Origin of the sequence: Kitasatospora sp. NBC_01250, from assembly GCF_036226465.1 — a bacterium.
In the GTDB taxonomy this organism is placed as follows: domain Bacteria; phylum Actinomycetota; class Actinomycetes; order Streptomycetales; family Streptomycetaceae; genus Kitasatospora.
The window spans coordinates 5,649,285-5,706,739 of sequence record NZ_CP108476.1 but is presented as its reverse complement, the minus strand read 5'-3'; the positions used below and the strand labels follow the sequence as shown (position 1 = coordinate 5,706,739).

Sequence of the window (57,455 nt, the reverse complement as noted above, 5' to 3'; positions counted from 1 at the left end):
CACGTCGCCGCATCGCCGCCATCGTGCCCGCCTCCTCGTCGCACCGGCTGCGCCCGCCGCTCGTCGGCCGGGCAGAGACCAGCATCCCGCATGGACAACGCGTGCCCGATATCGACCGGTTCCGACTCCGCCTTTTGCCCTAGGCCCCTGTCCCGGCCGCGAGATTCGAGGCGCCGCGGGGTAATCTCAGCCCCGGGAAGACGATCTAAGGAAGGACTTTCCATGCTCTCTCGTCTGTTCGCCCCGCGGGTCACGGCTCACGCCCACTGCGACCTTCCGTGCGGCGTCTACGACCCCGCGCAGGCCCGTATCGAGGCCGAGTCGGTGAAGGCCACTCAGGAGAAGTACCAGGCCAACGAGGACGCGCACTTCCGCGCTCGCGCCATCATCATCAAGGAGCAGCGCGCCGAGGCCGTCAAGCACCACCTCTCGGTGCTGTGGAGCGACTACTTCAAGGCCCCGCACTTCGAGAAGTACCCGCAGCTGCACCAGCTCTTCAACGACGCCCTGAAGGCCGCCTCGGCCACCAAGGCCTCGACCGACCCGGCCACCGGCCAGGCGCTGCTCGACCTGATCGCCCAGATCGACAAGATCTTCTGGGAGACCAAGCAGGCCTGATCGCCGCCCGCGTCATCGGTGCCCCTCACTCCGTGGAGTGAGGGGCATCGCGCGTTCGGGGGAGCCAAGTACGCTCGGCAGCATGATCAGAACCGCTGTCGTCGAGGACGTTCCCACCATCATCGAGCTGATCCGCGAACTGGCGGAGTACGAGAAGGCCCTGGACCAGGCCAAGGCCACCGAGGAGCAACTGCGCGAGGCGCTGTTCGGCGAGCAGCCGGCGGTCTTCGCACTGATCGCCGAGGACGGGACGGGCACGACCGTCGGCTTCGCGCTCTGGTTCCGCAACTTCTCCACCTGGACCGGGACGCACGGGATCTACCTGGAGGACCTCTACGTGCGCCCGAGCGCACGCGGGGGCGGGCACGGCAAGGCCCTGCTCACCGAGCTCGCCCGGATCGCCGTGGAGCGCGGCTGCAGCCGCCTGGAGTGGTCGGTGCTGGACTGGAACGAGCCCTCGATCGGGTTCTACAAGGCACTCGGCGCCCAGCCGATGGACGAGTGGACGGTTTTCCGGCTGACCGGCCCGGCGCTGCGTGAGCTGGGCACCGCAGAACCCGTCAGTGCAGATGAAAACCCGCAGCCCGCGGGGTGAATCCGGTCCAGGGTCGCGACATCCGTCGGCCGATCGCGGTAACGTCTCGGCGGACGGCCCGCGTCCGGCGCCGACCTGTTGGGTAGGACTGGGACGTACCGCACCACCCCTCAAGACAGTTGGGGCGAAGCAGTTGAGCCAAGCAACAGAACGTGCCGCGGCCCTTGGGTCACCAGCACAGCGCGTCACCCAGGAGGTGAGGGTGTCCCAGACCGACGGCGATCCCGGGAGCCTGGACGACCGGGCGGACCAGCCCGCCGAAGCGGCCGAGGCCGCCGAGACGGCTGAGACTGCCGAGACGGCAAAGGACTTCGTGGAGGTGCGGCTGCCCGCCCAGGGCGCCTACCTCTCGGTCCTGCGCACGGCCACGGCCGGTCTCGCAGCCCGCCTGGACTTCACCCTCGACGAGATCGAGGACCTACGGATCGCGGTGGACGAGGCCTGCGCCATCCTGCTCCAGCAGGCGGTGCCGGGTTCGGTGCTCACCTGCGAGTTCCGGCTGGTCGGCGATGCGCTGAGAGTCACCGTCTCGGCCCCGACCACCGACGGCCGGGCGCCCGAGCGGGACACCTTCGCCTGGACGGTGCTCTCCGCACTGGCCGGCGAGGTGGAGTCCTCGGTGGCCGAGGACCGCACGGTCAGCATCAGCCTGCACAAGAAGCGCGGCGGGTCGATCCTCCAGCCGTGAGCCGGCCTCCCGGCCGCGCCACGGCCGCTTCCGGAGCGGAGTCGTTCCCGCTCCGGAGCCCGGTCGCGGTACAACCAATGTGATGGCCCGGCCGCGCCGGCGGCCCGGGCGCTCCCGGAACGGAACGGGGGATCGCCGTGAGTGATCTGGATCGCAACTCTGCCGCCGGAGCGCGGCCCGTGGACGGCCTGCCCACGGAAGCGGTGCCGGGCCACGGGCCCGCCGACGGCGCCGCCGTGCCCGGGAGCGGCCACGCCGGCCCACGCCGCCGTACCGTGCCCGCACCCGCCGCCGCCACCCACGACGCGTACTCGAAGGACTCCCAGCGGATGAGCCAACCGACCGACCCGATGCCGGAGCCGACGGCGCCCAGCCGCCCGACGGCGGACGCGGACGACCTCAGCGGGGAGGCCGCGGGCGGGGCCGAGCAGGAGCTGACCGAGGTGGTCCAGGCCTCGCTGCCCGCCCAGGTGGTCGGGCACCGCACGGCCGCCCCGGACCGGGAGGCCGCCCGGGCGCTGTTCGTGCGGCTGGCCGCGCTGCCCGAGGGCTCGGCCGAGCGGGTCGAGCTGCGCAACCAGCTGGTCCGGATGCACATCCCGCTGGTCGAACACCTGGCCCGGCGGTTCCGCAACCGCGGCGAGCCGCTGGACGACCTCACCCAGGTCGCCACCATCGGGCTGATCAAGTCGGTGGACCGGTTCGACCACGAGCGCGGGGTGGAGTTCTCCACCTACGCCACCCCGACCATCGTGGGCGAGATCAAGCGGCACTTCCGGGACAAGGGCTGGGCGGTGCGGGTGCCGCGCCGGCTCCAGGAGCTGCGGCTGTCGCTGACCACCGCGACCAGCGAGCTCTCCCAGCGGCACGGCCGCTCCCCCACGGTGCACGAGCTGGCCGAACACCTCGGCATCTCCGAGGAGGACGTGCTGGAGGGCCTGGAGTCGGCCAACGCCTACTCCACGCTCTCGCTCGACGTGCCGGACAGCGACGACGAGTCGCCGGCCGTGGCGGACACCCTGGGCGCCACCGACGAGGCGCTGGAGGGGGTGGAGTACCGCGAGTCGCTCAAGCCGCTGCTGGCCCAACTGCCGCAGCGCGAGCAGAAGATCCTGGTGCTCCGGTTCTTCCGGAACATGACCCAGTCGCAGATCGCCGCCGAGGTGGGGATCTCGCAGATGCACGTGTCGCGGCTGCTCGCCCGCACCCTGGCCCAGCTGCGGGACAAGCTGCTGGTCGAGGAGTGACGAGCGGCAGCACGCGCTGAGAAGGGACGAGCCGGGCCCAGGGGGCCCGGCTCGTCCCTTCTCGGCGTGCGGGCCCGGTCAGTCCTCGGTGCGGTAGAGCACGGCGGTGACGGTCGGGTTGAGCAGCATGACCAGGCCGGCCACGCCCGCCAGGCCCACCAGCGCGCCGAGGGCCGCCATCGAGCCACCGCTCTGGCACATGTAGTAGGCCACCGGCAGGCAGGTGGTGTGGGTCAGCACCGCCGGGCTGCGGCCCCAGCGCTGCAGCCGCAGCAGCGCCCCGGCGGCCACCAGCGGCAGCAGTCCGAGCAGCAGGATCACCACGCCGCCGTACTCGACGAGGCCCTGGTTCCTGGTGCTCTCGACCAGTCCGGCCACGATCATGTAGCCGCCCCAGACGGTCAGCGCGGCGCCCTCGACGGCGGTCAGCGCCACGGCGGCGATCAGCTTGGCGGGACGGGCGGCGGTGGAGGTCTCTGCGGTCACTCCAGCAGGGTAGCCGCCACCGGGGCGCCACCGAGCCGTAGGCTGATCCTCATGCGCGCGCTCCTGGTCGTGAACCCGAAAGCCACCACCACAAGTGGCCGAACCAGGGATGTCCTCACGCACGCCCTGCGGAGCGATCTCAAGCTGGAGGTCGCGGTCACCGACCGCCGGGGCCACGCCCGTGACCTGGCCCGCGAGGCGGCCGCGGACGGCACGGTGGACCTGGTGGTCGCGCTCGGCGGGGACGGCACGGTCAACGAGGTCGTCAACGGACTGCTCGCGCACGGGCCCTCCGATCGGGTGCCGCGGCTGGCCGTGGTGCCCGGTGGCAGCACCAACGTCTTCGCCCGGGCGCTCGGACTGCCCAACCACCCGGTGGAGGCCACCGGTGTGCTGCTGGACGCACTGGAGCAGCGCCGGGAGCGGGCGATCTCACTGGGCAAGGCGATGACGGAGGGGCTGCCGGACCGCTGGTTCACCTTCACCGCGGGGCTCGGCTTCGACGCCGGCGTGGTCGGCCGGGTGGAGGAGCAGCGGCGCTCGGGGCGCAAGTCCACGCACGCGCTCTACATCAGAGAAGCACTCCGGCACTACGTGACCGAGCGTGAACACCGCAGGTCCGGCCCCGTGACCTTGGAACTCCCGGGCCGCGCACCGCAGCCGGGGCTGGTGATGACCATAGTCTCGAACACCTCACCGTGGACTTTTCTCGGTAATCGCCCGGTGCTGCCCTCGCCCGCGGCTTCGTTCGAGACCGACCTTGATGTCTTCGGCATCACTCGAATGACGGCGTTCGGAACCGCTCGTACGGTCCGTCAGATTCTGCGGCCGCACACTCCTTCGGAGCAATCCCAGAAGGCCGTTGGAGCTTCCGGGAAGCACGTTGTCTCTTATCACGACGTCCGACACTTCACCTTGGTTTCCCAGGAACCGGCCCCATTTCAGGTCGACGGGGACCACCTTGGTGAGAGGAGTCGCGTCAGTTTCACAGGCGTACGACGGGCACTGCGTGTGATTGTGTGACCAGAAGGGGGTCCCGCCCTTCTTCTCGAACGCGCTAGCCCCCTTCACCCCATAGAAGTACGGCCTGTGAGGTAGGCGACACCGAAGAATCAAAAATTCCTCCTCGAAGGGGGTTGTATCCAGGCCCGAGGTTTGCGAACCTCTACATGGCGAACGGGACGCCTCGCAGCGGGACAAGCGAGACGGCCCCACCGAGCACCCCCTGGCACCTGTGGCTGCCTGGAGCCCTCGGGTTTCGCCCGAACCCCCCTCTGCACAGACTGCCGGGCCGTGAAGGCCTTAGGTCCCTTTTGCCGTTGCGGGATTCGTGAAAGCGTTCACATTCACAAGCCATCGATTGTGTCGGCCGGGCCACCGCCTGGCGACCGGAGGAGTTGGACGACCATGGACTGGCGCCACCGCGCTGTCTGCCGCGAAGAGGACCCGGAGCTGTTCTTCCCGATCGGGAACACCGGTCCTGCTCTGCTGCAGATCGAGGAAGCCAAGGCCGTGTGCCGCCGCTGTCCCGTCATGGAGCAGTGTCTGCAGTGGGCTCTGGAGACCGGCCAGGACGCCGGCGTCTGGGGCGGCATGAGCGAGGACGAGCGTCGTGCGATGAAGCGCCGCGCAGCCCGCAACCGCGCCCGCACCGCCTGAGCGAGTGCCTCGCGCACCGCACCCTGAAGTACCGCACCACTGAAGTACCGATCAACACATGATCACAGGCTTCGACCGCCACTCCGTCGAAGCCTTCCGCAGGAGCCGTCACACACCGGGCTGCCGACCAGGCAGCCGACCGGCGTGGCGACCCCGACACTTCGGCCCGGCTCGGTCCGGACACTTGATACTGTTCACTCAGAGCAATATCGTGGACCTGGGACGCTCACCGTACGCAATATGACGCGATGAGCAGCCCGGCAGTGACCGCCGCCCGTGCCGACGGTGTCACGCATCACCAGAGCCCCCGTTCCGACCGACTCCCCCCGACGGCCGGAACGGGTTGAGAGGCCCTGTCGACCCTCCCCCCCGGTCGACAGGGCCTCGTTTCTTCTGCTCCCAGCGGCCCCCGCTCCCCCTGCGGGCCCCTCATGGCCCCCGGCGCGCATCGATCTGCCGTACTGCGCACCGGAGTTGACGCAGTACGGCGCGCCGCTGAACCGCTTATCGCACCGGGATCTCCAACACCACCTTGGTGCCGCCGTCCGGCGCCGCGACCATGTCGAAGGTGCCGCCCAGCTCACCGGTGGCCAGCGTCCGCACGATCTGCAGCCCGAGGTTGCCGCCCTGCTGCGGGTCGAAGCCCTCCGGCATGCCGCGGCCGTCGTCCTGCACGGTGATCAGCAGGTACTCCTCCGGCTTCGAACCGCCCGTCCAACTGTCGGACCAACCCTTGCCGTTGACCGGCGCCCGGCCGCGCAGCGCGGTGACGAAGACACTGCCGGTGGCCCTGTCACCGAACGCGTGTTCCAGTGCGTTCTGCAGCAGCTCGGTGAGGACCATCGCCAGCGGGGTGGCCACCTCGGCCGACAGGATGCCGAAGCTGCCGCTGCGCCTGGTGTTCACCTGGCCGTCCTGGGACAGCTCCATCACCATCGCCAGCACCCGGTCCGCGATCTCGTCGAAGGCCACCTGCTCGTCCAGCGTCTGGGAGAGCGTCTCGTGCACGATGGCGATCGAGCCGACCCGGCGCACCGCCTCGTCCAGCGCGGCCCGCCCGGCGTCCGAGTCCATCCGGCGGGACTGCAGGCGCAGCAGCGCGGCCACCGTCTGCAGGTTGTTCTTCACCCGGTGGTGGATCTCCCGGATGGTGGCGTCCTTGGTCATCAGCTCCCGCTCGCGGCGGCGCAGCTCGGTGACGTCGCGGGCCAGCACCAGCGAGCCGGTGTGCACGCCCTTGGGCTTGAGCGGGATCGCACGCAGGGTGACCACGCCCCCCTGCGCCTCCACCTCGGACTGGCGCGGGGCCCACCCGCTGGCGAGCTTCACCAGCGCCTCGTGCACCGGCCCGCGCGACGGGGGCGCCAACTCGGCGGTCGTGCGCCCCAGGTGACCGCCCACCAGGTCGGTGGTCAGGCCCAGGCGGTGGTAGGCGGAGAGCGCGTTGGGGCTGGCGTAGGTGACGATGCCGTCGGCGTCCAGCCGGATCAGGCCGTCGCCGACCCGGGGGGCCGCGTCCATGTCGACCTGCTCGCCGGCGTAGGGAAACGTTCCGGCAGCGATCATCTGGGCCAGGTCGGAGGCGCTCTGCAGGTAGGTGAGCTCCAGCCGGCTCGGGGTGCGCACGGTCAGCAGGTTGGTGTTGCGGGCGATCACCCCGAGCACCCGGCCCTCGCGGCGCACCGGGATCGACTCGACCCGGACCGGCACCTCCTCGCGCCACTCCGGGTCGCCCTCGCGCACGATCCGACCCTCGTCGAAGGCGGCGTCCAGCAGCGGGCGGCGCCCGCGCGGGACCAGGTGGCCGACCATGTCGTCCTGGTAGGAGGTCGGTCCGGTGTTGGGCCGCATCTGGGCCACCGAGACGTACCGGATGCCGTCCCAGGTGGGGATCCAGAGCACCAGGTCGGCGAAGGAGAGGTCGGAGAGCAGCTGCCACTCCGAGACCAGCAGGTGGAGCCACTCCACATCGGCACCGGTGAGGGTGGTGTGGCGGCGGACGAGTTCGTTCAACGAGGGCACACCGCGAGGGTAGCCCGCGGGCGGCCCGGGCGGCCGGTCGAGGCGGGCCGGCGGCGGTCGTCGGTCATCGGCGATGGGCCCGGCAGTTGTCCAGACCAATTCTGGGCATCTCCTGGACAACCCAGATTGGTCTAGTCCACAATGGAGGAGCACCAAGGAGAGGCCCCCCGCGCACACTGCCCTGACCGCGCGCGGCCCCTCCTCGGTCGGCCGCCGCGCCGCCGGGACCCCGCACAGTCCCGACAGCGCGCCAAGGCGGCCGACGACAGCTCCGGGCTGCGGTGCCGCACAGGTTGAGGGTCCTGTGTCGGCGCCGTGGCCCGTAGTGCTGTCCGGACTCCTGCGCACTGCGACTCCCCGTGCTCTGCAGCTCCTCGGGCACCCCGGCCGGCAGCGCGAAGCCCGCCGAGGCCGCCGTCCACCTGGTCCCGCCGGCCGAAGACCGCCCGCGATCACCGGCGAGACGTTGTCCACCTAGTGCCGCACTAGGACGGGTTGTTGATCAACTGGTTGATCTGCGCGTCGGCCGCCTTGGTCGCCTGGTCCACCGACTGGCCGGCCAGGATGGCGCCGAGCATGTCGCCCAGCACGTTCTTCTTCTCCACCGCGCCCCAACCCGGGGCCACCGGGGTGAACCAGGCGTCGGGCACCGAGTTGGCCGCCGCCGCGGTCGCCGGCTTGTAGCGCAGCGGGTCGAGCTGGGTCAGGTTGTTCGGCAGGATGTTCTTGCTCGCCAGCAGGGCCTCGGACTTGGCGCTGGTGAAGAGCTTCACCCAGGCCGTGGCCGGCCCGCTCACCTGGGTCTTGGCGGTGATCGCCAGGTCGGAGCCGCCGATGAAGCTGGGCAGCGGCTTGCCGTTCGGGCCGGGGAAGGCGGCCACCTTGAGCGAGTCCTTGAGTGCGGGGTCGCCGCCCGGCGGCGTGACGGCGCTGGTCGCCTCCCAGGCGTTGCCGTAGATCGCCGCGGCCTGCTGCTTGCCCAGCACGTCGGACTGGTGCAGCTCGTTGACCGTCAGATCACCGTGGTTGTACCGCTTCACCAGGTCGATGAAGTGCGAGATGCCCTGCTGGGACTTCGGGTCCTCCAGGGTGCCGTGCCAGCTGCCGGTGGAGTCGAAGCGGGCGATCGTGCCGCCGTACGCGGCGACGTAGGACATCGCGGCGTACCAGTAGGGGCCCGGCAGGTAGAGCGGCGAGAAGGACTTGTCGCCCTTGTGGGCCGCCTGGAGCTTGTCGAGGGCCGCCGTCAGGTCGTCCTCGGTCGTGGGGAAGTCCGCGCTGCCGGTGGCCTGCTGGAACATCGCGGAGTTGTAGACGCCGACCCGGGCGCCCGCGTAGTAGGGCACGCAGAAAAGCTTGTCGTTGTAGGTGCAGGTGTTCTCCAGGCCGCGGATCCAGCTGTCCGAGTTCTCGTAGTCGCTCTTGTTCACCTGGGCCAGCGAGCCGTTCAGGATGTACTTCATGGTCTCGGTGTTGCCCAGTTCGACCACGTCCGGAGCCTTGCCCGAAGCGAGCGCGGCATCCAGGTTGTTCACCTTGTCCGCCCAGGTCTGGTAGCTCAACTTGAGGGTGACACCCGGGTACTGGGCACCGAACTCGTCGTTGACCTGCTGCACCAGGTCGGGCCAGCTGTTCTCCGCGTCGTTCATCAGCCAGACGGTCAGCGTGCCGGTGACGGCCCTGGGGTCAACAGACGCGCTGGCCTTGGGACTTGTGCTGGTGCCGCAGCCGGCCGCGCTCGCGAGGAGCACGGTTGCGACGGACGCGGTGATGAACTGACGCTTCACGCTGTCCTCCTGGAATGGTCTGCCGCCATTGGTTCAGACCAGATTTCTGGAGCCTGGCCCAGGTCAATCCGGCTGTCAATGCCCTCCAGGGAACTCCCGGCGTGCCGTTGTGAATCTGTGTCTTAATCCTTGCTTAAGGCATGACAATTGACGTGCACTCAGAAGGCAAAAACGACAATTGGGCCCCGCGGTGGAGTAATTCCACCACGGGGCCCATTTGTTGAGCGGCGGTCAGAAAGTACCAGCGAGGCACGGCGAGCCTCGCAGAAAGTATCAGCGAGGCACGGCGAGCCTCAGGAGCGCACCGTCGGCTGACCGGTGAGCACCTCGACGGCGGCCAGGCCGCAGACCCGGGCGGCGCCGTGGGTGGCGATGTGCAGCGCGCCGACCGGCGCAGCCTGCGGCACCCCCATCTCCACCACCAGGGCGTCCGGGCGGGCGGCCAGCAGCCGGTGCACGGTCGCCGCCATCCACGCGTGCCGGTGCAGGTCGCGGACGACCAGCACCAGGCGGCGCCCGTCGGACTCGCCCAGCACCCGGTCGACCAGCGCGTCCAGCTGCCCGTCCGCGGCGTCGGCGGGGCCCGCGCTCAGCGCGCGGGTGCCCGGGAAGCGCTCGGCCAGCATGCCGGCCACGCCCCACGGGGTCTCGTCGCCCACCGCGATGTTGGCCTCGGGCGAGAACGAGGCCACGTACGGACGGTCCGTCACCGGCGTGAACGGCTGCGCCGGGTCGGCGGTCACCAGCAGCGCCCGGCGGGCGGCCCGCAGGCCGATCGAGAGGTCCGGCTCGGTGGGCGCGGCCTGCCCTGCCTTTCCGTACCGGGCGAGTCGCGTCCAACTGCCCAGCGAGCGCACCCGCGCGGCGGCGTCGGCCAGCCGCTCCTCGGGGAGCCGGCCCGAACGGACCGCCTCCACGATCGCGTCCCGCAGCCGCAGCACGGTCTCCTCGTCGCAGAGCCCGCCGCCCACGCAGATCGCGTCGGCGCCGGCGGCCAGCGCCAGCACCGTGCCGTCCGCGATGCCGTAGGTGTTGGCGATCGCGCCCATCTCGATGGCGTCGGTGACGATCAGGCCCTCGTAGCCGAGCCCGCCGTCCTCCGGACGGCCGCGCAGCAGCCCGCCCAGCACGGCCCGGCTGAGCGTGGCCGGCCACACGGGGTCGACCGCCGGGAGCATGATGTGCGCGCTCATCAGGGCCTTGGCGCCGGCCTCGACGGCGGCCCGGAACGGCACCAGGTCGCGCGAGCGCAGCAGGTCCTCGTCCACGCCGATCATCGGCAGGCCGTGGTGCGAGTCGATCGCCGTGTCACCGTGGCCGGGGAAGTGCTTGGCGCAGGCGGCCACGCCCGCCGACTGCAGGCCCTCGACCCAGGCGGCGGTGTGCCGGGCGCACAGCTCGGGGTCGGCACCGAAGGAGCGCACGCCGATGATCGGGTTGCCCGGGTTGGAGTTGACGTCCGCCGAGGGAGCCCAGTTGTAGTTGATGCCGCAGGCGGCCAGCGCCCGGCCCAGCTCGCGGGCCACGTCGCGGGTCAGCGCCGGGTCGTCGATCTCGCCGAGGGCCAGGTTGCCCGGCCAGGAGGAGCCGTTGCCCACCTCCAGGCGGGTGACGTCGCCGCCCTCCTCGTCGATCGCGATCAGCAGGTCGGGGTTCTCCTGGCGCAACTGGGCGGTGAGCGCCGCCAGCTGGGCCTGGTCGGTGACGTTGCGCCCGAAGAGGGCCACCGAGCCGAGGCCGGCCGCCAGGTGGCGGCGGACCCACTCGGGCGGGGTGATGGTGCCCTCGAAGCCGGGCTGCAGGACGGTCATCGCGTCGCGGTGCAGCTGGTCGCTGTCCGGGATGCTCGGGATGAGGATGCTCATGGCGGCCGATCAGCCCTTCACTGCGCCGGCGGTCATCCCGCCGACAGCCTTGCGTTGGAGGAACAGGAAAATGACCAGGACCGGGATGGCGAACAGGGTGGAGGCGGCCATCGTGGCGCCCCAGTCGTCACCGAAGACGCTCTGGAACGAGGTCAGCCAGAGCGGCAGGGTCTGCGCGGTGCCGGGGCCGGTGGACTTCTCCAGGATCAGCGCGAGCGGCAGCTCGTTCCAGGCGGTGATGAAGCCGAACAGCGAGGTCGACATCAGGCCCGGGGCGAGCAGCGGGAAGACCACCTTCACGAAGGCCTGGAAACGGGTGCAGCCGTCCACCATCGCCGACTCCTCCAGCTCCTTGGGCACCGCGGCGATGAACCCGCGCAGCGTCCAGATCGTGAAGGGCAGCACCATCATCATGTAGAAGAGGGTCAGCGGGACCAGGCTGTCGAGCATGTCCTTGTCCCGGACGATCATGTAGACCGAGATCGTCATGACCTCCCAGGGCGCCATCTGGGCCAGCATGATCACCAGGACGAAGGCCTTGCGGCCGCGGAACCTCATCCGGGCGACGGCGAAGGAGGCCAGCGTGGCGATCACCAGCGAGGCCAGCACCGCGATGATCGTCACGGTGAAGCTGTTGCCGACCATCTCCCAGAACTGCGCGGCGCCGGTGGCGGCCTTGAAGTGGTCCAGCGTGCCGCTCAGCGGCAGGAAGACCGGGGTCTTGCTGATGATGTCCCGGTTCGCCTTGAAGGCCGTGATGAGCATCCAGTAGACCGGGAACACGAAGAAGACGAAGAGGACGGCCGCGATGATGTTCGGCCAGCTCCGTCCGATGAGCGAGCGCCTCACAGCTCGTCCTCCTGCTTCAGAATGATCCGGAAGTAGTACGCCATCATCACGCCGAGCATCAGGATGGTCAGCACGGCGATGGTCGAGGCGACTCCGTAGTGCTGGTTGCCGGTGCCCTGGATGTAGGCGTAGAGCGGCAGCGTGGCGGTCAGGCCGCCGGGGCCGCCCGCGTTGATGGCGAGCACCTGGGTGAAGGCCTTGAAGACCCAGATGACCTCGAGGAACGTGGTGCTGAGGAAGAACGGCTTGAGGCTGGGGTAGACCACGCACTGGAAGATCTTCCACGCGCCGGCGCCGTCCATCCGGGCCGCCTCGTAGAGCTCGGTCGGGATGGTGGTCAGGCCGGCGTACATGTTGAACGCCACGAACGGGATCGAGCCCCAGACGATCAGCAGGATGATCACGAAGAACGTGCCGGTCTGGGTGCTGTACCAGTTGTACTCGGCCATGGCGTGCCAGCCCAGCTTGTCCAGCAGCCAGTTGACCACGCCGTAGCGGGAGTCGAAGAGCCAGCTGAAGACGGTGGCGCTGGCCACGATGGGCATCGCCCAGGCGAGGATCAGACCGGCCTGGAGCAGGATCCGCATCTTCTTGCCGAGCCGGTTGAGCAGCATGCCGACCAGGGTGCCGCCGACCATGATCGCGACGACGTTGATCAGGGTGAACACCACCGAACGCTCGGTGGTGTGCCAGAAGTCAGGGTCGGTCAGCTGGTCCTTGTAGTTCTCGAACCCGTTCCACTCGGTCAGGTGGAGGATCAGCTGACGCTTGTTCAGGTTCTGGAACGACAGCTCGAAGGTCTTGATCAGCGGCCAGCCGAGCAGGGCCAGGGTGGCCACGATGGCGGGCAGGAGCAGCAGGTAGGGGGTACTGCGCGCCAGCAGGGTCGGACCGACCAGCGGTCTGACCCTGCTCGTGGCGACGTCGGCCGGGCTGCCCCCGGCACCGTTGCCTGGCTCCGGGGATCGAGTGGGCACCCGCTCCGATTGCACAGCCATCGTTCTCTCTTCCTCACACCTGGCCGGACAAGTGGCCATACAGACAGGGCGGCGGCGCCGCCCGCCCGCCCTCCGTGGTGGGGGCGGGCGGGCGACGCCGCTCGGGGACTACTGCTTCTGGCCGAGAAGCTTCGTCATGGTGTCGTCGTACTTCTTCGCGGTGGAGTCGTAGTCCGCACCCTGGAGGACCGCGGCGAGGAAGTCCTTGATCGGGTTCGGGGTGTTCTCCACGTTGGCCCAGTTCGGCGTGTTCGGGGTGGTGGAGCCGTTGGCCGAGGCCGGGATGGCGGCCTGGGCGAACGGGGTGGTGGCCAGCGAGTCCAGCGAGGTCTTGTTCGGGATCAGGCCGGCGGAGGCCATCTGGCCCTCGTACTTGTCCGACAGCATGATCTTCAGCAGACCCTTGGCCAGGTCGGGGTTCTTGGTGTCCTGGGCGATCGCCAGGTTCGAGCCGCCGAGGAAGACGCCGGACGGCTTGTCCGCGGTCTTGCCGGGGAGCGGGAAGTAGCCCACCTGGTCGGCCGGGATGTCCTTCGGGTCCGGGGCCTCCCAGCCCAGGCCGATCATGGCGCCCACGTCACCCTTGGAGAAGACGGTGGTCTGCTCCGGGGTGGCCTCGTCCTTGTCCTTCGGCGCGGTCGAGTAGCTCTGCAGCTTCTGGTAGGTCGCGAAGGCGTCCTTGGCCTCCGGCGACTCCAGGTTGCCGACCCAGGTCGAGCCGTTCTGCTTGGCGATCTGGCCGCCCTGGCCGGCGAGCAGGCCGAAGTAGGTGTACCACTCCTGGCCCGGCAGGTAGATCGGCTGGCTGACGCCCTGGGTGGCCTTCAGCTTGTCGAGGTCGCCGTAGAACTCGTCCAGCGTCTTCGGGGTGCCGGTGATGCCGGCCTTGGTCCACAGCGCCTTGTTGTAGATGACCACGCGGTTGGTGAAGTACCACGGGGCGGCGTACTGCTTGCCGTCCAGCACCGAGGAGGCGTTCAGGTTGGCGGCCCAGTCGTTGCCGCCGAGGTCGGCCTTGGCCGAGGTGAGGTCCAGCAGGCCGCCGCTGGCCGCGTAGCCGGCGGTCTGGGTGTTGCCGACCTCCAGCACGTCCACCGAGTTGTCGGACAGACCGGTGGTGACCTTCGCCCCGATGCCGTCCCACTTCTGGATCTGGATGTTGAGCTTGGCCCCCGGGTACTGGGACTCGAAGTCGGCCTTGACGCCGTCCTGCCAGGCCTGCGAGGCCGAACCGGACATGAGCCACGCGGTGATGGTCTTGCCGTTGTAGTTGGCCGGCTTGCCGCCCGCGCTGTCGTCCTTCTTGCTGGACGAGCCACACGCCGCGAGGCCGACGACCATGGCCGCGACGCCGACCGCCGCGATGAGCTGACGCTTCACGCCATCCTCCTGAGGGATGCCCGGGTGCCCCCCATCGGTGGCCGGCGGCATATCCCCGTAGAAGGGGAGGAATGGTGCCGCGAACCTTGAGATGGTCTGGGGATTCATGAGTTGGTCTGCAGTGGTGTAGACCAGATGCCTGGAGCTTGGCCTAGACCAATGGGCGTGTCAACGGGCCGAAGAGCAATCCGGACGAGCCGTTACCAAGCCGACACCGCTCATCGTTCATCGTGTGATGCGCTCCCCGTCGCCTGGGCATACGTGCAACGATGTGTGCCGTTAACGAGGCAGTGAGGGCCAGGAGGGCCTCACGAGGAGCGGAGAAGCGCCCATGAGCAGCGACGGGGGCAGCACGGCCCAGCTTCGGGCGGAGGAGCCCCAGGCGGAGCCGTCCGCCCAGGTGCCGGCGGGCGATCCCGCCGCGGCGCGGGTGCCCAAGTACTACGGACTGAAGCGCCACCTGCTCCAGCTCACCGAGACCCAGCCGGCCGGCACCCCGGTCCCGCCGGAGCGCGCGCTGGCCGCGCAGTTCGACACCTCGCGCACCACCGTGCGCCAGGCGCTCCAGGAACTGGTGGTGGAGGGCCGGCTGGAGCGGATCCAGGGCAAGGGCACCTTCGTGGCCAAGCCCAAGGTCGCCCAGGCGCTCCAGCTCACCTCCTACACGGAGGACATGCGCGCCCAGGGCCTGGAGCCCACCTCGCGGCTGATCGAGGTCGGCTACATCACCGCCGACGAGCACCTCGCCCCGCTGCTCGACATCAAGCCCGGCAGCCGGGTGCTGCGGATCGAGCGCCTGCGCCTGGCCAACGGCGACCCGATGGCCATCGAGGTGGCGCACCTGTCCGCCAAGCGGTTCCCCGCGCTGCGGCGCAACCTGGTCAAGCACAACTCGCTCTACGCCGCGCTGCGCGAGGTGTACGACGTGGTGGTGGCCGAGGCCGAGGAGACGATCGAGACCACGCTGGCCAACCCGCGCGAAGCCGGGCTGCTCGGCTCGGACCTCGGGTTGCCGATGCTGCAGCTGTCGCGGCACTCCTTCGACGCACAGGGGGCGCCGGTGGAGTGGGTGCGGTCGATCTACCGGGGGGACCGGTACAAGTTCATCACCCGGCTGCAGCGGCCGGGGCAGTAAGGGACGGCTCCTCGGTGATGGCGGTCCGGTGGGAACCGGACCGCCATCACCGTGCTCAGGTGCCGGCGCCGGCCGCGGGCTTGTTCGTCACCAGGCAGAGCACGTAGTTGTTGCCGGTCTCGTGGTGGGTGAACGACTTCTCGTAGTTCGGGTACTTGTCGCAGGCGGTCTCACCGTCGGTGGCGCCGTTGACCCGGCCCAGCACCTTGAGCTCGGCGCTCGGGTCGGAGCAGGGCAGCTGCTTGAGCGCCGGGCTGTCGTCGGTGCCGGTGTTGTGCAGGCAGTCGCCGGTCACGATGTCGAGCGGCAGCGGGGTGTGCAGGCCCGCGGTGGAGTTGAACGGCGAGTTGTCGTTGCTGTTCGTGCTGTGGCCGACCGCGGCGCCGAACACCACCAGGGCGAGGAACAGCGCGATCCCGGCCGCCGGCACGAGCAGCATCAGCGCCGCCGGGCGGCGAAGCAGCGGCTTGCCCGGGTCGAGCTGCGGTCCGAGCGGGCCGGGCGCGGCGGGCGGCAGGCGCTTGATCTTGTTGTGGGCGACCAGGTTGCGCAGCAGGGTGATCGGGGTCATCACCGAGGAGAGGTAGCCCCACCAGCCCTGGACGAGCGTGCGGGCCGACATGTGGCGGACCATCGCCGTGCCGCAGGTCCGGCAGAACGGGCCGGGCTGGCGGAGGAACCGCATGATGATGATCATGCCCTGGTGGCCGCGGACGGTCGTCTGCACGGCCGGGAAGCCGCCGCAGAACCGGCAGGTGAGGACGCCGGGCGGGGCGTAGGCGGGGGCGGGGGCGCCGTAGGGCTGCGCGCCGTAGGCGGGGGCGCCGTAGGCCGGGGCGGGCGCGCCGTAGGCCGGGGCGGGCGCGCCGTAGGCGGGCGCCGGGGCACCGTAGGCCGGGGCCGGGGCTGGGGCGCCGTAGGCGGGCGCGGGCGAACCGTACGCGGGGGCCGGGGCGCCGTAGGCCGGCGGCGCGCCGTACGGAGCGGGCTGCGGCTGCTGCGGCGGGGCGGCGGTGGCGTACGGGTTGGACTGCGGCGGCGGGTAGGGCGAACTCAAGGTGTGATTCCCCGTTGGTGGTGATGGCACCGGTCCCCGATCCGGCGTGCGTGGCCAGCGGGGTCGGGCGACCGGGACGACGCATGAAGATACCGCGTGGTCACCGCTCGTCACGAGCCGCGGGCGGGATTCGGGGCGGGCCGGTAGGGCCCACCAGCACCGGATCTGACTCGCCGTCGCCCTCGCCGGGACGGTGCCCTCGGGCTCCTCGGCGCTCACGACGGCCCGGTCCGCGCGTGGCGCGGGCAGGCACAGGCCGGCCACCGACGGACCCCGCAGGCCCGGCCCTCGCTCTCCCCACCCACTCCTTTGCCGCGTTCGTCGCGACCCTCAAGTCCGGCTCGCCCAGCGCCTCCTGAGGCGACGCTGCGACCCTCGTGCGCCCCTTGACCGTACCGGCGCTTCGGGAGACGGTGGCGCGCAACCGGGCGGGCGTACCCCGGACTCCGAGGGGGCTTGCGATGCCAGTGAAAGCGCCGGACTTCACCACACTGCTGCAGGGCGCACGGCGCACGGCGGCGCACCTGGAGCTGCGCGACAACTACCGCACCACCGGCGAGGCTCCCGGCGTGCAGCTGATCCGCGAGACCGCGGCGCGGGGCGTGGTGCTGCGCCGCGCCCGGATCACGGACGAGCCGGGAGCCGACGCCGCCACCCTGGCCGCCTCCTGCGCCGCCGGCGAGCTGGTCCGCTGGCTGCCGCGGACCAGGGCCTCGGGCATCGCGCTGCCGGGCAGGGACTTCTGGCTGATCGACACCCGCCTGGTGCTCTTCCACTGGTACGCCGACGACGGCGCGTGGGCCGGCCACCACTTCACCGGGGACCCCGGCGCCGTCAGGCTCTGCAGCGCGGCGTTCGAAGCGGTCTGGGCCCGGGCCCTTCCGCATGCGCCGGACCGTGCCGGTGGCACATCGCTCGGCCCGGCGCGCAGCACCTGGGAGCACCTGCACCCGTGACCGCCGCCGCGTGCCCTTGACCTTCCCCTTTGGGGAGGCCGCACAGTGGGCGGTGACCGGGCACCCCGCCCGGGGCGAGGAGGCGAGCCGACCATGGGCCTGATGAGCATCGGCGAGTTCGCGCACCTGTCGCGACTCTCCCCCAAGGCGCTGCGGCTCTACGACGAGCTCGGGCTGCTGGTGCCGGCCCGGGTGGACGCGGCGACCGGCTACCGCCGGTACGCGGACGCGCAGCTGGACCAGGCCCGCCTGGTCTCCTCGCTGCGCCGGCTCGGCGTCCCGCTGGCGCGGATCAAGGAGGTCCTCTCGCTGGAGCCGGCGTCGGCCGCCGAGGCGATCCGCGCCCACTGGGCCTGGAGCGAGGCCGAGCACGCCGCCCAGCGCGTCCTGGTGGCCCGCCTCGTCGACCGTCTTCACGGAGAGAAGCCCGCCATGTACGAGGTCACCGTCCGCGACATCCCCGAGCGCAGCCTGCTCAGCCGGATCAGCCGGGTCCACCAGGACGAGCTGGAGGAGGTGACCCGGGAGCTGTTCATCCGCCGTCTGCGGGGCGGCGGCGCGCCGCGGACCGAGGGGGTCGCCGGAGCACCGTTCATCGTCTACCACGGAGAGGTGAGCGGGGACAGCGACGGCCCGGTCGAGTGGTGCTGGCCCGTCCCCGCGGAGCGGGCCGAGGAGGTCGCCACCGGGTTCCCCGACCTCACGCTGCGCACCGAGCCCGCGCACCAGGAGGCGTTCGTCCGCCAGGACGCGCCGGGGCGGTGGGTCAGCAGCGCGCAGGCGGAAGTCGCCGTCGAGAGCCTGTACGCCTGGGCCGCCGACCGGCACCGCCGACCGTCCGGCGGGCTGCGGGGCGTGCTGGTCCCGGACCCGGCCGGCACGGGCGCCGGGCCGTACTGCGAGTTCGCGATCGCGCTGCGCTGAGCCGGCCGGGAGGCAGCGACGGCACGCACGGCGCCAGGCCCGTAACGTACCGCACCCCTGCCCCGGTTCACCCGAACCCGTCGTTTCGGGCACACACATGACGGATCGGTAGATATCTCGCAGAGCAACCCATCGATCACCCAATTGGTCTGGACCACGCCACCAGCCCCCGGTTAGGGTCGCTGTCGGAGGCCGCGCTGGAGCGCGGCTCCGTCCCCTCGCAACCCATCCGGCGGGCCCGTTCGCCCTGCGCGCGTCGACCGTGCCCGAAGCCGAGCCGTTGCGGAGCGGTCGAGCTTCTCGGCCACAGTCAATTCGAGCCTGGAGTGATGGCATGCCGACGTCTGACGACCGATATCTGCATCGAGCCGCTTCCTCCCTCCCGTACTTCAGCGCGGACGGCGAGGCCTACCTCACGCCCACCCCGCTGCGGGACCTCAAGAAGGTGCGCCCGCTGCGGGTGCTCTCCGAGGCGGACTTCGCGTTCTGGCAGACGTACGGCTACGTGGTGGTCAGGGAGGCGATCCCGGCCGAGGCGGCCCAGCAACTGCTGGACTTCGCCTGGGACTTCCAGGGGCTCGACCCGGACCGGCCGGAGACCTGGTACGAGGAGCAGAGCTTCCGCTCCGAGCTGGAGCAGGAGTTGCACGTCTACGGCTTCGTCGAGGCGTACCAGCACCAGCTGATCTGGGACAGCCGCCAGGCCCAGCGGGTCTACGACGCGTTCGTGGACGTGTGGGACTGCGAGGAGCTGTGGGTGACGCTGGACCGGCTCAACCTCAACCCGCCCAACGTCAGGACCCGCGACCGCGCCCTGATCGCACCCACCGACAAGGGCTTCGACATCGAGCTGCACTGGGACGTGGACTCCACGCTGAGCGTGCTGCCACAGCGGGTGCAGGGGATCATCGCGCTGAACGACACCCGCCCGGAGCTCGGCGGGTTCCAGTGCAACCCCGAGCTGTTCCGCCGCTTCGAGCAGTGGCGGATGGACCAGCCCGCCGACCGGGACCCGATCCGCCCCGCCGTCGACCGCGAGGAGTTCCCGGTGGTCCGGCCCGAGTTGAAGGCCGGCGACCTGCTGATCTGGAACGGCATGCTGGCGCACGGGGTGGCTCGCAACACCTCCGAGGACGGCGTCCGCTCGGTGCAGTACCTGTCCATGATGCCCGCGCTGGAGGAGGCCGAGGAGATGCGGCGCTCGCGGATCGAGTCGTGGCGCACGCTCTCCACGCCCACCTGGAACCGGACGCTGGTCGGCGACGCCAAGCGGCACGAGTCGCTGCGCTACGGCGCCGCCGAGCTGACCGGGCTGGGCGAGAAGCTGCTGGGTCTGCGGTCCTGGAACGCCACGGACGCCAAGCCCGCGGACATCGAGGCGTCGAGCGGGGGACGGTCATGCGACGCATCTGCCTGACCCTGCCCACCAACCGGGCCTGCGAGGCCACGATCTCGGCGATCCGCGAGGAAGCCCGGTACGCGGCAACGCACTTCGAGGTCGAGGTGCACCTGCTGATCCTGGACTCCTCGGACGAGCCGACCTTCGCCGTGCACGCCAAGGCGGTCGACGGGGCCGACCCGGTCCCGGGCGTCGTGGTGCACCACCTGGACGAGGCGGCCCAGCGGGACTTCCTGCAGCGGACGATCGAGCGCTCCGGCCTCGCGGAGCCCGAGCTGCTGCTCGACCTGATGCTGCCCGAGGGCGTCTCCTACGGGGCCTGCACCAACCGCGCCTTCCTGATCGCCGCCGCGCTCGGCTGTGCGTCGGTGCACCGCAGGGATTCCGACAGCGACTACCAACTCAGCGACGGCGAACCGGTCTTCCCGATCCTGCACGAGCTGCGCTCGCTGGGCAGGCGGGCCGGCGAGGCGGCCGATGGCGTCACCGAGAGCACGCTGGACCCGGCGCACGAGCACAAGCCCGTGGTCCTGGTGGGCAGTTCCTTCATCGGTGAACTCTCGGTGGACATCAGCGAGATCCAGCAGCTGGACCCGGAGGTCTACCACGACGTGGTCAGCCTGTGGGCACCGGAGCACTGGTCGGCCGAGCAGAAGCGGGAGTTGGTGGCGGAGTCGTTCCGCGGCGCCGGCACCGACCCGTTCACCGAGGACCTCGCCACGCTGGACATCGTCGACCCGATGCGGCTGGACATGTGCAACATCAGCTTCGCGCAGGTGCAGGAGCTGGTGCCGCTGCCGCCCGCGCGGGACACCATCGGCAGCGACTACTTCCTCATGCACCTGGTGCAGGACGCGAAGCTGCCGGGCGTGCTGCACAACCGGCACATCGTGAACTTCTACACCGGCGAGCGGCGCACCGACGCCGGATTCCTGGCCTACCAGCTGCGGTTCACCAAGTTCTTCCTGTCGATGCTCTACTTCAACGCCGTCTACGAGCAGCTGGCCGCGGCCGGCGAGAGCCTGCTGGACGACCGCCAGCAGGTGCGCCCGCGTGCGGTCGCCGCGATCGTGCGGGAGAGCGCCGGCCTGGACACCGCGGAGAACCTGCGGCGGCTGGCCGTCATCGACCGCTGCTACCGCCGGCTCGGCGGCCGGTACGCGCAGTTCGCCGACCTTCTGGCACCCCGCCACGACCAGCTGCTCGACGAGGCGCGGCTGGACATCGAGAACTTCGCTCTGCTGATCGAGGCCTGGGAGCCGCTGATCCGGGCGAGCAGGGCCACGAGCGTCCATCCGCTGCCCCGGTAGCCCGAGTCGGACCCGGACCATCACCATGACGCACACCAATACCCGGCTGCGCGCTGCCCTGGCAGCCGCCACCGAGGACCAACTCGTCTACGACCTCGCCGGAATCCAGGACCAGTACGCAACGCTGCAGCGGGAGTTGCCCGAGGTGGCGATCCGCTTCGCCATGAAGGCCTGCCCGGTGGACGAGGTGCTCACCGCACTGGCCCGGCAGGGCGCCGGCTTCGACGCGGCGAGCCCGAGCGAGATCGAGCAGGCGCTCGGCACCGGCGTGCCGGTCGAACGGATCCACTACGGCAACACCATCAAGTCCGACCGGAACATCGCCGACGCCTACCGGCTCGGCGTCCGGGACTTCGCCACCGACAGCCTGCCGGACGTGGCGGCGATCGCCGCCAACGCGCCGGGCGCCCGGGTGTTCTGCCGACTGGCCACCAGTGGAGAAGGGGCGCTCTGGGGCCTGAGCCGGAAGTTCGGCTGCTCGGCCGAGGACGCGGTGCTGGTGCTGGCGGCGGCGCAGGCGGCGGGTCTGACGCCGGCCGGGGTGTCCGTGCACGTCGGCTCGCAGCAGATGACGGCCGAGGCCTGGCGCGACACCTTCGAGCAACTCGCGGACGTGATCGAGGAACTGGGTCGGCACGGGATCCGCCTCGCGCACGTCAACCTCGGCGGCGGCCTGCCCGCGCTCGGCTACCGCGACCGGCGCGGCACCCGGCTGGACCCGCCGCTGGAGAAGATCTTCACCGCGATCCGCGAGGGCATGCAGCGACTGCGGGCGGTGGCCGGCTCCTGCGGCGGCGCCCCGCTGCACTTCCTGATGGAACCCGGGCGCTACCTGGTCGCCGACCACGGCGCGATCCGGGCGCACGTCTACCGGCTCTCCGCGCGGCAGCAACTCGACGGGGAGCGGCAGTACTGGCTCTACCTGAGCTGCGGGAAGTTCAACGGGCTCTACGAGATGGACCAGTTGCAGTACCAGCTGGAGTTTCCCTCGCACCCGCAGGCGACGGACGCGGACCACGTGCCCGCCGTGGTCGCCGGCCCCACCTGCGACAGCGACGACGCCTACCCGCACGAGGACGACCTGGTGCGGGTGCCGAGGGCCGTCGAGTCCGGGGAGCCGGTCTGGATCTTCTCCTGCGGCGCCTACGCCACCAGCTACATGACCCAGGGCTTCAACGGGTTCAGCCCGGTGCCCTACACCCTCCTCCCAGGCGAAGGTCCCGACCGATGAACCAGGACATCCGCATCCGGCCGATCCACGACGGCGACTGGGACGCGATCGTCGCACTGGAGGCCGCCACCTACACCGACGGCGAACTCTCGGAGGAGCGAGCCGCGTTGGAGTCCCGGGGCCGGGTCGCGCCCGGCACCAGCTTCGTGCTGGAGCGCGAACGGCGTTTGCTGGGCTACGTGTTGGCGCTGCCCTACCCGGTGGACCGCTACCCGGACCTGAGCCGGGCGGAGCACCGCGCCCACCGGTCGCGCAACCTGCACCTGCACGACCTCGTCATCGCCCCGGGTGCGCGTGGCCGGCGGCTGGGCACCCGGCTGCTGGCCCACCTCACCGCGACGGCCGCGGCCAAGGGCTACGAGCGGATCTCGCTGGTCGCCGTCGGCGGGGCGCACACCTTCTGGGCCGCGCACGGCTTCGCCGCCCACCCCGGGATCGCGCTCCCAACGGGGTACGGCCCGGACGCGCACTACATGTCCAGCACGGTGCCCGAGCACCCGTCCGGCACGGTGCCCGGGCACCGGAGCGAGGAGTCGAAGCCCGTCAGCGACCTGTCCCCCGGGTCACCCTCAGAAGACGAAGTAGGCTGATTTCAGATGTTCCGCGCCCGCGATCCGTTCCGCCGCTCCCAACTGGCGATCGCCGCACTGTTCTGCTTCCTCGGGTTCCAGTACGGCACTTGGGCCTCGCGGATCCCCACCATCAAGGCGCACCTGGGCCTGAGCGCGGCCGAGGTGGGTCTGCTGCTGATGGCCACCGGCGTGGGCGCCGCCGCCTCGTTCCCGCTGGTCGCGCTGCTGATGAGGCGCCTGGGCTCGCGGCGGCTGTCCGTCCTGTCGGCGCTCTGCCTCGGGGTGATCCTGCTGGCGATGGCCGGGCTGCCGAACTATCCCGTCGCCCTGCTGGTCATGCTCTGCGACGGCGTCGCCGTCGGGGCGCTGAACGTCGCGATGAACGCGCAGGGGGCGGCGCTCGAAGTCCGGTACGAGCGGACCACGATGACCAAGCTGCACGCCACCTTCAGCGCCGGTTCGCTCTGCGCGGCGCTGCTCGCCTCCGCAGTGAACGCCTTCACCACCGCCCTGGTGGCGCACTTCGCGGTGGCCGCCGTCCTGCTGCTCCTGCTGGTCGGCTACGCCCGCGCCGACCTGCTGACGGAGGACCAGCAGTCGGCCGCGGAGAAGACGGAGAAGAAGAGCCGCCGCCGGTTCGCCCTGCCCGCGCGCCTGACGCTGTGGATGGGCCTGGCGATGGCGTTCGGCACGGTGACCGAGGGCGCCATGAACGACTGGTCGGCGCTCTACCTGAAGGACGTCGCCAAGGCGGCGGCCTCGTCGGCGCCACTGGGCATCGCGGTCGTCTCGGTGATGATGGTGCTGGCCCGGATCTTCGCCGACGGCTGGCGCGAGCGGGTGGGCGACGCGCGGATCGTGCGGGTCGGCAGCGCAATTGCCGGCGTCGGCCTGGCGCTGGCCCTGCTGGTCGGCGGCGTGCTGCCGGCGCTGATCGGCTTCGCCTGCGTGGGCCTGGGCATCGCCGCCGTCACACCGTGCGTCTACGTGGCCGCGGCCCGGCAGGGCTCGGACTCGCTCACCCTGGTCGCCACCATGGGCACGGTCGGCCTGCTGGCCGGGCCGGCCACGATCGGCTTCATCGCGAGTGCGAGCGGCCTGGTCTGGGGCATGGGCGCGGTCGCCTGCGCCGCGCTGCTGGTCTCCCTGTGCAGCACGCAGATCCCCTGGCCGCCCCGCGCCGAGGCCGCCGCCGAGGCACCGGCCGAGGCGCCCGCCGCAGCCTGACGCGACGGCACCCGGCGGCCGACGAACGGACCGAGGCCGGTGCGGGCTGCTCCCCTGTGACAGCCCGTACCGGCCTTCGCCGTTCCCCGCGTTCAGGCCGCCGCCGGCTCCCCCGCGGCGACCGCCGCCAGGGCCTGCTCGATCGAGCGGTTGCTGGTGAGCGTCAGGCTGAACACCGCGGTGGCCGCCAGCATCACCGCGCCGGCCAGGAACGGCGCGCGCAGCCCCTCGGAGCGGGCCAGCCAGCCGCCGAGCAGGGCGCCCAGCGGGGCCGCGCCGACCGAGAGCAGCCGCCGGGCCGCGCCGACCCGGCCGGCCAGCTCCGCCGGGATCAGGGCCTGCCCGACGGACGGCCCGAGCACCATGGTGGCCGCCATCGCGGCGCCCAGCAGGGCCAGCGCCGCGCCGCCCAGGAACGGGTTGCCGGACAGTCCGAAGCCGAGCAGCGCCGCCCCTTCGAGCAGCGCGGTCGCGGTCAGCGCGCCGCCGGTGCCCAGCAGCGAGCCCAGCCGCCCGGCCAGCGCGGCACCGAGCAGGCCGCCGACCGCCTGGCTGGCGAGCAGCAGGCCGAAGCCGAAGTCGCCCAGGTGCAGCAGCTGGTGGGCGAAGAGCACCAGCACCGCGTCCGCCCCGACGAAGGCGAGGTTGCCGATCGCCGGCCGCAGCGCCAGGCCGAGCAGCACCTTGTGGCGCACCAGGCAGCCGACGCCGGCCCTGGCCTCGCGCCAGAGCGAGGGGCCGTCCGCGGTCTTCTCGCGCACCGGCGCCGGCCGGGCCGTGCTGTCGCCGCCCGGCAGGCTGCGGATCAGCAGCGAGCTGGCCAGGAAGGAGAGCGCGTCCAGGCCGAACGGGAAGGCGCGGCCGAGGGTGAAGAGCAGGCTGCCGGCCGGCGGGCCGGCGAAGTCGGCGAAGACCGTGGTGGTGCCCTGCTGGCGGGCGTTGGCCTGCTGGAGCAGCGTCATGTCCCGGCGCAGCAGCTGCGGCAGGTAGGCCGAGCCGGCGGTGTCGAAGAGGATCTGGCCGATGCCGAGCAGGAAGGCCACCGCGATCAGCAGCGGGATGCTCAGCCGGTGCAGGACGGCGGCGGCGACCGGGACGGCGAGCAGCACGGCCCGGGCCAGGTCGGTCAGCCACATGGTGCGCCGGCGGTCCCAGCGGTCCACCAGCGCGCCGCCGAGCAGGCCGAAGAAGAACCAGGGCAGCAGCGCGGCCGAGGTCACCAGGCCCAGCAGCACCGGGTCGTGGGTCATGGTGGCGGCGAGCAGCGGCAGCGCGGCGTAGTAGACGCCGTCGCCGAGCGAGGAGGACGCCGAGGCGGCCCACAGGCGGTGGAAGGCGGGCGGCAGCTTCGGCGCGGCGGCCGGGCTCCCGGGCGAGGCGACGGGCTCGGCGGTGGACGAGGCGACGGGCCCGGCGGTCGACTGGGCGGGCCCGGCGGTCGTCGAGGCGGTCGGCTCGGCTATCGGTTCGGTGACGCTCATGTCGGTTCCCCCGGTCTGAAGAAGGCAATGGCAAGAGTGGCGTCCGGCTCGGCGGGGTCGCCGGCGGCGCGCATCTCCCGGACGAGCGCGGTGAGGCGGGCGGTGAACTCCTCGTAGGCCGCCTCGCTGAGCCGCAGGTGGGTGAGCGAGACCGCGCGCGGCCCGGGCGGCGCGGCCTCCAGGTCGGCGACCATGTGGCGCATCAGGATGTCCGGTTCGCCGGGTGCGGGGTCGGGCAGCTCGATGCCGCGCGAGGTGCGGCCGTAGTACCGCTCGGTGACACCGCGCACCTTGTTGGTGCTGACCACCTCGACCAGGCCCGCCCGCTCCAGCAGCCGCAGGTGGTAGCTGGAACTGCCCTTGGCCAGCTCCAGCTGCTGGGCCACCTGGGTGATCGTGGCCGGTCCGTCCCGCAGCAGCCCGAGGATCCGATGGCGCGTCACGTTGTTGATCGCGCGCAGCTGTTCGTCGGTGGTCAGCTTCACCGTGCCCTCGGGCACGGCGGGGAAGGCGTTCCCGGACGCGGTGGGCGCTGCGGCGGGCCGGTCGGCGCTGGGGTCGTCGCTCATGGGCACTATGGTCAACGCTTCTTGACCATAAGTCAACGGTTCTTGACCATTCATCGCCCCCCGGACCTGACGCATCGCCCGATCGCCGGTCCATTCACCGAGATTGCCGGTCTTTCCTGGTGACAGCAGGGTGGTTGGTGCCCTACATTCCGGTCCAAGCCGATCACCATGGGCGCTGCTCGGCGGGCGGGGCGGCCACGGGTCGGCGCGCTGCGGCGCTGCTGGGGATCCCTGCCACTGCCGGAGTCGCCCCATGTCCAACGAAACCGACGCTCCGCCGGCGCCCCCGGGGCAGCTGCCGGTCGTCACCCCCGCCCGCGTCCTGGCGGGGGTGAGCCTGGCCGTCCCGGTCGTCGCGCTGCTGTGGGTCTCCTCCTACGCGTCGCTGACGCCCAGGCTCGGCGGAGTGCCGTTCTTCTACTGGTACCAGATCCTCTGGATCCCGGTCTCGGCCCTCTTCACCACCGCCGCCTACCTGCTGCTGAACCACGACGCGCGCCGGCGCAAGGACCTGCGAGGAGGTGCGTCGCGATGAACCACGGCGTCAACACCGTTGCCCTGCTGGTGTTCGTGCTCTTCTTCCTGCTGGTCACGGTGATGGGCTTCCTGGCCTCCCGCTGGCGGCAGGCGGGCAGCGCGCAGCACCTGGACGAGTGGGGCCTGGGCGGCCGCAGCTTCGGGACCTGGATCACCTGGTTCCTGCTCGGCGGCGACCTCTACACCGCGTACACCTTCATCGCGGTGCCCGCGGCGGTCTACGGCGCGGGGGCGGCGGGCTTCTTCGCGGTGCCGTACACGATCATCGCCTACCCGCTGGTGTTCCTCTTCCTGCCGCGGCTGTGGTCGGTGGCCCGGGTGCACGGCTACGTCACCCCCGCCGACTTCGTGCGCGGCCGGTACGGCTCGCGGGCGCTGTCGCTGGCCGTGGCGCTGACCGGGATCCTGGCCACCATGCCGTACATCGCGCTGCAACTGGTCGGCATCCAGGCGGTGCTCGACACCCTCGGGGTGGGCGGCGGGGCGAACGCCAACTGGTTCGTCAAGGACCTGCCGCTCTTCATCGCCTTCGCGGTGCTGGCCGCCTACACCTACTCCTCCGGGCTGCGCGCGCCCGCACTGATCGCCTTCGTCAAGGACACCCTGGTCTACATCGTGATCATCGTCGCGGTGATCTACCTGCCGATGCGCCTGGGCGGCTACGGCCACATCTTCGACGTGGCCGCCAAGAAGATGAGCACCGTCAACCCGGCCACCCACCAGCCGACGGGCGCGATGGTCAGCGGCCCGAAGGCGCAGTGGGCGTACGCGACCCTGGCGCTCGGCTCGGCGCTCGCGCTCTTCATGTACCCGCACACCGTCACCGGCGTGCTGGCCGCCAAGTCGCGCAACACCGTGCGCCGCAACATGGCCATCCTGCCCGCCTACTCGCTGATGCTCGGGCTGCTGGCGCTGCTCGGCTTCCTGGCCATCGCGGCCGGGGTGGGCAAGGGCGTCAAGGGCTACAACCCGCAGCTGGCGGTGCCGCAGCTGTTCGCCGGCCTGTTCCCGGACTGGTTCACGGGCGTGGCCTTCGCGGCGATCGGGATCGGCGCACTGGTGCCGGCCGCCATCATGTCGATCGCGGCGGCCAACCTGTTCACCCGCAACATCTACAAGGAGTTCCTGCGCCCCGAGGCCACCCCCGAGCAGGAGACCAAGGTGGCCAAGCTGGTCTCGCTGCTGGTCAAGGTCGGTGCGCTGGTCTTCGTGCTCGGCATGGACAAGCAGCTGGCGATCAACCTGCAACTCCTCGGCGGCATCTGGATCCTGCAGACCTTCGTCTCGGTGGTCAGCGGGCTGTTCACCCGGTGGTTCCACCGCTGGGCGCTGCTGGCCGGCTGGCTGGTCGGCATGGTCTACGGCACCTGGAAGGCCTACGGGATCGCCTCGCCCGCCACCAAGCACTTCGGCGGCAGCAACGCCACGATCCCCGGCATCGGCGAGATCGGCTACATCGGCCTGACCGCCTTCGTGCTCAACCTGCTGATCGCGGTGGTGCTCACGCTGGTCTTCCGGGCGGCCGGGACCCCTGACGGCGTGGACGAGACCTCCCCGGCGGACTACAGCGCGGAGGAGGGCGACCCCGAGCTTGCCGGTGCGCCCCTGCCGGTGGCAGCGCATTAAGCGCCTCATCGTGCGCCCTGTGATCGCGCCGTCACCCCGCTCAACACTGAGGGGGTGGCGGCGCGATCATATGAGGGGGACACTGCGTGCAGTCGCCCTGCCGAAGGCGCCCCGCTGCCGTCGGTCCAGTACGGTCGCCCCGCCCCCACGCCCTTGACACCCACGGGGAGCAGTCGCCATGCCAGAGCTGAGCACCATCCTCAACGGACATCCGCGCCAGGAGCCCCCCGTCGCGCTGCCGTCCGTCCTGATCGCCACCCGGCACGGCGAGAGCACCGCCAACGTCGAGTTCCAGCTGGCCGAGGCGAACGGCGCACTGGCCGTGCCGATCACCTGCCGCGACGCCGACATACCGCTCTCCATGCACGGACAGTCGCAGGCCCAGGCGCTGGGCCGGTGGTGGGCCGGGCTGCCCGGCGCCGACCGGCCGCGCTCCGTCTGGTGCTCCCCCTACGTGCGCACCACCGAGACGGCGCGGATCGCGCTCGCCCAGGCGGCCGGGCTCGGCGCGGTCCCGGTGGGCCTGCCGGTCCGCTACGACGAGCGGCTGCGCGACCGGGAGCTGGGCGTCCTGGAGATGCTCACGGCCGCCGCGATCGACAAGCGGCACCCCGAGGAGGCCGCCCGCCGGCGCAAGATGGGTGAGCTGTACTACCGTCCGCCCGGCGGCGAGAGCTGGGCGGACGTCGCACTGCGGGTCCGCGACTGCCTGCGCGACCTGTGCGCCGCGCACACCGGGCGCCCGGTGCTGGTGGTGGCGCACGACAACGTGGTGCTGATGCTGCGCTACGTGCTGGAGCGGCTCACCGAGGCGGAGCTGCTGGCCCTCGAACCGGTGCGCAACTGCTCGGTGAGCACCTGGCGTTCGGCCGGCGGCGAGCTGCACCCCGAGCAGTGGAACGCGGTCGGGCATTTGGCGGCCGAAGGGGCCACACACAGCTGACTGTCCATCATCTTCGGTGCTTGCAGCCCTAGGCGGTGGCCGCCGCGCGAGCGTGGTCCACGATCGCCTGGAGCGCGCTCAGGTGCGCCTCCAGCGCCCGGCGGCCCACCGGGGTGAGCGAGAGCCAGGTGCGCGGGCGCTTGCCGACGTAGCCCTTGCGGACCTTGACGTACTCGGCCTGCTCCAGCGCCGAGACGATCCGGCTCACGCTGGCATCCGAGATCCGGCAGTAGTCCCGCACGGCGGCGAACTCCGCCTCGTGGCAGCCGGAGAGGAAGCCCATCAGCGCGAGCCTGGTCGGGTGGTGGATCACCTCGTCAACGGCGGGCGGCGGGCCCTCGGCAGGCGACAGCGGACCCTCGACGGGCGGCGGGGTGCTCATGAGCGGCCCGCTTCGAGCGCCAGGCGCCGCTCGCGCGCGGTGGTCCACCACAGGTGGACGCCGAGCGCCAGCGAGGAGGTGACCGCGCCCACCCGCAGGCCGAGCAGGGCGTCCGCCGTCCACAGGCCGACCGGGATCCCGGGGAGCCAGCCCAGCGGCCAGACCAGCATGCTCCACCAGTGCGCGCGCAGCTTGGCCTGCCGGTGCGGGTCGTCCTTGGGCAGCACGAGGACGCCGCCGGGCCGGACCGCCGCGGCGTGCACGCCCAGGAACGCGAGGATGGCCACCACCGACAGGACGAGCTGCCAGATCGCCGGATGCCGGGTGAGCAGCGTGGTGAAGGTGAGCCCGTAGCCGACGGCTGCGAGGATGCCGCGGGCCGCCGGATACCAGGCCGGGGTGGGCCGCGGCCCGACCGCGGCGCCGCGCGCCCGCTGGTAGTCCCGGAGCGCGGCCGCGGCGGACTCGGCCGACGGCTGGTCGGTGACGGACATGGTGATCCCCCTGCTCTCTTGTTCCACTGACGCACTTTCATCATGCCATCTACTTTCGTGATGCAAAAGTACTTCCGTCAAACCAGGACATCGAAGCCTCCATGCGCGTTTCTGTTCGTTCAGACCGTTCTATTGACAGGAATGAGCGTCAACGCTGCACTGGTTGCGCGCACCAGACCCAGCTCGAACTTCCCCCGCCCCCACGCTCGGAAGGAGCTTCCGTGCCATCGGTCCGCCGTACCCTCGGACACCTGTTGACCGCCACCACGCTCTTCGCCCTCCCCCTGGCCGGCGCCGCCCCCGCCCTGGCCGCATCCACCGCCGCTGCCCCCGCGCCGAGTACCCCGAGCGCCCCCGCGACCCTGGCCGCCACCCCGCCGATGGGCTGGAACGACTGGGCGCACTACCAGTGCGGCATCACCGAGCAGACCATCACCGGCAACGCCGACGCGCTGGTCAGCAGCGGCCTGGCCGCCAAGGGCTACACCACCGTGACGGTGGACGACTGCTGGATGGCCGCCCAGCGCGACAGCGCCGGCAACCTGGTCGCCGACCCGGTCAAGTTCCCGCACGGGATGGCCTGGCTGGGCGACTACCTGCACAGCCGCGGCCTGAAGTTCGGCATCTACGAGGACGCCGGCTCCAGCACCTGCGGCGGCTACCCCGGCAGCGGGGTGCCCCAGGGCGGCGGCGCCGACCACTTCGCCCAGGACGCCGCCTCGTTCGCCGCCTGGGGCGTGGACTACCTCAAGCTGGACGGCTGCAACGTGTGGACCGCGCCCGGCCAGAGCCAGGAGCAGGCCTACCGCCAGGCCTACGACGCCCAGGCGGCCGCCCTGCGCGGCAGCGGCCGGGCGATCACCTTCTCCGAGTCCGCGCCCGCCTACTTCCAGAGCGGCGAGTGGGGCAACCCGAGCTGGTTCTCGGTCCTCGGCTGGGTCGGCCAGGACGGCCAGCTCTGGCGCGAGGGCTATGACATCGCCACCTACGACGCCTCGAACCCGACCGCCTCGCGGTGGTCCTCGGTGCTGTCGAACTACGGCTACAACCGCTGGATCGGCCGCTACGCCAAGCCCGGCAACTGGAACGACCCGGACTTCCTGATCGCCGGGGACGGCGGCCTGAGCGACGACGAGTCCCGCAGCCAGGTGGCGCTCTGGTCGATGATGGCCGCCCCGATGATCCTCTCCTCCGACGTCGCCCAGCTCTCCCCCACCGCGCTGGCCGCGCTGGGCAACACCGACCTGATCGCGCTCGACCAGGACAGCGCGGGGCACCAGGCCGCCGTGGTCTCCAGCAACGCCAGCACCGACGTGCTGGCCCGGCCGCTGGCGAACGGCGACCGCGCGGTGGCCGTGCTCAACCGCGGCAACAGCGCCCGCTCGATCACCACCACGCTGGCCTCGATCGGCCTGCCCGGCTGCTCGGTGAGCGCCAAGAACCTGTGGACCGGGGCCAGTTCGACCACCGCCGCGGCGCTGACCGCCACCGTGCCGGCCCACGGCACCGCGATCTGGCGGCTCACCCCGCAGGGCTGCGCGGCCCCGGTGCCCACCGGCCAGCTGACCGGCAACGGCGCCAAGTGCGCTGACGACTCCAACAGTTCGACCACCGACGGCAACCCGGTGATCCTCTACGGCTGCACCGGCAACCCGAACCAGCGCTGGACCCTGAACACCGACGGGACCATCCGCACCCTCGGCAAGTGCCTGACCGCCGCCGGCAGTTCGGCCGGAGCGGCGGTCACCCTGAACACCTGCGGGGCGAGCGGCGCGGGCAACCAGCGGTGGACGCCGAACGGTGACGGCACCCTGGTGGCCGCCGACTCCGGCCTGTGCCTGGACGTCTACGGCGGCGGCACGGCGGACGGGACGAAGCTGGACGTCTGGACCTGCGGCAGCAACCAGGCCAACCAGGCCTGGTCCCTGCCGGTCTGACCCGACGCCACGCGCGTGCGGCGGTGCCCGACTCCCGACGAGCGGGCACCGCCGCACGTCACCCCCCGAACGCCCGCCGGTAGGCCTGCGGCGTGGTCCCCAGCGACCGCCCGAAGTGGTGCCGCAGCGCCGCCGCACTGCCGAAGCCGACCCGCACCGCCACCGCCTCCACCGACTCGCCGCTCTCCTCCAGCAGTTGACGCGCGAGCAGCACCCGCTGGCCGATCAGCCAGCGCAGCGGCGTGGTCCCGGTCTCCTGCTGGAACCGCCGGGCGAAGGTCCGCGGCGTCATGTGCGCGCGGGCGGCGAGCTGCTCGACCGTCCAGTCCCGCTCCAGTTCCTCGCGCATCCAGCCGAGCACCGAGCCGAACGAGGTGCACTGCACATTGGCCAGCGGCCGGTCGACGTACTGCGCCTGGCCGCCCTCGCGGTGCGGGGCCACCACCATCCGCCGGGCGATCCCGCGCGCCACCTCCACTCCCTGCACCTTGCGCACCAGGTGCAGGCAGGCGTCGATCCCGGCCGCCGTGCCCGCCGAGGTGATCACCGGGTCGTCGTCCACGTAGAGCACGTCCGACTCCACCCGGGTCAGCGGGAACCGCCTGGCCAGCTCGGCGGCGTTGCGCCAGTGCGCGGCGCTGCGCCGCCCGTCCAGCAGCCCGGCCGCGCCCAGCAGGAAGCTGCCGGTGCAGATGGACAGCACCCGCGCACCGCGGTCCACCGCCGCCCGCAACGCCGTCACCAGCTCCACCGGATAGCTCTCCCGGATGCCGGTGGCGGCGGCGATCACCAGGTCCGCCTCCGCCAGCCGCTCGAAGCCGTGCGGCACGTTCACCGTGAACCCGGCGTGCGTGCGCAGGTCGCCCGGCCGGTGCGAGGCGAGCGCGAAGTCGTACCCCGGTAGGCCCTCCCCGGTCCGGTCCAGCCCGAACACCTCGCAGGCCACCCCGAGTTCGAACGGATGGACCTCTTCGAGCACCAGCGCGACGACGTTCCTCAGCATGCCCGACAGGCTAGCGGGAAAGGTGGCAGTAATTCGATGGAGATAGTCGTTCCTGCCACTCGTCCCGGCTCGAACCAATCGCCAGAGTGGAGCCATGACCTCCCCGACCACCCCTGCCGGCACCCCCGCCGGGAAGCCCGTACCGACCAGCACCGGCGACCTCGCCGACCGCCTGCGCGGCACCCTCCCCGCCGCCTCTGACCTGCGCCTTGGCACACTGTTCCGATGGACCTCATCATCCGCCGCGCCCACCGAGAAGACCTCGCCCCCGCCGGCGAGGTGACGGTCGAGGCCTTCGTCGGCGACGGCCACACCGCGCCGGACGCCGAGTACGTCAACCTGCTGCGCGACGCCCACCGCCGCGCCGCCGAGGCCGAGCTGCTGGTCGCCGTCGACCCCGCCGACCTCTCCCAGGGCCCCGGCGGGCGACTGCTCGGCTGCGTGACCTTCGCGGTCGGCGGCACCCCGTGGGCCGACATCGCCACTCCCGAGGAGGGCGAGATCCGGATGCTGGCCGCCGCGGCCAGTGCCCGCGGCCGCGGCGTCGGCGAGGCCCTGGTGCGCGCCTGCGTCCGGCGCAGCCGTGAGCTGGGCCTGACCGGCATGGCCTTCTCCACCCGCCCGGCGATGACCGCCGCGCACCGGATATACGAGCGGGTGGGCTTCACCCGCTCCCCCGAACGCGACTGGTGCCCGCGCCCCGGGATCGACCTGTGGGTCTACGCGATGTCCCTGTGACCTTGCGGGACCGCTGGGGCCGGGTCCGGGTCACGGAAGTGCCACTGGGCGGACCGAACCACCGCTCCGGTCATAGGCATGGCATATGATCCCGAGCCATGACTGATGGCACTGGCGCGCGGGACGGGGTGACCCCGGCGAACGGGGAGCAGCCGGCGCAGCCGAGCGGTGGTACATGGCAGCCCGGGGGGCCTGCGAACGCACAACTCCCCGGCCAGGCAGGAGCGCCCGGAGCGCAGCCGCCGGCTACCGGACCGGTCGTACCCGGACCGGTTCCTGCGGCCGGGCACTTCCCGCCCGCCGCACCGGCCGCACCGGTCGGCCAGTTCCCGCCCGCCGCACCACAGCCGTACCCCTCGCCCGCGCAGCCGGCCCCCGGCCAGTACCCGGGCCAGGGGTCGTACCAGCAGCCGCAGGCGCCGTACCAGCAGCCGGGCGGTCAGTTCCAGCAGCAGCCGGGCGGCTTCAACCCGGCGGCCTCCTCGGGCATGGACTGGGAGGCCCTCGCCGACCAGACCGCGCAGGCCGGCAAGCGCAAGCGGCGGCTGCGGTTCGCGGCCATCGGCCTGGCCGTCGTCCTGGTGGGCGGCGGCGTCGGCGGCTACCTGGCGCTGACCTCCGGCAAGAAGGGCAGCACCCAGGCGGGCAAGTCCACGACGCACGGCAGCCCGACGCCCTCCGGCTCGGCCGCGGCACCGTCCGCCTCCGCCCCGGCCCCGCAGATCACCACCACCAGCGGTGCGCTGGCCGACAGCGGTGGCGCCTACCCGGCCACGATCGGCCCGCACGCCTGGGTCACCGAGGAGAAGGACCGCGGCGGCCACGGCCTGGAACTCCAGGGCGTCGACGGTTCCTTCGCGCAGACCGCGGGGCCGGTGATCGACACCTCGCACAGCTTCACCGTCTCGGCACTGGTCCGCAACGACGCCCCGGTCGGCAGCCGCAGCGCGATCAGCCAGGGCACCACCGCGGGCTTCTCCTTCGAGCTGGGCCGCGAGGGCTACAACGGCGCGAACAAGTGGGCCTTCAAGGTCAACACCGCTCCCGGCGACGGCAACAGCCAGGAGGCGCTCTCCCAGCAGGACGCGGCCACCGGCCGCTGGACCCTGCTGACCGGCGTCTACGACCAGTCCACCCAGAAGATCAGCCTCTACGTGGACGGCACGCTGGCCAGCTCCACCCCGGTCACCGGCGTGCTGAACGTCGCCGAGCCGCTCTCGATCGGCAAGTCGGTCTACAAGGGCCAGCCGGTCGACTTCTGGAGCGGCGCGATCGCCCGGGCGCAGGTCTGGAACCAGGCGCTGCCGGCCGACAAGGTCTCCGAACTCTCCTCCGCCAAGGGCACCGTGGCGGCCACGCCGGCCACCGCCTCGTGGATCATGGACTAGGCCGTGTCTCACAATTCCCGTCAGGCGCGCGACGCCGGGCATCCCGCCTGGACGCACCGGCGAATCATCCAAGTACGACCCAGTACGCGGACGCTTCGCCGGCACGCCCAGCCGGGCGCCCAACGCCGCGCGCTGATCCGACGCGAATTGTGAGACACGGCCCAGAGGCCGCACCGGCCTCCGCCTGGTCACCTCCCCGTCGCCGGTGCCACCCCACAGCCGTGGGACGCCGACGACCGCATCTGCCCGCTTTTCGTTAGGTATCCCGGTGAGCCCAAAGAACAGCACCGCGACGGCGAGCCGCCGTCGCGGTACCCCGGCGCGCCGGAGCCAGCCGCCCGCCTGGCGCGGTCTCCTCCCGCAGCCGCCGGACGACCAGGAGAAGTACTCCTACGCCAAGCGGCACGTGTGGGTGCTGACCGTGCTGTCGGTGGTCTGCTTCGGCTGCCTGGCGGTCAGCCAGTTCCGCTTCTCCTCCTCCAGCCCGTGGTTCTGGATCTTCGCCCCCTTCCTGGCGCTGATCAGCCTCGACTACCTGATCTCGCTGCGGCTGGACAGCTTCACCCACGACTTCGACCTGCGCGCGCACCGTCGGCGGGTGCTGCGCTGGAAGCCGAGCGAGTACCCGAGCGTGGACATCTTCCTGCCGGTGTGCGGGGAGCCGATCGAGGTGCTGCACAACACCTGGACCCATGTGCGCAGGCTCTCCTGGCAGTACCCGGGGATCGCCCGGCCGTACGTCCTGGACGACTCGGACAACCCGCAGATCGCCGCGATGGCCGAGGACTTCGGCTTCCGCTACGTGGTGCGCCCGGACCGCGGCCGGTTCAAGAAGGCGGGCAACCTCAACCACGCGCTGGGGCTCACCGAGGGCGAGTACGTCCTGATCCTGGACGCCGACTTCGCCCCCCGCTCGGACCTGCTGGAGGAGCTGCTCCCCTACCTGGCCACCGACCCGAGCGCGGCCATCGCCCAGTCCCCGCAGTTCTTCCGGATCCTGGACCAGCAGAACTGGATCGAGCGCGGCGCCGGCTCGGTCCAGGAGCTGTTCTACCGCTCCGTCCAGGTGTCCCGGCAGCGCAGCGGCGGTGCCATCTGCGTCGGCTCGTGCGCGGTCTACCGCCGCTCCGCCCTGCTGGAGGTCGGCGGCATCACGCTGATCGACCACTCCGAGGACATCTACACCGGCTTCGACCTGGCCGCTCGCGGCTACACCCTGCAGTACGTGCCGGTGCCGCTCTCCACCGGTGTGTGCCCCGACTCGGTGGCCTCCTTCCAGAACCAGCAGTACCGGTGGTGCGCGGGCTCGTTGAGCCTGGTGACCAGCAAGCGCTTCTGGGAGACCGAACTGGCCTTCAACACCCGGCTCTGCTTCATCTCGGGCTTCCTGCACTACCTGCAGACCGCGCTGTTCACGCTGCTGGCCCCGCTGATCCCGATCTTCCTGCTGCTGCTCCGTCCCGACCTGCTGCGCGCCGAGCAGACCGTCTGGCTGCTGCCGAGCGTGCTCTACACCGCGGTGGCGCTGCCGCTGTGGCACCGCAACCCGTACCGGCTGGAGGCCTGGGCGGTGCGGCAGATGTACGGGTGGGCCCATGTCTTCGCGATCTGGGACCAGTTGCGCGGCCGGGAGATCGGCTGGAAGCCCACCGGATCGGCGGGCGCCCGGCAGACCCGGCCGATGCGCCGGTTCTGGATCGGCATGTACGGCTGGTGCGCGCTGACCGCCCTGCTCTGGGTGGGCGGCGCCGTGTGGCGGCTGCTGACCCTCTACCCGCCGGACTTCGCCCTGGTGTTCAGTGGTGGACTGTTCTACGCGTGCGTCGTCGGCCGGGTGCTGATCCAGCCGCGCACGCAGGAGGCGCTGTCATGACGCACGGGCCCATCGACCGCGCCCGCCCCGCCCGCCGCCGGCGGACCGGGCTCGCCCTGTTCGCCGTCGGCATGCTGCTGGCCGGCCTGACCGGCTGCTCGACCTTCTCCGCCGGCGGCCGTGCGCAGTACAACGCCGACGGGATGGCGCCGCAGCCGCTGGCCCCGACCAGCGCCGCCGCCACCGCCGGCGCTGGCCCCAGCGCGTCCGCCAAGCCGGCCCCCGATCTGCCCTACGACGTCCGCCCGTTGCTCGACCCCGCGCACAAGTACTTCGGGGTCGCGGCGGAGGGCGCGCCGGACTCGATGCAGTCGGTGCAGGACTACACCAACCTGGTGGGCAAGAAGCCGAACCTGGTCGAGTTCTACTCCGCCTGGGGCGACCCGTTCGACGGCGGCGGCTCGGCCAACGCCTGGAACTCCGGCGCGCTGCCGTTCATGTCCTGGGAGCCGAAGACCGTCTCGCTGGCCGACATAGCGGCCGGCAAGAGCGACGACTACATCCGCCAGGTCGCCACCGCGATACGGCAGACCAACCGGCCGCTCGCGCTCAGCTTCGGCCACGAGATGAACGGCGACTGGTCGCCGTGGGGCAACAAGCACGCGACCCCGGCCGACTTCGTCGCGGCCTGGCGGCACATCCACGATATCTTCCAGAACGTCGGCGCCACCTCGGTGATCTGGGTCTGGAGCCCGAACCAGACCAACATCGCGCACAACCCGCTGCAGCCGTACTGGCCGGGCGACGGCTACGTCGACTGGGTCGGGGTGATCGGCTACTACGGCCAGAGCAACCTGCACACCTTCAAGACGCTCTTCGAACCGACCCTGGACGAGATCCGGGTGTTCACCGCCAAGCCGTTCCTGATCGCCGAGACCGCCTCCTCCCCCGGCCCCGGCAAGGGGGACGACATCGACGACCTGTTCAGCACCGTCGAGGCGCGCAGCGACATCCTCGGGTTCGTCTGGTTCAACTTCCACAAGAACGTCGCCGGCGAGACCAACTGGCGGGTCGACAGCAGCCCGCAGGCCCAGGACGCCTTCCGGCACGACGCCGCCGACCCGCGCTTCGGATTCGACGTGCGCCAGCCCTGATGGACACGACCATGAAGACCACCGAACCCATCGAACCCACCGGGTCCGCCAGGTCCACCGATCCCGGTGAGCCCGACAACCCCGGCGACCCCGGCGACCCGCCTGGGCCCGTCGACAGCGGGCCCGCCGAGCCCGAGGGGGCCGCGGCCCGGCCCGACCGCGGCTACCAGCTGCCGACACCGCAGGACGCCGCCTGGTCCGTCGACTCGCGGCGGGCCAGCCGGATCAGCCGACTGCTGCTGCTCGGCATCCTGGCGATCCAGGGCGGCCTGTCGCTGCGGATGCACGGGCGCGCCTTCGAGGACGAGGCGCTCTACATCGCGGCCGGCCACCTGGAGCTGCACCACCTGCTGCACGGTGCGCCGATCCCGTCCGACTTCAACGGCTTCTTCTCCGGCTACCCGCTGCTCTACCCGGTGCTGGCCGGCGCGGTCGACTCGTTCGCCGGCCTGACCGGCGTGCGGCTGGTCAGCCTGGCCATGATGCTCGGCACCACCGGGCTGCTGTTCGGCATGACCCGGCGGATGTTCAACGACCGGGCCGCGCTGGGCGCCGCCGCGCTCTTCTCGGTGGTGCAGTCGACGATCTTCCTCGGCTACTTCGCCACCTTCGACGCAGCCGCGCTCTTCCTCCTCGCGGTGGCCGCCTGGACCGTGGTGCGGACCACCGGCAAGCACCCGGCGACCATCCTGCTGGCCGTGGTGCCGGCGGTCCTGGCGATGGCCGTCAAGTACGCGGCCGGCCTGTTCCTGCCCACCCTGCTGGTGCTCGCCGTGCTCTCCGGCGCGCGGTTCACGCGGCACCAGGCGCTGGCCCGCGGGCTCTGCTTCGGGCTCGGCACCGGCACGGTGCTGGGGGTCGTGGCGTACTTCTCGGGTGCGATCAGCGGCCTCAGCCAGACCACCACGGCCCGCGCGCACGGCACGTCCTCGCCGCTGTCGCTCTTCGAACTGTCCGGCCAGTGGGGCGGGCTGGTCTTCCTGACCGCGGTGGGCGGTGCGATCGCCTACGTCCGCCGTTCCCGGATGGGCGAGATGCCCTGGTCCCCGAACGACACCCCGGGGCGGGTCCGGCGCATCCTGCTCGGCGTGACGCTCTGCGGCTCCGCCCTGCTCGCCCCGGCCTACCAGTCGTACCTGCAGACCGACACCTCGCTCTTCAAGCACGTCGGCTTCGGCCTGTTCTTCGCCGCCCCGATGGCCGGGCTCGGCCTGTCCCGCCTGGTCGGCCCGCACTTCCGGCAGCCGCAGCTCGGCATCATGCTCTACGTGCTGGTGCTGGTCCTCGGCATGGTCCAGGCCCACCACGAGTTCACGCCGCCGGACTCCACCCGGATGGCCGAGGAGGTCCAGCGCCTGACGGTGCCGAACGGGCACTACCTCGCCGAGGAGTACGAGATCCCGGCGTACTACCTGCGCAGGACCACCAGTTGGGACCAGTGGCAGTCCACCTTCGCGATCGACTACGTGGGCAAGGACCACAAGCACCACTACGGGAACGACGGGTTCAGCACCGCGGTCAAGGACGGCTACTTCAACGTCATCGTGCTGACCGGGAACGTCACGCCGGACGCCGACGCCGCCGTCACCGAGGCACTGCAGGGCAGCTCCGCCTACCGACTGGTCGCGACCCTGCCGTTCCACACCCAGTACGGCGACAGCACCTACCGGATCTGGACCCGGCAGTGATCCCCCGCAGCCGACCGGCTTCCGACGGCCCCGGCACCCGACGCCCCCGTCCGACCCCCCAGCCATCCCCCAGCGGAGACTCCCCCATGAGCCTGGACGAGGCCCCGGCCGCCGACCTGGCAGCCGTCCCCGAGCGGGATCCGGACGCCGCCGCGGCACCCCCCGCGGGCGGCCGGCGCGCCAGGCGCCAGGCCGAGCGCGCCGAGCGCGCCGACCGCACCGGCGGGCCGCTCGCCGCCCTGCTGCTGCTCGGACTGCCGGCCGCCACCGCACTGGTGCTCTGCCTGCACGACATCGGCAAGCGGCAGATGTGGCGGGACGAGCACGCCAGCTGGTGGGCGTCCACCCTGTCGATCGGCGACCTCAGCAAGCTGATCCACAACGTGGACATCGTGCTGCTGCCCTACTACCTGTTCCTGCACGGCTGGATCGACCTGTTCGGCGACTCGCCCACCGCGCTGCGGGTCCCGTCCGCGATCGCGATGGCGATGGCGGCGGGGTGGCTGGCGCTGCTCGGCCGCCGGCTCTTCACGCCCGCCACCGGGCTGCTGGCCGGCCTCCTGCTGGCGGTCCTGCCCGGCGCCGTCCGGTACGGCCAGGAGGCCCGTCCCTACGCCTTCGCGGTGCTGGTCGCCATCGCCTCCACCCACCTGCTCGTCCGCGCCCTGGAGCGCCCCTCGCTGAAGGCATGGGCGGGCTACGCGGCGACCGTCCCGCTGCTCGGCTGGACCCACCTGGTGACCCTCTCGGTGCTGGCCGGCCACCTGGCCGCCGTGCTCACCGGCACCCGCAAGGCCGACCTGGTCCCCCGCTGGGCCTTCACCGCCGCCGTGCTGGCCGGCGGCTCGCTGACGGTCCCGATGGTGCTGCAGGGTCAGGCGCAGAGCGCCCAGATCGCCTGGAACAGGACCGGGCTCACCGACCTCAGGAACTACCCGGACACGCTCTTCCTGTCCTGGCACGTCGGGCTCGCGGTGCTGGCCGTGGGTCTGCTGGGGCTGCTGGCGGCCCGTCGGCACGCCGCCCTGCTCGCGGCCTGGGCGCTGCTGCCGCCGCTGGTGACCTTCGCCACCGCAAGCTGGCTGCACCTCTTCCTCAACCGCTACCTGCTCTTCACCCTGCCAGCCTGGGCGCTGCTGGCCGCCGCCGCGGTCTGCCGCATCGCCGGGCCGCTCACCCGCGAGGCCCGCCCCGCACTGCCGCGCCGGCTGCTCAGCTGGGTGCTGGTCGCCGCCGCGGTCGCCGGACTCGGCTGGACGGCCTGGCCCGGGATCCGGGCGACCCATCAGGACCTTGCGGGCGAGCCGGACTACGACCAGCTCACCCGGATCATGCTGCACGACCAGCAGCCCGGCGACGGCATCGTCTACAGCGGGATCCTGCAGGAGCGGATGTCGATGGCCTACGAGCTGCGCGACGTCAGGACCGCCCCGAAGGATATCCTGCTGCAGAAGTCGGCCGCCGTCACCGGCCTCTACTCGGCCCAGGAGTGCGACGACCCGGACGCCTGCGCAGCCAACACCAACCGGATCTGGCTGGTGTCCACCGGCACCGGAGCCGACCCGCTGGCCGCGCTCCCGCCGCAGACCGCCGAGGTGCTCCGCAGCCAGTTCCAGGCCACCCGGACCGACGCCCTCCCCTGGGTCAAGCTGGTCCTGCTGAGCCGGGTCCACCCCTCCCGCCGGGCCTCGGTGGCGGACGACCTCGGCGACCACAACGTGCAGATGGCGCCTGGCACCAGCTGACATTGCGGCCATCTGGTGTCGGTTTCACCACTCCACGCGACACTACATATGGGGTTGCTCGAAGCGGCTACCACTACATGTATGCTCACTCTCGCTGTCGACGCAGGGGAATCCGGTGGAAGTCCGGGACTGCCCCGCAACGGTGAGCGGCTGCGCCCACGGGTGCCCGCGAGTCCGGTTACCTGCCGACGGTGTGCCACCGGGCTTCCCCGCAGACGCCTTCATGCACAGCTGTACCGTCCGGCCTCGCGGGCAGGCCAGGGTGGATGACGCGCGCCGGAAAGTTTCGGCGTGCTGTTCTGCCCTGCCGCGCGCGCGGGCCACGGACTCCGCCAGTCCGCCGCCGCCACAGGAGAGAGCGCCTTGACCGTCGTTGACTCAGTTACCCTGCCCTCACAGGGTTCTTCCCCCAGCCTCCGGCCTGGCGGTGCCTCCAACGACGCCCAGACCGACCCCGGGGCCGCGCTGCTTCGGCTGCTCACCGACCGAAGCACCGACCTCCCCCAGGTGGACCCCGGCCACGTCGCCGCCGCCGCGCTGCGCGGCCGTCACGCCGGTTCGGACTTCGCCGAACTGCGCGGGCTGGCCGTGGACGCCGCAGCCTCGATGATCGCCGAGGACCCCCAGTACTCGAAGCTGGCCGCCCGCCTGCTCGCCCAGGAGATCGCCGACGAGGCGATCGGCCAGGGCGCCCTGTCCTTCGCCGCCTCGATCGCGGTGGGCCACACCGAGGGCCTGATCGGCGACAGCACCGCCGCCTTCGTGGCCAAGCACGCCGAGGCCCTGGACGCGCTGATCGACACCCGCGGCGACGACCGGTTCGAGTACTTCGGCCTGCGCACCGTGCAGTCCCGCTACCTGCTGCGCCACCCGATCACCCGCAAGGTGATCGAGACCCCGCAGCACTTCCTGCTCCGCGTCGCCTGCGGCCTGGCGGTCGGCGACGACGAGCAGTCGGTGCGCGAGGTGGCCGAGCTCTACGCCCTGATGAGCGCGCTCTCCTACCTGCCCTCCTCGCCCACCCTGTTCAACTCCGGCACCCGGCACCCGCAGATGTCCAGCTGCTACCTGCTGGACTCGCCGCTGGACAACCTGGACTCGATCTACTCCCGGTACGCCCAGATCGCCCGGCTGTCCAAGCACGCCGGCGGCATCGGCCTGTCCTACTCCCGGATCCGCTCGCGCGGCAGCCTGATCCGCGGCACCAACGGCAAGTCCAACGGCATCGTGCCGTTCCTGCGCACCCTGGACTCCTCGGTCGCCGCCGTCAACCAGGGCGGCCGTCGCAAGGGCGCGGCCTGCGTGTACCTGGAGACCTGGCACGCGGACATCGAGGAGTTCCTGGAGCTGCGGGACAACACCGGTGAGGAGGCCCGCCGCACCCACAACCTCAACCTGGCGCACTGGATCCCGGACGAGTTCATGCGCCGGGTCAACGCCAACGCCGACTGGTCGCTCTTCTCCCCCGCCGACGTCCCCGAGCTGGTCGACCTGTGGGGCGCGGAGTTCGACGAGGCGTACCTGAAGGCCGAGGCCCAGGGCAAGGCCGTGCGGACCATCCCGGCCCAGACCCTGTACGCCCGGATGATGCGCACCCTGGCGCAGACCGGCAACGGCTGGATGACCTTCAAGGACGCCTCCAACCGGGCGGCCAACCAGACCGCGCTGCCCGGCCGCACGGTGCACTCCTCCAACCTGTGCACCGAGATCCTGGAGGTCACCGACGACTCCGAGACCGCGGTCTGCAACCTGGGCTCGGTCAACCTCGGTGCCCACGTGGCCGACGGCGCCACCGCCGGCGACCTGCTGAACGCGATGGACTGGGCGCGCCTGGACGCCACCGTGCGCACCGCGGTGACCTTCCTGGACCGCGTGGTGGACATCAACTTCTACCCGACCACCGAGGCCGGCGCCTCCAACTCGCGCTGGCGCCCGGTGGGCCTGGGCGTGATGGGCCTGCAGGACGTCTTCTTCAAGCTGCACCTGGACTTCGACTCCGCCGAGGCCAAGCAGCTCTCCACGCTGATCGCCGAGCGCATCATGCTCACCGCCTACGAGCGCTCCAGCGAGCTGGCCGAGAGCTTCGGGCAGCACCCGGCCTACGCCGAGACCCGCGCCGCCCGCGGCGAGCTGCACATCGACCACTTCGCCACGGCGCCGCACTGGCAGGACCGCTGGGACGCGCTGCGCGCGAAGATCGCCGCCACCGGCCTGCGCAACTCGCTGCTGCTGGCGATCGCCCCGACCGCCACCATCGCCTCGATCGCGGGCGTGTACGAGTGCATCGAGCCGCAGGTCTCCAACCTCTTCAAGCGCGAGACCCTCTCCGGCGAGTTCCTCCAGGTCAACCCCTACCTGGTGCGCGAGCTCAAGGAGTTGGGCGTCTGGGACCAGCAGACCCGCGACGCGCTGCGCGACGCCAACGGCTCGGTCCAGGAGCTGGGCTGGCTGCCCGCCGAGCTGCGCTCGCGCTACCGCACCGCCTGGGAGCTGCCGCAGCGCGCGCTGATCGATCTGGCCGCCGCGCGGCAGCCCTACATCGACCAGAGCCAGTCGCTGAACCTCTTCATGGCCGCGCCGACCATCGGCAAGCTCAGCTCGATGTACGCCTACGCGTGGAAGGTGGGTCTGAAGACCACCTACTACCTGCGCTCGCGCCCGGCCACCCGGATCGCCCAGGCCGCCAGCGGCGCCGCCAAGACCGCGGTCCCGGTGCCCTCCCCCACCATGACCGCTGAGGAGCAGGCCGCCGCCATCGCCTGCTCCCTGGAGAACCCCGAGTCCTGCGAGGCCTGCCAGTGACCACCCCCGCGCGCGACAAGATGCTGCTCGACCCCGGCTTCGAGCTGACCCTGCGTCCGATGCGCTACCCGTCGTTCTACGACCGGTACCGCGACGCGATCAAGAACACCTGGACCGTCGAGGAGGTGGACCTGCACTCCGACGTCGCCGACCTCGCCAAGCTGAGCGAGGGCGAGCGGCACATGATCGGCCGTCTGGTCGCCTTCTTCGCCACCGGTGACTCGATCGTCGCCAACAACGTGGTGCTGAGCCTCTACAAGCACATCAACTCGCCCGAGGCGCGGCTCTACCTGTCCCGGCAGCTCTTCGAGGAGGCCGTGCACGTCCAGTTCTACCTGACGCTGCTCGACACCTACCTGCCCGACCCCGAGGACCGCAACGCGGCCTTCGCCGCGGTGGAGAACATCCCCTCCATCCACCAGAAGGCCCAGTTCTGCTTCAAGTACATGAACGCGGTCGACCACATCGACTCGCTGCAGACCAAGGCGGACCGCCGGGCCTTCCTGCTCAACCTGATCTGCTTCGCGGCCTGCGTCGAGGGGCTGTTCTTCTACGGCGCCTTCGCCTACGTGTACTGGTTCCGCAGCCGCGGCCTGCTGCACGGCCTGGCCACCGGCACCAACTGGGTCTTCCGCGACGAGTCCATGCACATGGACTTCGCCTTCTCGGTGGTGGACACGGTCCGCGAGGAGGAGCCCGACCTCTTCGACGACGAGATGGCCAAGCAGGTCACCGAGATGCTGGAGGAGGCCGTCGAGGCCGAGCTCCAGTTCGCCCAGGACCTCTGCGGCGACGGCCTGCCGGGGATGAACACCGCCTCCATGCGCGAGTACCTGCAGGCCGTCGCGGACCAGCGGCTGGCCCGCCTCGGGATGCCGATCCGCTACGGCTCGACCAACCCGTTCGGCTTCATGGAGCTGCAGAACGTGCAGGAGCTGACCAACTTCTTCGAGCGCCGGGTCTCCGCGTACCAGGTGGCGGTCGAGGGGTCGGTCGCCTTCGACGACGACTTCTGATCCACGCTCTGTCCGACCAACGCCGCCTCCTCGCAGGATTCACCTGCGAGGAGGCGGCGTTGCACTTTCGAACGCGGTGCGGTCCGATCAGCCCAGGTAGGTGCCGCTGGACCAGAGGGCGCCACCGGTCGCGGGCCCGCCACCCTGCCGGTAGACGACGAAGTTGCCGTCGTCCTGGAGGACGGCGTACGCTCCCGGGTTCCCAGCGGTGCCGCTGTTCGCCAACGCGCCGCCGGCGCTCGGGCCGCCGCCCTGGCGGTAGACCACCAGGTTGCCGTCCGTCTGCATGGTCAGGTAGGCACCGACGTTGCCTCCGGTGCCCGTGCTCCACAGGTTCTTGCCGTCGGTGTTGCGGTAGATCGCCACGTTGCCGTCAGCCTGGATCAGCAGGGTGGTCTGCGCGGCCTTGACCCATCGGCCCCCGCCGAGGCTTTGGCCACCTGTGACGGTAGTACCGCCCTGCCAGGTGCCCGTGGACCAGACCGCACCGCCACCACCGCCGTACAGAACGACGTTGCCGTCGTCCTGGACCGTCAGATAGTTGCCGTTGCCGTAGGTACTGGTGTTCCAGATCCCGGTCCCGTTCGCCCGGTAGACCACCAGGTTGCCGTCCCGCTGCATCAGCGCGTAGGCGCCCGGGTTGCCGCTGGTGCCGGTGCTCCACATGGCCGGTCCCTGGTGGCCGCCGATCACGGCGTAGGCCACCAGGTTGCCGTCGGTCTGCATGACGATCTTCATGCTGGTGCTGGTGATGCTGTTGCCGGGGTCGAGCTGCTGCCCGGGCTGCATGACGTTGCCCGAGGCCTCCGAGTTGACGTTGACGTTGTCCAGGTCGACGCCCCCCGAGTACCCGCCGTAACTCACGTTGACGTCACCGGAGTACTGGTGGACCCGCCGGCCGCCCGGCCAGTAGCCCGCGCTGGCGGCGGTCAGCCCCATCGCGGCGCTGGTGGTGTCCCCGGCCGTGCCCCAGGACGCCGACCACAGCACGTCGGGCATCGAGTACCCGGAGGCGTTGTAGACGCTCGACAGGTCGGCGACCCCGCTGTTGGCGCTGGCGTAGACGCCGGAGCGGTAGTTGGCCGCGTGGATCGCGTCGGTCCACCCGCTGAGGTAGTTGAGCACCTGGCTCTTGTACGTCGCGGAGTCGTAGCTCTCCATGTCGTTGTAGAGCACCGAGCCCGAGGTGAAGCCCAGCGACTGCGCCTGGGTGACCGCGTCGGTGGCGGCGGCGGCGCCCTGCGAGCGGGCGGTGCCGGGGTCGGTGGCGATCGTGGAGGCGTCGGCACCGACGTAGATCGGCAGGAAGGTCCAGCCACCGGCCGCCCGGTCGCTGACCCAGCCGGCCGTCAGGTTCGGCTGGGCACAGGCGCGCCGGCCCCCGATGTAGATGCCGACCGCGTTGTAGGTGCCGTACCAGGCGTTCATCTGGGCGGCCGAGGGCGCGGTGCAGGCGTCGAAGCCGTTCCCGGAGCCGTTGGTCTGCGGCGCCACCGTGCCCGAGGCGTTCGCGTTCGCCCGCGGCGTGGCCATCAGCGAGCGCGGTGCGCCGGCGGCCGGCTTGTTGGCGCTCCCGGTCACCTTCGCGCCGGCCAGGATGGTGTCCACCTGCTGCGGGCTGTTCCCGTAACTGGCCGTCACCTGCAGCCCGGTGCCGCGCAGCTGGGCCCGCAGCTGGTGGCTGGACGCACCGGCCTTGAGCACGGAGGCGGGCAGCGCGGCGCCGGGCTCGACCACCGGCGCGGCCGGCTGACCGGCCACCGGGGTCGGCGTCGGCTGGATCACCAGGGCCTCGGTCAGGGCGGAGCTGATGTGCGCCGGGCAGTTCTCGTCCGCCCCGGGACTGCCCAGGTAGACGGCGTTCTGGTCGAATCTGACGCAGGCGTTCGGGTTCTGCGCCAGGTCCACGACCTGCCAGGTGCTCGGCACCTGGAGCTGATAGCCCTGGTAGTCCACGGTCCGGGAGCCCGCGGCGTCCGCGGCCTGGGCCCCGGGGACGGCGGCGGCGAGTCCTGCGGTGGCAAGAAGAATGACGGCGGTACTGCCGGCCAAACGGCGTGAAGCCGAGCTCTTTGGCATAGCGGTGGTTCCCACCCCTTCAGTTCGTCCGCGATCTTGATCATTCAAGCGCGACCCGAAAGATAATATGCACAGCCTTCACCGGTTCCCCTTGCGCCCCGGCTGTGACAAACCCACGACATTCTCCGATCGGCGGCATCCCCCGGCCGACACGCCGACAGGCCCGGCGGCAGCACGACGGCGGCCCCGCCGAAGCGGGGCCGCCGTCGTGCCCTTGCCAGGTGACGCAGGGTCAGCTGTTGGGGACCGTCGCGTAGCTCGGGGTGCCGTCGGCCATCTGTCGCAGCGCGTCCTTGCGGTCGCGCTTGGAGAGGCGGTCGATGTAGAGGTAGCCGTTCAGGTGGTCGGTCTCGTGCTGCAGGCAACGGGCGAAGAAGCCGGTGCCCTCGACCCGGATCGGGTTGCCGTCCTTGTCCTGCCCGGTCACCGCCGCGTAGTCGGGGCGGGCCAGCTCGGCGTAGGCGGTGGGCACCGACAGGCAGCCCTCGTTGCCGTCGTCCAGGGTCCGCCGGTCGACCGGGAGGTCCTCCAGCACCGGGTTGATGATGTGCCCGATGTGCCGCACGTTGTTGTCGTCCGGGCAGTCGTAGACGAAGACCTTGGCGTCCACGCCGATCTGATTGGCCGCCAGGCCCACGCCCGCGGCCGCGTACATCGACACGAACATGTCGTCGATCAGCGCGGACAGCTCCGCGTCGAAGGCCGTCACGATCTTGCACTCACGGTGCAGCACCGGGTTGCCGACCACCGTGATGGGGCGCGCGGTGCCCTTGGACAGATCGGGCTCCTCGCCGATCACCTTGACCGGGGCCTGCTCGGCCGACTCGGCCTCGTGGTCGTGCGTGTGCTCGTGCTGCTCCGCCATCGCTGTTTCTTCCGCTCCTCTGGGCTGCTGAGATCACACCCAGAGTAGGGCGTCAGCAGACCTCTTCGACGTCGCGGTAGGCCCGGGTGGTCGGAGAGGCGGCCACCCAGCGGTCCAGCAGCAGCCGCACCAGCCCCGCCGGTGCCGCGATGCCGCACTCGCGCTCGGTCAGCCAGGCCATCCCGCCGCTGCCCTGGCTCAGGTGGCTGAGGTGGCCCGGGTGCGCCGCGTCCCCGTCGTCGTGCGGGTCGTGGTGCACGGTGCGGCCGTCGTCGGTGACCATCCGGCTCTCCGAGCAGGCTCTGCAGAGCAGCCGCACCGAGGAGGTCCAGTCCTCGGCCGCGTAGCCCGCCTCGGCCACCAGGCGCTCCAGCGCGTCCCGGTCGGCCTCGGTGGCGGCCTGCAGCAGCACCACGTAGGTCGGCACCGGCGAGGGCGCCCACAGCTCGATCTCGTCGAAGACGGGGTAGGCGGCGCCGCCCGCGACCCGCTCGCCGTGCGGCGCGCCGTCGTGCAGCACCACCTCGCCCCAGCGGCGGCCGGAGGAGGGCAGCGGGATGGAGAGCACCTCCACCCGGGCCGGGTCCAGCCGGCGGCCCCAGACCACCTCGCTCTCGCCCTCCGGCGACAGCCGCACCGGGGTGGTGCCCAGGTCGAGGCGGACCGGGGCGTCCGGCGCAGCGCCGCCACCGCCGGGCAGCCGCAGGCCGTACGCCTGCCAGGCGCGACGGGCCAGCGGCCAGTCCTGCAGCGCGGTGGCGGTGATGCCCAGGTTCCACCAGTCGGGAGCCCCGTGGTCGCGGTCCAGCAGTGCGACGGCGCGCAGGCCGGCCACCCTGGCCTGCTCCCAGTCCCGGCGGAACTTGTGCAGCAGGGCGAGGTTGAACCAGGAGTCGGAGAGCCAGGGCTCCAGGTCGGCCGCCATCACCAGCAGCGCGCCGGCGTCCTCGTAGCGCCCGTCGCCGATCAGCGTGAAGGCCCGGTCGGTCGTCTGCCGCCAGGTGGCGGACGGCCGATGCCGTGCCCGGTGGAAGATCTTCACGTTGCCCTGCCGCCTGTCCGCTCGGTGCTGCTGAGTCCTGCCGGGAGCCTGGCCGCCCGAGCCGGTCCGGTCGGCCCGCCTGCCTCGGCGGGACCGCCCCGGGCCGAGCGCCCCGGCGGGGTTGTGGCACCCGCTCCCGCCGCGCCCGCCCGGTCCGGCCGTGCCACCCGGTCCCGCTGCCGCCGGCGCCTTCGCCACGGTGGCCGGAGCCGAGGAGCCGACGGCCCCTGCTCGGGTGTTCCACGCTACGACCGCATCCAACCACGGCGGCGGCAGGGTGCGCTCCCCACGCGTCAGGTCACGCTGAGTCACCCGCTCTCGGCCCGGCCCACCGTGCACGGGCCGGAGCCGACGGCGCGCACCCGCTCCAGCGCCGCGACCACCACCGGGTCGTAGAGCCGCCCCTGCCCCGCGCGCAGCACCGCCAGCGCCGCCTCGCCACCACCGGCGGGCCCGGTCAGGTCCTCGTGGGCGTTGGCGACCCGGATGATCCGGGCGGCCAGCGGCAGGCTCCGGTCGGTACGCCCGTCCGGGCCAAGCAGCGGGTCGGCCAGCCTGGCCACCTGCTCGGCGACCGGTCCGGGCACACCGGTGCAGCGGATCACCTCGCTGCCCAGCCGGGCGATCCGCTGCTGCTCCGGCTCGGGGAGGGTCGCCGTGGCGCCGCCGCGCACCGGCTCGACCAGCGAGAGCTGACCGATGTCGTGCATCAGCGCGGCGTACTCCAGCAGGGCGAGGTCGTGGGTGCTCAGGCCGAGCTCCCGGCCGAGCGCGCACGCGGTGTCCGCGACCCGGCGCGCGTGCCCCGGCGCGGTGTACCCGGCCACCTCGGTGGCGCGGGCCAGGGTGGCGATGGTCTGCCCGTAGGTGGCCCGGACGGCAGCCGCGCGCCGCAGCGAAGCCTGGGCCAGCAGCAGCGGCAGGCAGAAGACCGGCAGCGCCCACAGCCCGACCTCGCCGGCCGCCAGGCTGATCAGCATCCCGGTGGCCGCGATCGCCGAGCCGATGCCCGGCAGCGTGCGCAGCTCCTCCTCCAGCGCCGCGCCGAACCGCCCGCCGCAGCGGTGCTGGCAGGCCGCGAGCACCGCGTCCGCCAGCCCGGCCAGCGCCGCCACCAGCACCAGGAACACGCCGTAGGCCGGACCGGCCAGCGGCACCCGGTCCAGGGCGCCGCTGTTGTAGAGCGGCTGGAAGAGGGTGGCCGCGAAGGCCACCGCGAGCAGCCGACGCGCCGCACCGTCGCACCGGGCCACCACCCGGGGGCCGTACGGCCACCCGTGCGCCCGGTAGCGCCGCACCGCCGGCAGGACCGGGCGGCCCGGCGTCCGGGCGGTCGAGCGGTCGAGCCGGCGGGTGCGCCAGGGCAGCGGGAGCGGCCGGCGGGCCGGGCCCGGGGGCCGCGCGAACCCGCGACGCCCGGGCCGGCGGTGCCCGGACCGGTGCTCAGCGCCGCACACCGTCTCGCGCGCCGTTGCGCGCCCGGCATCGCCGCCCGGGCCGCGTACCGCGCCGCGCACCGTGATGCGCCCCGGGCCGGGCGCTCCGGCCGTCCGCGACCTGGGCCGCGGCACCGAGGCCATCACCCGCGAGCGCTCGGTGCCCCGCAGCCGGCCGCACCCGAGCACCAGGGTGCGGACCAGCGCCCCGGTGGCCAGGCCCAGCCCCGCCACCGCCACCACCTGGAGCACCCCGTGCCCGGTGGGCAGCCCGCGCAGCGGCCCGAGCAGCGCGTAGGCCAGCCCGATCGCGGCGCCCAGCGGGGCCTGCGCCCGCCCGCCGGGCGAGCCCACCCGGACCGCCTCGCCGATCGCGATCAGCACCCCGAAGGCCAGCGCCACCGGGGGCTGGGTCAGCCCGTGGGCGAGCAGCGCGGCCAGCGAGCCGGCGAAGAGCAGCAGCGCCGCCGCCCGCACCAGCGAGGCGCCGTTCACCCCGCCGCGCACCGGACCGCCGAGCACCCTTGCCGGCCCGCCGAGCTGCCGCGCGGGGCGGCCGGGCGCCGGCGTCACCGCGCGCCCCGGCTCGGGGACCGCACACCCCGGGCGGCCGGCCGGGAGACGGGCTCCGGCACCCCGAGCGGGATGTCCGGCACCGCCGCGTCGGTCTGCTCGGCCGACGGCAGCACCGGCTGCCAGCCGCACCGGTCCACCGCCGTGACCAGCGCCTCCACCATCACCGGGTCGAACTGGCTGCCCGCGCACCGGCGCAGTTCGGCCACCGCCTCCGGCACCGGGCGACCGCGCCGGTAGGAGCGGGTGGAGGTCATCGAGTCGAAGGCGTCGGCCACCGCGATGATCCGGGCGAACTCGGGGATCCGCTCGCCGGCCAGCCCGTGCGGGTAGCCGCGCCCGTCCATCCGCTCGTGGTGGTGCAGGATCCCGGCGTGCGCCTCGCCGAGGAACTCGATCCCGCGCACCAGGTCGTGGCCGTACTCGGGATGCACCTCCACCGCCCGGCGCTCGGCCTCGTCCAGGGGCCCGTTTCTGCGCAGCAGTTCGGTGGCCACCCCGAGTTTGCCCACGTCGTGCAGGGTGCCGGCGAAGTGCAGGGTGCGCAGCCGCTCCCCCGCCATGCCGAGCTGACCGGCGATCAGCACCGAGGCCCGGCCGACCCGTTCGCTGTGGCCGCGGGTGTAGGAGTCCTTGATCTCCACGGCCTGCACCAGCGCCTCCACGGTGGCCCGGTGGGCGGCCCGCTCCCGGTGGCCCTGGGCGAAGACCCAGGCCGAGATGGAGAGCGGCAGCAGCGCGAGCAGCGCGGCGAACGCCCCGTACGGGCCCTGCCAGAGCACCGCCACCATCAGTCCGCCGAGCGCGTGCAGGAAGGCGGGCGGGCCCAGCACGCTCAGCGCCCCGCGGCGCAGCTCGGCCATCGAGCAGTGCTCGGCCAGCAACCGGATGCCGGCCACCAGCACCCCGTTGACCAGGCAGAAGACCAGGACGGCGGCGAGCGCGGGCAGCAGCGCGTCCGGGTAGCGCGAGCCGAGCAGCAGCCGCGGACCGTTCAGCAGCCGGAACAGCGCGGCGGCCGGCCAGGCCGCGAGCGCGAACTGCGCCGCGTTCCAGGCCCGTCGCAGCAGCCGGGGGGCGGCCGCCGCGCCGGTCAGCGTGGCGGGCAGGGCGACCAGCGCCGCGGCGGCCGGCGGCAGCATCAGCACTCCGGCGAAGAGCACCGGCAGGAAGGTGTTGGCACTCGGCCGCACCGGCTCGTTGACGCTCGCCCGGGGCCTGGTGCCGCGGCCCAGCAGGCGTGCGGCCCAGGCGCGCACCCGCCGGGCCAGCCGCAGGCAGGGCGTGGGCAGCCCCTGGGCCAGCGACTCCCAGCAGGCGTGCAGGAAGGCGAGCAGCGCGACCTTGGGCCAGTCGACCGGCCCGTCCAGCCGGGCGGGCAGCCCGATGCCGGCGGCGACGCCCGGCAGCAGGGGCAGCAGCGCCGCGGCGGCGGCCAGGAGCACCAGCAGGACGTATCCACCGGCCGCCACGGAAAGCCGCGTCGGCGTCTGTCCAGGGAGCGTGCGGCCCCCGCGATCGACAGCGATCTCAGCCTCCCCAGCTCGCCGACGGCCTCGTCTGAGGAGGATAGGTCTCCACCGCGGCGGCTGAACGCGTCAGCGCGCGATACCCGCGTCAGCACGGCCCACACTCACCCGATCGAGTGAGTAGCGAAACTGACGCCACGTCACACTGCCGAAACGCGAACAGGGCCGCCCACGGGAACGACTGGGGCCCGGGAGTGCACGCACTCCCGGGCCCCAGGGGACCGAACGGCCTACTCGGCGATCACGGCCTACTCGGCGGGCGTCGCGGCCTGACCGGCCGCCAGCAGGCCGGCCTCCCCGTGGGCGGGGGCATCCGGAGCCACCTCCACCACGGGCTCGCCGCTGCGCTGGCCGGCCCGGATGCTGTCGATCCGCGCCAGGACCTTGCTCCGCAGGTCCGACGGGGTGTCGTCGCATCCGCAGGAGCGCTTGATCAAGGCCTTGATGGCCTGCTCCAGGCCGTACTTCTCCAGGCAGGGCGAGCACTCCTCGAAGTGCTCGCGCAGCTTGGCGCAGTCGCCTTCGGCCATCTCGTTGTCAAGGAACTCGTAGAGGTGGTCAAGCACCTCGCCGCAGTCCGTGTTGTGCGGACCTCCGCAGCTCATGAGCCCGTGCCTTTCGCCTCGCGCCCAGCCCCGCTGCCGGCCGGGACCAGCCCGCGCTCGCGGGCGTAGTCCTCCAACATGCCCCGCAGTTGGCGGCGGCCTCGGTGCAGCCGGGACATCACCGTACCGATGGGGGTGCCCATGATGTCGGCGATCTCCTTGTATGCAAAGCCCTCGACGTCCGCGAGGTAGACCGCGATGCGGAACTCCTCGGGGATCGCCTGCAGGGCGTCCTTCACGTCACTGTCCGGCAGGTGGTCGAGCGCCTGGGTCTCGGCCGAGCGCAGACCGGTCGACATGTGCGACTCGGCCCGGGCCAGCTGCCAGTCCTCGATCTCCTCGGCGGCGGTGCGCTGGGGCTCCCGCTGCTTCTTGCGGTACGAGTTGATGAAGGTGTTGGTCAGGATGCGGTAGAGCCAGGCCTTGAGGTTGGTGCCCTCGCGGAACTGGTGGAAGGAGGCGTAGGCCTTGGCGAAGGCCTCCTGCAGCAGATCCTCGGCATCGGCCGGGTTGCGGGTCATCCGCAGCGCGGCCGAGTACATCGGGTCCAGGTAGCCCAGCGCGTCGCGCTCGAAGCGCTCGCGGCGGGCCTGCTCACTCTCCTCGGCGGACACCCGGAAGGTGTCCTCACCGATCGCCTCGGCCAGCTCCTCGCCAGTCAGCGGCTCCGCCGCGTGGGCAGCAGAGAGCGGCTCCGCCGCGTGGGCAGCAGAGAGCGGCTCCGCCGCGTCATCGGCAGCGTCGGGCTCGACCACGGAGTCGGCAGCGTGCGACTCGGCCGCGAAGTCGGACCCGGCAGCGGGGTCGTGCCCGCCCAGGCCCACGTTCGGCTCGTCCTCGGTCGCGACGACCGGACCCACCTCCTCGCTGAATCGGGACCGACCCACCGCGAGCCGACCCGGAAGGGAGGATATCGGGCTCACGGGCTTCTCGCCCGCGACAATCCAGTCGGACCACGGGAGGAAGGCGCTCTGCGCGCTCGCCTCATCGGGTCGCTCGGGGCACGCGATCGGACCCATGTGCGCTGCCTTTCGCCTGGGGCACTACTGACAGAGGGGTTAACCCGCCTCCCCGCCCGGGCATTCCCGGCCCTGCACAGAACGACCGCCGCCGCCAGCGGGCGGCCAGGGCCTGTCCGGCCCGCGCCCGCTCAGCCGAGCGGCAGCTCCGCCAGCCAGTCCGCGACCGCCCCGGTGAGCTGCTCCAGCGCGGCCTCCTGCCCCAGCGGCGCCGACTTGGGCAGCGCGAAGCCGTGGTTGGCGTAGGGCACCGGCACCACGCGCTGCCCGGCCGCGAGCGCCGGAACCGCCGGAAACTCAGCAGGGACCCCGAAGCTGTCCCGCTCCCCCTGCACCACCAGCGTCGGCAGCCCGCTGCCGAGCAGCTCCGCCACCCGCGAGCGCTCCGGCTTGCCGGGCGGATGCAGCGGGAAGGCCAGCGCCAGCACCGCCACCGCCCCGCTGGCCGCGCCGGTGCGGCAGGCCACCCGGGCGCCCGCGCTGCGCCCGCCCACCACCAGCGGCACGCCCTCGGCGGCCAGCCGCTCGGCCACCGGCAGCCAGCCGGTGTCCAGCGTCTTCGGGGCCGGCGCCACCTTCTTGCCGGCCACCCGCCAGGGCTGCTCGACCAGCGCCACGGTGATCCCGTGGCCGGGCAGCACGGCGGCCAGCGCCACCAGGTCCGCCGCCTCGATGCCGCCACCCGCCCCGTGCCCGAGGCCGAGCACGGCCCGGGGGCGCCCGGCGGCCCGGTGCCAGCTGATCCTGGCCTCGCCGGCCGGCGTGGCCACCAGGGTTGTCGACGGCTCGCCCATCAGAACAGCGCTCCCTCGGTCTCCGGGGTGGCCTGCGCGGTCAGCCCCGGGTGGTTGTTGCGGATACTGCCGACGGCCGCGGAGACCGGCGTCAGGCTGAGCAGCCCCGGCCGTGGCGCGACCAGCAGCGAACGGGCCCGCTCGGGGTCGTCCAGACCCGGGTCCAGCCAGTCGGCGAAGCTCTCCGGCTGCAGGAAGAGCGGCATCCGCTCGTGCACCGGCGCCAGCAGCGGTTCGGCCTCGGTGGTCACGATGGTGCAGGTCACCAGCCACCCGGCCGGGTGGTCGGCGGGGTGGGAGCGGTCGCGCCAGAACTCGTAGAGCCCGGCCAGCGCCAGCGGCGCGCCGTCCGCCCGGCTGACGAAGAACGGCTGCTTGCGCGGCCTGCCCTTCCCGGAGGCGCTCTCGACGGTCTGCCACTCGTAGTAGCCGTCCACCGGCAGCAGGCAGCGGCGGGAGGCGAAGGCCTGCCGGTAGGAGGGCTTCTCGTGCACGGTGTCGGCCCGCGCGTTGATCATCTTCACCGCGGTCTCCGGCGACCTCGACCAGGCCGGGACCAGGCCCCAGCGCAGCTGTCGCAGCTGGCGCACCGGCGCCGTGCCGCCCTTGGGCACCCGTTCCAGCACCACGAGCACCGGGTCGGTGGGGGCCACGTTCCAGCTGGGCGCGATCGTCTCGGCCGCGTCCCACTGGCTGACGCCGAACAGCTCGACGATGTCCTCCGGCCTGGCACTCGCCGCGAATCGACCACACATACCCGCCAGCCTGCCATGCCCACCGGGCCGCCCGCGGCCGTTCCGCCACAGCCGCCCCCACCGCCCCCGGGCGCCGCCCGCACCGGCGCCTTCCCATCGTCCCGGCGCCTTCTCACCCGTGGCCGGGAACCGGTGGCTACCGCCCGGCGGTCCTGGCATGGGAGGCTGCTGGCCTCCCTCGAACAGCAGGCACTCCCGGCACGGCAGGAACGATCATGAACCAGAGCATCAGCGGGGTCTGGCAGCGGGTTCTGGGCACCCAGCCCGACCCGCCGCGCTGGCTGGTCCTCGGCTGCGCGGCGGTCGCCCTGCTGGCGATCCTGCCGCACCCGCTCTGGCGGGTGAGCCGCAACGTGGTGACCATCGCGCACGAGGGCGGGCACGGCCTGATCGCGCTGCTGACCGGGCGCCGGCTGGACAGCATCCGGCTGCACTCGGACACCTCGGGCCTGACCGTCTCCTCCGGGCGGCCGACCGGGCCCGGCATGATCCTGACCGCCGCGGCCGGCTACACGGCGCCCTCGCTGCTCGGCCTGGGCGGGGCCGCGCTGCTGGCCGCCGGGCGGATCACGGCGCTGCTGTGGATCTCGATCGTGCTGCTCGCCGCGATGCTGGTGATGATCAGGAACGCCTTCGGCCTGCTCTCGGTGGTGCTCACCGGCGGTGCCTTCTTCGCCGTCTCCTGGTACGGCAGCGCCCAGCTCCAGGCCGGCTTCGCCTACCTGGGGATCTGGTTCCTGCTGCTGGCCGGGGTGCGCCCGGTGGTCGAGCTGCAGCGCAAGCGCCGCCTCGGCGGGGCCCGCGACTCGGACGCCGACCAGCTGGCCCGGCTGACCGGGGTGAGCGCGCTGCTCTGGGTGACGCTCTTCCTGGTGGTGGCGCTGACCTGCCTGGTGGCGGGCGGCAGCCAGCTGCTGGCCTGACCGGCGTCCCGGTGGCCGACCGGGAAAGTTCTCCACAGGGGCCGGGTTGTCCACAGGGCGGGATATCTGCGGAGCCCGGACAAGGGGTCCCCCTAAACTGGCCGCATGACCGAGACCCTGTGGCCCGCCCCCGTCGCGACCACCGCTGTCGACGCGACCGTGACCATCCCCGGCTCCAAGTCCGTCACCAACCGGGCGCTGATCCTGGCGGCGCTGGCCGGTGAGCCCAGCTGGGTGCGGCGCCCGCTGCGCAGCCGGGACTCCCAGCTGATGGCGGACGGCCTGCGGGCCCTCGGGGTCGGCATCGAGGAGCTGGTCAACAACTCCTCCGGCGGCACCGGCGGCGGCGAGGCCTGGCGGATCATCCCGGCGGGCCGGCTCAGCGGCCCGGCCCAGGTGGACGTCGGCAACGCCGGCACCGTGATGCGCTTCCTGCCCCCGCTGGCCGTGCTCGCCGACGGTCCGGTCCACTTCGACGGCGACCCGCGCTCCTACGAGCGCCCGCAGCACGGCG

General features: G+C 72.0%; 50 protein-coding genes and 1 riboswitch (1 of these 51 only partly in view). Of the genes, 28 read left to right on the top strand and 22 right to left on the bottom strand.

From position 1 onward, the window contains the following. Positions 1-222 precede the first annotated feature (222 nt). From sodN to OG500_RS24100, 4 genes are all read left to right on the top strand, one after another. Positions 223-618 carry a superoxide dismutase, Ni gene (gene sodN, locus OG500_RS24115; protein ID WP_327068904.1) on the top strand — a complete coding sequence of 132 codons (396 nt, stop codon included), beginning with the start codon at positions 223-225 and terminating at the stop codon, positions 616-618. Between the two features lie 82 nt (positions 619-700). Next, positions 701-1,213, top strand: coding sequence for a GNAT family N-acetyltransferase (locus OG500_RS24110; protein WP_327068903.1), 513 nt, complete (start codon positions 701-703; stop codon positions 1,211-1,213). Between the two features lie 313 nt (positions 1,214-1,526). Further along, on the top strand, positions 1,527-1,901 hold the full coding sequence (locus OG500_RS24105) for an anti-sigma regulatory factor (RefSeq protein WP_327071668.1): 375 nt from the start codon (positions 1,527-1,529) through the stop codon (positions 1,899-1,901). Between the two features lie 137 nt (positions 1,902-2,038). Further along, on the top strand, positions 2,039-3,148 hold the full coding sequence (locus OG500_RS24100) for a SigB/SigF/SigG family RNA polymerase sigma factor (RefSeq protein ID WP_442789217.1): 1,110 nt from the start codon (positions 2,039-2,041) through the stop codon (positions 3,146-3,148). A 78-nt stretch (positions 3,149-3,226) separates the two neighbouring features. Here OG500_RS24100 and OG500_RS24095 read toward each other — a convergent pair whose 3' ends face one another. Next, entirely contained in the window at positions 3,227-3,634 is a 408-nt protein-coding gene (locus tag OG500_RS24095) for a hypothetical protein (protein ID WP_327068902.1), read from the bottom strand. Positions 3,635-3,685: 51 nt separating this feature from the next. On the opposite strand from OG500_RS24095, the gene OG500_RS24090 reads away from it, so the two are divergent. Beyond that, entirely contained in the window at positions 3,686-4,657 is a 972-nt protein-coding gene (locus OG500_RS24090) for a diacylglycerol/lipid kinase family protein (protein WP_327068901.1), read from the top strand. 384 nt (positions 4,658-5,041) lie between these two features. After that, positions 5,042-5,293 carry a WhiB family transcriptional regulator gene (locus OG500_RS24085; protein WP_014138019.1) on the top strand — a complete coding sequence of 84 codons (252 nt, stop codon included), beginning with the start codon at positions 5,042-5,044 and terminating at the stop codon, positions 5,291-5,293. A gap of 504 nt (positions 5,294-5,797) precedes the next feature. Here OG500_RS24085 and OG500_RS24080 read toward each other — a convergent pair. From OG500_RS24080 to OG500_RS24055, 6 genes are all read right to left on the bottom strand, one after another. Further along, positions 5,798-7,315, bottom strand: coding sequence for a sensor histidine kinase (locus tag OG500_RS24080; RefSeq protein WP_327068900.1), 1,518 nt, complete (start codon positions 7,313-7,315; stop codon positions 5,798-5,800). A gap of 485 nt (positions 7,316-7,800) precedes the next feature. After that, positions 7,801-9,102, bottom strand: a complete 1,302-nt coding sequence (locus tag OG500_RS24075; RefSeq protein ID WP_327068899.1) for an extracellular solute-binding protein — start codon at positions 9,100-9,102, stop codon at positions 7,801-7,803. 293 nt (positions 9,103-9,395) lie between these two features. Continuing rightward, entirely contained in the window at positions 9,396-10,967 is a 1,572-nt protein-coding gene (locus OG500_RS24070; protein WP_327068898.1) for a glycoside hydrolase family 3 protein, read from the bottom strand. A 9-nt stretch (positions 10,968-10,976) separates the two neighbouring features. Next, positions 10,977-11,816, bottom strand: a complete 840-nt coding sequence (locus tag OG500_RS24065) for a carbohydrate ABC transporter permease (protein WP_327068897.1) — start codon at positions 11,814-11,816, stop codon at positions 10,977-10,979. Beyond that, positions 11,813-12,814, bottom strand: a complete 1,002-nt coding sequence (locus OG500_RS24060) for a carbohydrate ABC transporter permease (protein ID WP_327068896.1) — start codon at positions 12,812-12,814, stop codon at positions 11,813-11,815. The genes OG500_RS24065 and OG500_RS24060 overlap by 4 nt, the downstream gene beginning before the upstream one ends. Before the next feature lie 108 nt (positions 12,815-12,922). After that, positions 12,923-14,194, bottom strand: coding sequence for an extracellular solute-binding protein (locus OG500_RS24055; protein WP_327068895.1), 1,272 nt, complete (start codon positions 14,192-14,194; stop codon positions 12,923-12,925). Between the two features lie 331 nt (positions 14,195-14,525). Here OG500_RS24055 and OG500_RS24050 point away from each other — a divergent pair, with 331 nt between their 5' ends. Next, a complete protein-coding gene (locus OG500_RS24050; RefSeq protein WP_327068894.1) occupies positions 14,526-15,329 on the top strand; it encodes a GntR family transcriptional regulator in 804 nt (267 codons plus the stop codon). A gap of 55 nt (positions 15,330-15,384) precedes the next feature. Here the strand turns inward: OG500_RS24050 and OG500_RS24045 are convergent, their stop codons facing one another. Continuing rightward, positions 15,385-16,386, bottom strand: a complete 1,002-nt coding sequence (locus tag OG500_RS24045; RefSeq protein ID WP_327068893.1) for an LppU/SCO3897 family protein — start codon at positions 16,384-16,386, stop codon at positions 15,385-15,387. Between the two features lie 461 nt (positions 16,387-16,847). Between OG500_RS24045 and OG500_RS24040 the strand changes: the two genes are divergently transcribed. The 7 genes from OG500_RS24040 to OG500_RS24010 all read left to right on the top strand — a co-directional run bounded on the left by OG500_RS24040 (position 16,848) and on the right by OG500_RS24010 (position 24,005). Continuing rightward, on the top strand, positions 16,848-17,342 hold the full coding sequence (locus OG500_RS24040) for a DUF6879 family protein (RefSeq protein ID WP_327068892.1): 495 nt from the start codon (positions 16,848-16,850) through the stop codon (positions 17,340-17,342). Positions 17,343-17,435: 93 nt separating this feature from the next. After that, a complete protein-coding gene (locus tag OG500_RS24035; RefSeq protein WP_327068891.1) occupies positions 17,436-18,266 on the top strand; it encodes a MerR family transcriptional regulator in 831 nt (276 codons plus the stop codon). 334 nt (positions 18,267-18,600) lie between these two features. Beyond that, positions 18,601-19,683: a phytanoyl-CoA dioxygenase family protein gene (locus OG500_RS24030; RefSeq protein WP_327068890.1), complete on the top strand. Its 1,083-nt coding sequence runs from the start codon at positions 18,601-18,603 to the stop codon at positions 19,681-19,683. Further along, positions 19,665-20,975, top strand: a complete 1,311-nt coding sequence (locus OG500_RS24025; RefSeq protein ID WP_327068889.1) for a DUF6271 family protein — start codon at positions 19,665-19,667, stop codon at positions 20,973-20,975. Before OG500_RS24030 ends, OG500_RS24025 begins: the two co-directional genes overlap by 19 nt. Positions 20,976-21,000: 25 nt before the next feature. Next, complete coding sequence (locus OG500_RS24020; RefSeq protein ID WP_327068888.1) at positions 21,001-22,206, top strand: type III PLP-dependent enzyme; 1,206 nt, start codon at positions 21,001-21,003, stop codon at positions 22,204-22,206. Further along, on the top strand, positions 22,203-22,796 hold the full coding sequence (locus tag OG500_RS24015; RefSeq protein ID WP_327068887.1) for a GNAT family N-acetyltransferase: 594 nt from the start codon (positions 22,203-22,205) through the stop codon (positions 22,794-22,796). The genes OG500_RS24020 and OG500_RS24015 overlap by 4 nt, the downstream gene beginning before the upstream one ends. A gap of 6 nt (positions 22,797-22,802) precedes the next feature. Next, positions 22,803-24,005, top strand: a complete 1,203-nt coding sequence (locus OG500_RS24010) for an MFS transporter (protein WP_327068886.1) — start codon at positions 22,803-22,805, stop codon at positions 24,003-24,005. Positions 24,006-24,097: 92 nt separating this feature from the next. On the opposite strand, the gene OG500_RS24005 is transcribed toward OG500_RS24010, so the two are convergent. Further along, positions 24,098-25,486: an MFS transporter gene (locus tag OG500_RS24005; RefSeq protein WP_327068885.1), complete on the bottom strand. Its 1,389-nt coding sequence runs from the start codon at positions 25,484-25,486 to the stop codon at positions 24,098-24,100. Then, positions 25,483-26,055, bottom strand: coding sequence for an ArsR/SmtB family transcription factor (locus OG500_RS24000; RefSeq protein WP_327068884.1), 573 nt, complete (start codon positions 26,053-26,055; stop codon positions 25,483-25,485). Before OG500_RS24000 ends, OG500_RS24005 begins: the two co-directional genes overlap by 4 nt. 253 nt (positions 26,056-26,308) lie before the next feature. Between OG500_RS24000 and OG500_RS23995 the strand changes: the two genes are divergently transcribed. The 3 genes from OG500_RS23995 to OG500_RS23985 all read left to right on the top strand — a co-directional run bounded on the left by OG500_RS23995 (position 26,309) and on the right by OG500_RS23985 (position 29,161). Further along, positions 26,309-26,590: a DUF3311 domain-containing protein gene (locus OG500_RS23995; RefSeq protein WP_327068883.1), complete on the top strand. Its 282-nt coding sequence runs from the start codon at positions 26,309-26,311 to the stop codon at positions 26,588-26,590. Further along, entirely contained in the window at positions 26,587-28,218 is a 1,632-nt protein-coding gene (mctP, locus tag OG500_RS23990) for a monocarboxylate uptake permease MctP (RefSeq protein WP_327068882.1), read from the top strand. Before OG500_RS23995 ends, mctP begins: the two co-directional genes overlap by 4 nt. Before the next feature lie 178 nt (positions 28,219-28,396). Continuing rightward, positions 28,397-29,161, top strand: coding sequence for a histidine phosphatase family protein (locus OG500_RS23985; protein ID WP_327068881.1), 765 nt, complete (start codon positions 28,397-28,399; stop codon positions 29,159-29,161). A gap of 28 nt (positions 29,162-29,189) precedes the next feature. On the opposite strand, the gene OG500_RS23980 is transcribed toward OG500_RS23985, so the two are convergent. Both OG500_RS23980 and OG500_RS23975 read right to left on the bottom strand, forming a co-directional pair. Then, on the bottom strand, positions 29,190-29,543 hold the full coding sequence (locus OG500_RS23980) for a winged helix-turn-helix domain-containing protein (protein WP_327068880.1): 354 nt from the start codon (positions 29,541-29,543) through the stop codon (positions 29,190-29,192). Further along, positions 29,540-30,037, bottom strand: a complete 498-nt coding sequence (locus OG500_RS23975) for a hypothetical protein (RefSeq protein WP_327068879.1) — start codon at positions 30,035-30,037, stop codon at positions 29,540-29,542. The genes OG500_RS23980 and OG500_RS23975 overlap by 4 nt, the downstream gene beginning before the upstream one ends. Positions 30,038-30,258: 221 nt before the next feature. Between OG500_RS23975 and OG500_RS23970 the strand changes: the two genes are divergently transcribed. Continuing rightward, positions 30,259-31,974, top strand: coding sequence for a ricin-type beta-trefoil lectin domain protein (locus OG500_RS23970; protein WP_327068878.1), 1,716 nt, complete (start codon positions 30,259-30,261; stop codon positions 31,972-31,974). Positions 31,975-32,032: 58 nt separating this feature from the next. On the opposite strand, the gene OG500_RS23965 is transcribed toward OG500_RS23970, so the two are convergent. Further along, positions 32,033-32,977, bottom strand: a complete 945-nt coding sequence (locus OG500_RS23965; protein ID WP_329583323.1) for a helix-turn-helix domain-containing protein — start codon at positions 32,975-32,977, stop codon at positions 32,033-32,035. Between the two features lie 225 nt (positions 32,978-33,202). Between OG500_RS23965 and OG500_RS23960 the strand changes: the two genes are divergently transcribed. From OG500_RS23960 to OG500_RS23925, 8 genes are all read left to right on the top strand, one after another. Next, positions 33,203-33,715 (top strand): GNAT family N-acetyltransferase, encoded by a 513-nt coding sequence (locus tag OG500_RS23960; RefSeq protein ID WP_327068876.1) that lies wholly within the window; start codon positions 33,203-33,205, stop codon positions 33,713-33,715. 488 nt (positions 33,716-34,203) lie between these two features. Continuing rightward, positions 34,204-35,103: a LamG domain-containing protein gene (locus OG500_RS23955; RefSeq protein WP_329583318.1), complete on the top strand. Its 900-nt coding sequence runs from the start codon at positions 34,204-34,206 to the stop codon at positions 35,101-35,103. Between the two features lie 268 nt (positions 35,104-35,371). After that, on the top strand, positions 35,372-36,976 hold the full coding sequence (locus OG500_RS23950; protein WP_442789216.1) for a glycosyltransferase family 2 protein: 1,605 nt from the start codon (positions 35,372-35,374) through the stop codon (positions 36,974-36,976). Beyond that, entirely contained in the window at positions 36,973-38,070 is a 1,098-nt protein-coding gene (locus OG500_RS23945) for a glycoside hydrolase family 26 protein (protein WP_329583315.1), read from the top strand. Before OG500_RS23950 ends, OG500_RS23945 begins: the two co-directional genes overlap by 4 nt. Positions 38,071-38,081: 11 nt before the next feature. Next, positions 38,082-39,758, top strand: a complete 1,677-nt coding sequence (locus OG500_RS23940; RefSeq protein WP_327068873.1) for an ArnT family glycosyltransferase — start codon at positions 38,082-38,084, stop codon at positions 39,756-39,758. A gap of 86 nt (positions 39,759-39,844) precedes the next feature. Beyond that, positions 39,845-41,503, top strand: a complete 1,659-nt coding sequence (locus OG500_RS23935) for a glycosyltransferase family 39 protein (RefSeq protein ID WP_327068872.1) — start codon at positions 39,845-39,847, stop codon at positions 41,501-41,503. A 75-nt stretch (positions 41,504-41,578) separates the two neighbouring features. Further along, positions 41,579-41,707: riboswitch (cobalamin riboswitch) on the top strand. 261 nt (positions 41,708-41,968) lie between these two features. Continuing rightward, positions 41,969-44,305 carry a ribonucleoside-diphosphate reductase subunit alpha gene (locus OG500_RS23930; protein ID WP_327071665.1) on the top strand — a complete coding sequence of 779 codons (2,337 nt, stop codon included), beginning with the start codon at positions 41,969-41,971 and terminating at the stop codon, positions 44,303-44,305. A 20-nt stretch (positions 44,306-44,325) separates the two neighbouring features. Further along, a complete protein-coding gene (locus OG500_RS23925) occupies positions 44,326-45,321 on the top strand; it encodes a ribonucleotide-diphosphate reductase subunit beta (protein ID WP_329587710.1) in 996 nt (331 codons plus the stop codon). An 87-nt stretch (positions 45,322-45,408) separates the two neighbouring features. Here the strand turns inward: OG500_RS23925 and OG500_RS23920 are convergent, their stop codons facing one another. The 9 genes from OG500_RS23920 to OG500_RS23880 form a co-directional block, all read right to left on the bottom strand. Next, the gene (locus OG500_RS23920) at positions 45,409-47,373 is read right to left on the bottom strand and encodes a glycoside hydrolase domain-containing protein (RefSeq protein WP_329583310.1); all 1,965 of its coding nucleotides are present in this window, start codon (positions 47,371-47,373) and stop codon (positions 45,409-45,411) included. A gap of 259 nt (positions 47,374-47,632) precedes the next feature. Then, positions 47,633-48,265 carry a peptide deformylase gene (gene def / locus OG500_RS23915; protein WP_329583307.1) on the bottom strand — a complete coding sequence of 211 codons (633 nt, stop codon included), beginning with the start codon at positions 48,263-48,265 and terminating at the stop codon, positions 47,633-47,635. A 52-nt stretch (positions 48,266-48,317) separates the two neighbouring features. Then, positions 48,318-49,307 carry a hypothetical protein gene (locus OG500_RS23910; RefSeq protein ID WP_327068869.1) on the bottom strand — a complete coding sequence of 330 codons (990 nt, stop codon included), beginning with the start codon at positions 49,305-49,307 and terminating at the stop codon, positions 48,318-48,320. A gap of 308 nt (positions 49,308-49,615) precedes the next feature. Further along, positions 49,616-51,316: an HD-GYP domain-containing protein gene (locus tag OG500_RS23905; protein ID WP_442907055.1), complete on the bottom strand. Its 1,701-nt coding sequence runs from the start codon at positions 51,314-51,316 to the stop codon at positions 49,616-49,618. Then, positions 51,313-52,788: an HD-GYP domain-containing protein gene (locus OG500_RS23900; protein WP_329583303.1), complete on the bottom strand. Its 1,476-nt coding sequence runs from the start codon at positions 52,786-52,788 to the stop codon at positions 51,313-51,315. Before OG500_RS23900 ends, OG500_RS23905 begins: the two co-directional genes overlap by 4 nt. A gap of 305 nt (positions 52,789-53,093) precedes the next feature. Next, entirely contained in the window at positions 53,094-53,450 is a 357-nt protein-coding gene (gene rsrA / locus OG500_RS23895) for a mycothiol system anti-sigma-R factor (protein WP_327068867.1), read from the bottom strand. Then, positions 53,447-54,097 carry a sigma-70 family RNA polymerase sigma factor gene (locus OG500_RS23890; protein ID WP_184942562.1) on the bottom strand — a complete coding sequence of 217 codons (651 nt, stop codon included), beginning with the start codon at positions 54,095-54,097 and terminating at the stop codon, positions 53,447-53,449. The genes rsrA and OG500_RS23890 overlap by 4 nt, the downstream gene beginning before the upstream one ends. A gap of 503 nt (positions 54,098-54,600) precedes the next feature. Next, on the bottom strand, positions 54,601-55,263 hold the full coding sequence (locus tag OG500_RS23885) for an alpha/beta hydrolase family protein (RefSeq protein ID WP_327068866.1): 663 nt from the start codon (positions 55,261-55,263) through the stop codon (positions 54,601-54,603). Then, entirely contained in the window at positions 55,263-56,018 is a 756-nt protein-coding gene (locus OG500_RS23880) for an SOS response-associated peptidase (protein ID WP_327068865.1), read from the bottom strand. The genes OG500_RS23885 and OG500_RS23880 overlap by 1 nt, the downstream gene beginning before the upstream one ends. A gap of 215 nt (positions 56,019-56,233) precedes the next feature. Here OG500_RS23880 and OG500_RS23875 point away from each other — a divergent pair, with 215 nt between their 5' ends. Both OG500_RS23875 and aroA read left to right on the top strand, forming a co-directional pair. Continuing rightward, positions 56,234-56,941: a M50 family metallopeptidase gene (locus OG500_RS23875; RefSeq protein ID WP_329583299.1), complete on the top strand. Its 708-nt coding sequence runs from the start codon at positions 56,234-56,236 to the stop codon at positions 56,939-56,941. Positions 56,942-57,046: 105 nt separating this feature from the next. Next, positions 57,047-57,455: the 5' portion of a 3-phosphoshikimate 1-carboxyvinyltransferase gene (gene aroA / locus OG500_RS23870; protein WP_329583296.1), read on the top strand. The gene runs 923 nt beyond the window's last position; the window shows 409 of its 1,332 coding nt (coding positions 1-409); the start codon lies at positions 57,047-57,049; its stop codon lies off the right edge, out of view.

Coding starts and splice junctions, on each gene's coding strand:
- sodN (WP_327068904.1), top strand. CDS start 223: ATGCTCTCTCGTCTGTTCGCCCCGCGGGTCACGGCTCACGCCCACTGC.
- OG500_RS24110 (WP_327068903.1), top strand. CDS start 701: ATGATCAGAACCGCTGTCGTCGAGGACGTTCCCACCATCATCGAGCTG.
- OG500_RS24090 (WP_327068901.1), top strand. CDS start 3,686: ATGCGCGCGCTCCTGGTCGTGAACCCGAAAGCCACCACCACAAGTGGC.
- OG500_RS24085 (WP_014138019.1), top strand. CDS start 5,042: ATGGACTGGCGCCACCGCGCTGTCTGCCGCGAAGAGGACCCGGAGCTG.
- OG500_RS24070 (WP_327068898.1), bottom strand. CDS start 10,967: ATGAGCATCCTCATCCCGAGCATCCCGGACAGCGACCAGCTGCACCGC.
- OG500_RS24060 (WP_327068896.1), bottom strand. CDS start 12,814: ATGGCTGTGCAATCGGAGCGGGTGCCCACTCGATCCCCGGAGCCAGGC.
- OG500_RS24050 (WP_327068894.1), top strand. CDS start 14,526: ATGAGCAGCGACGGGGGCAGCACGGCCCAGCTTCGGGCGGAGGAGCCC.
- OG500_RS24040 (WP_327068892.1), top strand. CDS start 16,848: ATGCCAGTGAAAGCGCCGGACTTCACCACACTGCTGCAGGGCGCACGG.
- OG500_RS24035 (WP_327068891.1), top strand. CDS start 17,436: ATGGGCCTGATGAGCATCGGCGAGTTCGCGCACCTGTCGCGACTCTCC.
- OG500_RS24030 (WP_327068890.1), top strand. CDS start 18,601: ATGCCGACGTCTGACGACCGATATCTGCATCGAGCCGCTTCCTCCCTC.
- OG500_RS24025 (WP_327068889.1), top strand. CDS start 19,665: ATGCGACGCATCTGCCTGACCCTGCCCACCAACCGGGCCTGCGAGGCC.
- OG500_RS24020 (WP_327068888.1), top strand. CDS start 21,001: ATGACGCACACCAATACCCGGCTGCGCGCTGCCCTGGCAGCCGCCACC.
- OG500_RS24015 (WP_327068887.1), top strand. CDS start 22,203: ATGAACCAGGACATCCGCATCCGGCCGATCCACGACGGCGACTGGGAC.
- OG500_RS24010 (WP_327068886.1), top strand. CDS start 22,803: ATGTTCCGCGCCCGCGATCCGTTCCGCCGCTCCCAACTGGCGATCGCC.
- OG500_RS24005 (WP_327068885.1), bottom strand. CDS start 25,486: ATGAGCGTCACCGAACCGATAGCCGAGCCGACCGCCTCGACGACCGCC.
- OG500_RS24000 (WP_327068884.1), bottom strand. CDS start 26,055: ATGAGCGACGACCCCAGCGCCGACCGGCCCGCCGCAGCGCCCACCGCG.
- OG500_RS23995 (WP_327068883.1), top strand. CDS start 26,309: ATGTCCAACGAAACCGACGCTCCGCCGGCGCCCCCGGGGCAGCTGCCG.
- mctP (WP_327068882.1), top strand. CDS start 26,587: ATGAACCACGGCGTCAACACCGTTGCCCTGCTGGTGTTCGTGCTCTTC.
- OG500_RS23985 (WP_327068881.1), top strand. CDS start 28,397: ATGCCAGAGCTGAGCACCATCCTCAACGGACATCCGCGCCAGGAGCCC.
- OG500_RS23980 (WP_327068880.1), bottom strand. CDS start 29,543: ATGAGCACCCCGCCGCCCGTCGAGGGTCCGCTGTCGCCTGCCGAGGGC.
- OG500_RS23975 (WP_327068879.1), bottom strand. CDS start 30,037: ATGTCCGTCACCGACCAGCCGTCGGCCGAGTCCGCCGCGGCCGCGCTC.
- OG500_RS23965 (WP_329583323.1), bottom strand. CDS start 32,977: ATGCTGAGGAACGTCGTCGCGCTGGTGCTCGAAGAGGTCCATCCGTTC.
- OG500_RS23960 (WP_327068876.1), top strand. CDS start 33,203: ATGGACCTCATCATCCGCCGCGCCCACCGAGAAGACCTCGCCCCCGCC.
- OG500_RS23955 (WP_329583318.1), top strand. CDS start 34,204: ATGGACTGGGAGGCCCTCGCCGACCAGACCGCGCAGGCCGGCAAGCGC.
- OG500_RS23945 (WP_329583315.1), top strand. CDS start 36,973: ATGACGCACGGGCCCATCGACCGCGCCCGCCCCGCCCGCCGCCGGCGG.
- OG500_RS23940 (WP_327068873.1), top strand. CDS start 38,082: ATGAAGACCACCGAACCCATCGAACCCACCGGGTCCGCCAGGTCCACC.
- OG500_RS23935 (WP_327068872.1), top strand. CDS start 39,845: ATGAGCCTGGACGAGGCCCCGGCCGCCGACCTGGCAGCCGTCCCCGAG.
- OG500_RS23925 (WP_329587710.1), top strand. CDS start 44,326: ATGCTGCTCGACCCCGGCTTCGAGCTGACCCTGCGTCCGATGCGCTAC.
- def (WP_329583307.1), bottom strand. CDS start 48,265: ATGGCGGAGCAGCACGAGCACACGCACGACCACGAGGCCGAGTCGGCC.
- rsrA (WP_327068867.1), bottom strand. CDS start 53,450: ATGAGCTGCGGAGGTCCGCACAACACGGACTGCGGCGAGGTGCTTGAC.
- OG500_RS23885 (WP_327068866.1), bottom strand. CDS start 55,263: ATGGGCGAGCCGTCGACAACCCTGGTGGCCACGCCGGCCGGCGAGGCC.
- OG500_RS23880 (WP_327068865.1), bottom strand. CDS start 56,018: ATGTGTGGTCGATTCGCGGCGAGTGCCAGGCCGGAGGACATCGTCGAG.
- OG500_RS23875 (WP_329583299.1), top strand. CDS start 56,234: ATGAACCAGAGCATCAGCGGGGTCTGGCAGCGGGTTCTGGGCACCCAG.